The 56,419-nt window shown below is 60.8% G+C and carries 52 protein-coding genes and 1 tRNA gene (1 of these 53 cut by a window edge); 31 read left to right on the top strand and 22 right to left on the bottom strand.

The genetic code is table 11. The features are described from left to right. Nucleotides 1-477 carry the final stretch of an AmmeMemoRadiSam system protein B gene (amrB, locus tag Q7T36_RS10715; protein ID WP_304847867.1) on the top strand. The gene continues 888 nt to the left of window position 1, outside the view, so only the last 477 of its 1,365 coding nucleotides appear in the window; its start codon lies beyond the left edge, outside the window; it ends in the stop codon at nt 475-477. Between the two features lie 242 nt (nt 478-719). Continuing rightward, nucleotides 720-1,622 (top strand): DMT family transporter, encoded by a 903-nt coding sequence (locus tag Q7T36_RS10710; RefSeq protein ID WP_304847864.1) that lies wholly within the window; start codon nt 720-722, stop codon nt 1,620-1,622. On the opposite strand, the gene speD is transcribed toward Q7T36_RS10710, so the two are convergent. The 5 genes from speD to Q7T36_RS10685 are packed head-to-tail and all read right to left on the bottom strand — an operon-like array spanning nt 1,619 to nt 5,001. Beyond that, complete coding sequence (gene speD, locus Q7T36_RS10705) at nt 1,619-1,972, bottom strand: adenosylmethionine decarboxylase (protein ID WP_304847861.1); 354 nt, start codon at nt 1,970-1,972, stop codon at nt 1,619-1,621. The genes Q7T36_RS10710 and speD overlap by 4 nt on opposite strands. Continuing rightward, nucleotides 1,969-2,118 (bottom strand): hypothetical protein, encoded by a 150-nt coding sequence (locus tag Q7T36_RS10700; protein WP_304847858.1) that lies wholly within the window; start codon nt 2,116-2,118, stop codon nt 1,969-1,971. Before Q7T36_RS10700 ends, speD begins: the two co-directional genes overlap by 4 nt. Nucleotides 2,119-2,120: 2 nt before the next feature. After that, nucleotides 2,121-3,563, bottom strand: coding sequence for a DUF4178 domain-containing protein (locus Q7T36_RS10695; RefSeq protein ID WP_304847855.1), 1,443 nt, complete (start codon nt 3,561-3,563; stop codon nt 2,121-2,123). Beyond that, on the bottom strand, nt 3,564-4,598 hold the full coding sequence (locus Q7T36_RS10690) for an SPFH domain-containing protein (RefSeq protein ID WP_304847852.1): 1,035 nt from the start codon (nt 4,596-4,598) through the stop codon (nt 3,564-3,566). A 13-nt stretch (nt 4,599-4,611) separates the two neighbouring features. Next, on the bottom strand, nt 4,612-5,001 hold the full coding sequence (locus tag Q7T36_RS10685) for a DUF350 domain-containing protein (RefSeq protein WP_304847850.1): 390 nt from the start codon (nt 4,999-5,001) through the stop codon (nt 4,612-4,614). A 108-nt stretch (nt 5,002-5,109) separates the two neighbouring features. Here Q7T36_RS10685 and Q7T36_RS10680 point away from each other — a divergent pair, with 108 nt between their 5' ends. From Q7T36_RS10680 to Q7T36_RS10665, 4 genes are all read left to right on the top strand, one after another. After that, nucleotides 5,110-6,621: a polyamine aminopropyltransferase gene (locus Q7T36_RS10680; protein ID WP_304847848.1), complete on the top strand. Its 1,512-nt coding sequence runs from the start codon at nt 5,110-5,112 to the stop codon at nt 6,619-6,621. 107 nt (nt 6,622-6,728) lie between these two features. Further along, a complete protein-coding gene (locus tag Q7T36_RS10675) occupies nt 6,729-7,019 on the top strand; it encodes a nucleotidyltransferase family protein (protein WP_304847846.1) in 291 nt (96 codons plus the stop codon). Then, nucleotides 7,012-7,359 (top strand): DUF86 domain-containing protein, encoded by a 348-nt coding sequence (locus Q7T36_RS10670; RefSeq protein ID WP_304847844.1) that lies wholly within the window; start codon nt 7,012-7,014, stop codon nt 7,357-7,359. The genes Q7T36_RS10675 and Q7T36_RS10670 overlap by 8 nt, the downstream gene beginning before the upstream one ends. Nucleotides 7,360-7,468: 109 nt before the next feature. Further along, a complete protein-coding gene (locus Q7T36_RS10665; RefSeq protein WP_304847841.1) occupies nt 7,469-9,070 on the top strand; it encodes an NAD(P)-binding protein in 1,602 nt (533 codons plus the stop codon). On the opposite strand, the gene Q7T36_RS10660 is transcribed toward Q7T36_RS10665, so the two are convergent. Continuing rightward, on the bottom strand, nt 9,063-9,473 hold the full coding sequence (locus Q7T36_RS10660) for a MerR family transcriptional regulator (RefSeq protein ID WP_304847838.1): 411 nt from the start codon (nt 9,471-9,473) through the stop codon (nt 9,063-9,065). The two genes, Q7T36_RS10665 and Q7T36_RS10660, sit on opposite strands and share 8 nt — an antisense overlap. An 86-nt stretch (nt 9,474-9,559) precedes the next feature. On the opposite strand from Q7T36_RS10660, the gene Q7T36_RS10655 reads away from it, so the two are divergent. After that, nucleotides 9,560-10,621 (top strand): SDR family oxidoreductase, encoded by a 1,062-nt coding sequence (locus Q7T36_RS10655; protein WP_304847835.1) that lies wholly within the window; start codon nt 9,560-9,562, stop codon nt 10,619-10,621. An 11-nt stretch (nt 10,622-10,632) separates the two neighbouring features. On the opposite strand, the gene Q7T36_RS10650 is transcribed toward Q7T36_RS10655, so the two are convergent. Continuing rightward, on the bottom strand, nt 10,633-11,289 hold the full coding sequence (locus Q7T36_RS10650) for a TetR/AcrR family transcriptional regulator (protein ID WP_304847832.1): 657 nt from the start codon (nt 11,287-11,289) through the stop codon (nt 10,633-10,635). Between the two features lie 165 nt (nt 11,290-11,454). Between Q7T36_RS10650 and Q7T36_RS10645 the strand changes: the two genes are divergently transcribed. From Q7T36_RS10645 to Q7T36_RS10635, 3 genes are read left to right on the top strand one after another with little or no spacing between them, the layout of a single operon-like run. Further along, nucleotides 11,455-13,020: an FAD-binding protein gene (locus Q7T36_RS10645; RefSeq protein WP_304847830.1), complete on the top strand. Its 1,566-nt coding sequence runs from the start codon at nt 11,455-11,457 to the stop codon at nt 13,018-13,020. A gap of 25 nt (nt 13,021-13,045) precedes the next feature. Further along, nucleotides 13,046-13,876: an SDR family oxidoreductase gene (locus Q7T36_RS10640; RefSeq protein WP_304847826.1), complete on the top strand. Its 831-nt coding sequence runs from the start codon at nt 13,046-13,048 to the stop codon at nt 13,874-13,876. Then, a complete protein-coding gene (locus Q7T36_RS10635) occupies nt 13,873-14,301 on the top strand; it encodes a hypothetical protein (RefSeq protein ID WP_304847823.1) in 429 nt (142 codons plus the stop codon). The genes Q7T36_RS10640 and Q7T36_RS10635 overlap by 4 nt, the downstream gene beginning before the upstream one ends. Nucleotides 14,302-14,304: 3 nt before the next feature. On the opposite strand, the gene Q7T36_RS10630 is transcribed toward Q7T36_RS10635, so the two are convergent. Then, entirely contained in the window at nt 14,305-14,736 is a 432-nt protein-coding gene (locus Q7T36_RS10630; protein ID WP_304847821.1) for a thiol-disulfide oxidoreductase DCC family protein, read from the bottom strand. Between the two features lie 52 nt (nt 14,737-14,788). Beyond that, nucleotides 14,789-16,642, bottom strand: coding sequence for a diguanylate cyclase (locus Q7T36_RS10625; RefSeq protein ID WP_304847819.1), 1,854 nt, complete (start codon nt 16,640-16,642; stop codon nt 14,789-14,791). A gap of 224 nt (nt 16,643-16,866) precedes the next feature. On the opposite strand from Q7T36_RS10625, the gene Q7T36_RS10620 reads away from it, so the two are divergent. Beyond that, entirely contained in the window at nt 16,867-17,271 is a 405-nt protein-coding gene (locus Q7T36_RS10620; RefSeq protein WP_304847817.1) for a YchJ family protein, read from the top strand. On the opposite strand, the gene Q7T36_RS10615 is transcribed toward Q7T36_RS10620, so the two are convergent. Beyond that, a complete protein-coding gene (locus tag Q7T36_RS10615) occupies nt 17,268-17,996 on the bottom strand; it encodes an START domain-containing protein (protein ID WP_304847815.1) in 729 nt (242 codons plus the stop codon). The genes Q7T36_RS10620 and Q7T36_RS10615 overlap by 4 nt on opposite strands. Before the next feature lie 389 nt (nt 17,997-18,385). Here Q7T36_RS10615 and Q7T36_RS10610 point away from each other — a divergent pair, with 389 nt between their 5' ends. Continuing rightward, nucleotides 18,386-19,609 carry a 6-phosphofructokinase gene (locus Q7T36_RS10610; protein WP_304847812.1) on the top strand — a complete coding sequence of 408 codons (1,224 nt, stop codon included), beginning with the start codon at nt 18,386-18,388 and terminating at the stop codon, nt 19,607-19,609. Between the two features lie 273 nt (nt 19,610-19,882). On the opposite strand, the gene Q7T36_RS10605 is transcribed toward Q7T36_RS10610, so the two are convergent. From Q7T36_RS10605 to Q7T36_RS10595, 3 genes are all read right to left on the bottom strand, one after another. Further along, nucleotides 19,883-20,758, bottom strand: a complete 876-nt coding sequence (locus tag Q7T36_RS10605) for a Dyp-type peroxidase (protein ID WP_304847810.1) — start codon at nt 20,756-20,758, stop codon at nt 19,883-19,885. A gap of 74 nt (nt 20,759-20,832) precedes the next feature. Then, nucleotides 20,833-21,327: an acyl-CoA thioesterase gene (locus Q7T36_RS10600; RefSeq protein ID WP_304847806.1), complete on the bottom strand. Its 495-nt coding sequence runs from the start codon at nt 21,325-21,327 to the stop codon at nt 20,833-20,835. Nucleotides 21,328-21,436: 109 nt separating this feature from the next. Beyond that, nucleotides 21,437-23,767, bottom strand: a complete 2,331-nt coding sequence (locus Q7T36_RS10595; RefSeq protein WP_304847803.1) for a Tex family protein — start codon at nt 23,765-23,767, stop codon at nt 21,437-21,439. Between the two features lie 154 nt (nt 23,768-23,921). Between Q7T36_RS10595 and ompR the strand changes: the two genes are divergently transcribed. Both ompR and Q7T36_RS10585 read left to right on the top strand, forming a co-directional pair. Beyond that, nucleotides 23,922-24,677 carry a two-component system response regulator OmpR gene (ompR, locus tag Q7T36_RS10590; protein ID WP_304847799.1) on the top strand — a complete coding sequence of 252 codons (756 nt, stop codon included), beginning with the start codon at nt 23,922-23,924 and terminating at the stop codon, nt 24,675-24,677. A 10-nt stretch (nt 24,678-24,687) separates the two neighbouring features. Beyond that, nucleotides 24,688-26,019, top strand: a complete 1,332-nt coding sequence (locus Q7T36_RS10585) for an ATP-binding protein (protein WP_304847796.1) — start codon at nt 24,688-24,690, stop codon at nt 26,017-26,019. A 5-nt stretch (nt 26,020-26,024) separates the two neighbouring features. Here Q7T36_RS10585 and hslO read toward each other — a convergent pair whose 3' ends face one another. Then, nucleotides 26,025-26,879, bottom strand: coding sequence for an Hsp33 family molecular chaperone HslO (hslO, locus tag Q7T36_RS10580; RefSeq protein ID WP_304847793.1), 855 nt, complete (start codon nt 26,877-26,879; stop codon nt 26,025-26,027). 277 nt (nt 26,880-27,156) lie between these two features. Between hslO and Q7T36_RS10575 the strand changes: the two genes are divergently transcribed. The 3 genes from Q7T36_RS10575 (at nt 27,157) to Q7T36_RS10565 (ending at nt 30,936) form a co-directional block, all read left to right on the top strand. Beyond that, the gene (locus Q7T36_RS10575; RefSeq protein ID WP_304847790.1) at nt 27,157-28,428 is read left to right on the top strand and encodes an OmpA family protein; all 1,272 of its coding nucleotides are present in this window, start codon (nt 27,157-27,159) and stop codon (nt 28,426-28,428) included. A gap of 137 nt (nt 28,429-28,565) precedes the next feature. Beyond that, nucleotides 28,566-30,383: a translational GTPase TypA gene (typA, locus tag Q7T36_RS10570; protein ID WP_304847788.1), complete on the top strand. Its 1,818-nt coding sequence runs from the start codon at nt 28,566-28,568 to the stop codon at nt 30,381-30,383. A gap of 181 nt (nt 30,384-30,564) precedes the next feature. Further along, nucleotides 30,565-30,936: a hypothetical protein gene (locus tag Q7T36_RS10565; protein ID WP_304847785.1), complete on the top strand. Its 372-nt coding sequence runs from the start codon at nt 30,565-30,567 to the stop codon at nt 30,934-30,936. A 48-nt stretch (nt 30,937-30,984) separates the two neighbouring features. Here Q7T36_RS10565 and nhaD read toward each other — a convergent pair whose 3' ends face one another. The 3 genes from nhaD to Q7T36_RS10550 form a co-directional block, all read right to left on the bottom strand. Further along, nucleotides 30,985-32,409: a sodium:proton antiporter NhaD gene (gene nhaD / locus Q7T36_RS10560; RefSeq protein ID WP_304847782.1), complete on the bottom strand. Its 1,425-nt coding sequence runs from the start codon at nt 32,407-32,409 to the stop codon at nt 30,985-30,987. Nucleotides 32,410-32,500: 91 nt separating this feature from the next. Further along, entirely contained in the window at nt 32,501-32,944 is a 444-nt protein-coding gene (locus Q7T36_RS10555; RefSeq protein ID WP_304847779.1) for a hypothetical protein, read from the bottom strand. A gap of 173 nt (nt 32,945-33,117) precedes the next feature. Continuing rightward, on the bottom strand, nt 33,118-34,071 hold the full coding sequence (locus Q7T36_RS10550; protein WP_304847776.1) for a metal-dependent hydrolase: 954 nt from the start codon (nt 34,069-34,071) through the stop codon (nt 33,118-33,120). A gap of 269 nt (nt 34,072-34,340) precedes the next feature. Here Q7T36_RS10550 and Q7T36_RS10545 point away from each other — a divergent pair, with 269 nt between their 5' ends. Both Q7T36_RS10545 and Q7T36_RS10540 read left to right on the top strand, forming a co-directional pair. Next, the gene (locus Q7T36_RS10545) at nt 34,341-35,969 is read left to right on the top strand and encodes an AMP-binding protein (RefSeq protein ID WP_304847773.1); all 1,629 of its coding nucleotides are present in this window, start codon (nt 34,341-34,343) and stop codon (nt 35,967-35,969) included. Nucleotides 35,970-36,082: 113 nt separating this feature from the next. Further along, the gene (locus tag Q7T36_RS10540; RefSeq protein ID WP_304847770.1) at nt 36,083-36,967 is read left to right on the top strand and encodes an SDR family NAD(P)-dependent oxidoreductase; all 885 of its coding nucleotides are present in this window, start codon (nt 36,083-36,085) and stop codon (nt 36,965-36,967) included. On the opposite strand, the gene Q7T36_RS10535 is transcribed toward Q7T36_RS10540, so the two are convergent. From Q7T36_RS10535 to Q7T36_RS10515, 5 genes are all read right to left on the bottom strand, one after another. Then, on the bottom strand, nt 36,954-38,537 hold the full coding sequence (locus Q7T36_RS10535) for an FAD-dependent oxidoreductase (protein WP_304847767.1): 1,584 nt from the start codon (nt 38,535-38,537) through the stop codon (nt 36,954-36,956). The two genes, Q7T36_RS10540 and Q7T36_RS10535, sit on opposite strands and share 14 nt — an antisense overlap. Beyond that, complete coding sequence (locus tag Q7T36_RS10530) at nt 38,534-38,980, bottom strand: hypothetical protein (RefSeq protein WP_304847764.1); 447 nt, start codon at nt 38,978-38,980, stop codon at nt 38,534-38,536. Before Q7T36_RS10530 ends, Q7T36_RS10535 begins: the two co-directional genes overlap by 4 nt. 13 nt (nt 38,981-38,993) lie before the next feature. Next, nucleotides 38,994-39,674, bottom strand: coding sequence for a TetR/AcrR family transcriptional regulator (locus tag Q7T36_RS10525; RefSeq protein WP_304847761.1), 681 nt, complete (start codon nt 39,672-39,674; stop codon nt 38,994-38,996). Between the two features lie 261 nt (nt 39,675-39,935). Beyond that, nucleotides 39,936-40,020, bottom strand: a tRNA-Leu gene (locus Q7T36_RS10520). Nucleotides 40,021-40,065: 45 nt separating this feature from the next. Then, complete coding sequence (locus Q7T36_RS10515) at nt 40,066-41,016, bottom strand: sulfite exporter TauE/SafE family protein (protein ID WP_304847758.1); 951 nt, start codon at nt 41,014-41,016, stop codon at nt 40,066-40,068. A gap of 196 nt (nt 41,017-41,212) precedes the next feature. On the opposite strand from Q7T36_RS10515, the gene rnr reads away from it, so the two are divergent. From rnr to cas6f, 12 genes are all read left to right on the top strand, one after another. Continuing rightward, a complete protein-coding gene (gene rnr, locus Q7T36_RS10510; RefSeq protein WP_304847755.1) occupies nt 41,213-43,663 on the top strand; it encodes a ribonuclease R in 2,451 nt (816 codons plus the stop codon). Between the two features lie 3 nt (nt 43,664-43,666). Then, entirely contained in the window at nt 43,667-44,413 is a 747-nt protein-coding gene (gene rlmB / locus Q7T36_RS10505; RefSeq protein WP_304847752.1) for a 23S rRNA (guanosine(2251)-2'-O)-methyltransferase RlmB, read from the top strand. A gap of 183 nt (nt 44,414-44,596) precedes the next feature. Next, the gene (locus tag Q7T36_RS10500; protein ID WP_304847749.1) at nt 44,597-45,484 is read left to right on the top strand and encodes a DMT family transporter; all 888 of its coding nucleotides are present in this window, start codon (nt 44,597-44,599) and stop codon (nt 45,482-45,484) included. Between the two features lie 51 nt (nt 45,485-45,535). Beyond that, nucleotides 45,536-46,396 carry a TIGR00266 family protein gene (locus tag Q7T36_RS10495; RefSeq protein ID WP_304847746.1) on the top strand — a complete coding sequence of 287 codons (861 nt, stop codon included), beginning with the start codon at nt 45,536-45,538 and terminating at the stop codon, nt 46,394-46,396. Then, nucleotides 46,393-47,484, top strand: coding sequence for a M48 family metalloprotease (locus Q7T36_RS10490; protein WP_304847744.1), 1,092 nt, complete (start codon nt 46,393-46,395; stop codon nt 47,482-47,484). Before Q7T36_RS10495 ends, Q7T36_RS10490 begins: the two co-directional genes overlap by 4 nt. A gap of 45 nt (nt 47,485-47,529) precedes the next feature. Continuing rightward, nucleotides 47,530-47,631 (top strand): hypothetical protein, encoded by a 102-nt coding sequence (locus Q7T36_RS17995; RefSeq protein WP_370690101.1) that lies wholly within the window; start codon nt 47,530-47,532, stop codon nt 47,629-47,631. Nucleotides 47,632-47,901: 270 nt separating this feature from the next. Further along, nucleotides 47,902-48,876 carry a type I-F CRISPR-associated endonuclease Cas1f gene (gene cas1f, locus Q7T36_RS10485; protein WP_304847742.1) on the top strand — a complete coding sequence of 325 codons (975 nt, stop codon included), beginning with the start codon at nt 47,902-47,904 and terminating at the stop codon, nt 48,874-48,876. After that, the gene (cas3f, locus tag Q7T36_RS10480) at nt 48,873-52,166 is read left to right on the top strand and encodes a type I-F CRISPR-associated helicase Cas3f (protein ID WP_304847739.1); all 3,294 of its coding nucleotides are present in this window, start codon (nt 48,873-48,875) and stop codon (nt 52,164-52,166) included. Before cas1f ends, cas3f begins: the two co-directional genes overlap by 4 nt. Nucleotides 52,167-52,295: 129 nt before the next feature. Beyond that, nucleotides 52,296-53,615 (top strand): type I-F CRISPR-associated protein Csy1, encoded by a 1,320-nt coding sequence (gene csy1 / locus Q7T36_RS10475; RefSeq protein WP_304847737.1) that lies wholly within the window; start codon nt 52,296-52,298, stop codon nt 53,613-53,615. A 2-nt stretch (nt 53,616-53,617) separates the two neighbouring features. Further along, nucleotides 53,618-54,652: a type I-F CRISPR-associated protein Csy2 gene (gene csy2 / locus Q7T36_RS10470; protein ID WP_304847735.1), complete on the top strand. Its 1,035-nt coding sequence runs from the start codon at nt 53,618-53,620 to the stop codon at nt 54,650-54,652. Next, nucleotides 54,645-55,694, top strand: a complete 1,050-nt coding sequence (gene csy3 / locus Q7T36_RS10465; protein WP_304847732.1) for a type I-F CRISPR-associated protein Csy3 — start codon at nt 54,645-54,647, stop codon at nt 55,692-55,694. The genes csy2 and csy3 overlap by 8 nt, the downstream gene beginning before the upstream one ends. 3 nt (nt 55,695-55,697) lie before the next feature. Next, a complete protein-coding gene (gene cas6f, locus Q7T36_RS10460) occupies nt 55,698-56,261 on the top strand; it encodes a type I-F CRISPR-associated endoribonuclease Cas6/Csy4 (RefSeq protein ID WP_304847729.1) in 564 nt (187 codons plus the stop codon). Nucleotides 56,262-56,419: the final 158 nt, after the last annotated feature.

Below are 56,419 nucleotides of genomic sequence, written 5' to 3'. Positions count from 1 at the left end.
CGGCCGCTGGCGGTCAACCCGGCGGTGTATCCGGCCATACTGGCCGCCAACGGGGCGGTGTTTGTCACCCTGAACAAGGATGGCGAGTTGCGCGGCTGCATCGGTTCGCTGGAGGCCCGGCGGCCGCTGGTGGAAGACGTGGCGCAACATGCCTGGGATGCAGCCTTCAACGACCCGCGCTTTCCACCGGTGACCGCAGCGGAGCTGGACTCCCTCGACATGCATATTTCCCTGCTGGTGCCCCCGGAGCCTTTTCCGGTGCGGGATGAGGCGGATCTGGTCTCCCATCTCCGCTCCGGGATTGACGGCATCATCCTGGAGGAAGGCAGCCGCCGCGCCACCTTCCTGCCCTCGGTGTGGAGCCAGCTGCCCGACCCCCGCGATTTCCTGACGCATCTGAAGCGCAAGGGCGGCTGGCCGGCCGGTTACTGGAGTCCGCGCATCAAGGTGTGGCGTTATGCGGTTGAAGAATTCTGAAATTCACGCTTGACCGTTTTCCCCGTTCCCGGCAGTATCGGGTCATTATGACATTCCAATCCGTTGTCTCCGTCCGTCGAGTCCATGCCCTGCGCAAAGCGGCAGCATGGTGCTCGTCCCTGTCCCGGCGGCCAGACAAGGAATAATCCAGCACCCTGTTCCCCCTGAAAAAGGCCGCCATCCCAGCGGCCTTTTTTGTTTTTCCGTTCCCCCCAAAACCAAACCCAAAGAAGGAGAGAGTCATGGAATCCGAACCCCCGCAGATGCAGGTCGCCAGTCGTTACGCCCTGCTGGTTTTCATCTGGTCCACCACGCCGCTGGCGGTGGTCCTGAGCATTCGCGAGCTGCACCCGGTGTGGGCGCTGGCCTTGCGATTTGCCCTGGCGGCGCCGCTGGCGGCCCTGTGTCTGTGGATGTTGGGGGAACGCCTGCCGTTCCATCGTGAAGCCGTGAAAAGTTATGCGGCGGGCATGCTCAGCCTGCTGGGCGCGATGCTGTTTACCTACCTGGGGGCGGCTTACCTGCCGTCGGGGCTGATCTCGCTGCTGTTCGGGCTGGCGCCGTTGTTTGTGGGCCTGCTGGCGCACGGTGTCTTTCGCACCCAGTTGCTGCGCGCGGAGCAGTGGGTGGGTATGGGCATGGCCTTCGGCGGGCTGGTGTTGATCATGCAGGGCGGACCGCATGTGGCGGCGCAGGGGCGGGGCGTGTTCCTGGTGTTGATGGGTGTGTTCTGTTACGTGGCTTCAGTGTTCCTGCTGAAGCATGACAAGGCGAAGCTCCATCCGCTGGCCCAGACGACCGGATCGTTGTTGTTCTCGTCGGCGGGTATGCTGCTGGTGCTGCCGTTTTATGCGCACGCCATGCCGCGTGTGATGCCCGGCTGGGTGACGTTGACGGCGCTGGGCTACAGCGTGGTGATGGCGTCGGTGGTGGCGATGTTGTGCTACTTCTTCCTGGTGAAGGCGCTGCCGCCGGCGACGGTGTCGTTGACCACTTTCCTGACGCCCGCCCTGGCGCTGGTGTGGGGGGCGTGGCTCAACGGCGAACGCTTCACCACGGTGACGGTGCTGGGCATGGCGGTGATCATTGCCGGGTTGGGTACGTATTTCCTGCGTGACCTGCGGGCGATGCGCGCAGCGGCCTAGCGGGAGGAGGGGCCCCGTTTCACCACATGCTGGCGGATGCTGCCGGGGTCCAGCGCGTCCACCAGCACTTCCACGGCGCTTTCAGGCTGACAGTCGCCGCACATGAAGATATCAATGGCGGCGTAGCGGAATTCCGGCCAAGTATGGATGCTGAGGTGGGATTCCTGTAGCAACAGCACCCCGGTGACGCCCTGATGCCCGCCAAAATGATGGAAGTTCCCCGAGAGGATATGCGCCCCGGCCGCGGTCGCGGCCCGGCGCATGGCGTCTTCCAGGCGCGCCGGGTCGGCCAGCAGCTCCGGGTCCACGTCATTGCACTCCAGCAGTACATGCAGTCCCAACCAGTTCATTTGTGACTCCATCCGCCCGAGCCGAAACTGCTGCTGTTGCCGCTGCTCCAACTGCGGCTGGCGGTCCCCTTGCTCTGGCTGAGGTTGATCAACGTGGTCAGCAACACCACTACCAGACCGAGCAGGACATAGTTGGTTTTTGACATGCTCAGTCCCCCGTCCGGTTGAAGATCCACAGCACACCCCAGGCAATCAGCGTCACCACCAGATTGCCATTGCCGAAGACAATCAGCGGCAGGTTGATCACCCACAGCAGGGTGCTGAAGATCTTGAACAATGAACCGAGTTCACCGGGAGCCTTCAACACGGGGTTGTAGCGGGGGGCAACCGGAACCTCACGGCCAAACCAGCCCAGCACGGTGGCGGCTGGCTCACGCCGCGCCAGGCTCCAGGTGATTTCGTCCTGATAGCTTTCGCGGGTCAGCTTGAAATTGGCGGCCTTGAAGTCGGAAATCTCGCTGCGGTCACCGACGCGGATGCGCCAGTTGAACGCCCCGGCGGCATAGGTGACTTCCGAACCGTAAGTCCATTCACGTTTCAGGGTCTGGCCCTGATAGCGAATCCGGCTGTCATCCAGGATATCCGGAATTTCATTGAGCACCGCGACGGTTTCCCAGCCCTCATCACTTTCCACCAGCCAGCTGAAGCCTTTTTTCAGGTTGAACAGCAGGTATTCGGTCCAGACGGAATCTTCTTCACCCGATTCCCGGGCCTTGAGGAAGCCGATGACGGTCCAGGCGGCGCCATCGAAGTTGCCGATTTCGCCCAGCCGCAGCGTACTTTGGGCGCTGACGGCCTCGTGGATGGCCAGTACGGTGGCCTTGTCGCCGTTCAGGTCGACATCGGCATGGCAAGACGGGCACACCAGATGCGCGGTCATGCCGGTGACTGCCTGGATGGGGCTGCCGCAGTTCGGGCAGTCCAGCGCCTGGATCTTCCCTTTTTCCTGGCCGGTATTGCGGGCAATCTGCTCTTCATCGCGCAGCAACTGGCAGTTCAGTTCGTCGAGGGTGACGGCGCGCCCGGCATAGCAGACCGGCGGCGTACCCTCGGAATAATCCAGGGTCAGGAAATGCGCGCCGACCCGGAAGTCGGCGGTTTTGGCCTCCCAGCCTTTGCCAACCGCGAATGGCAACTCCCCCTGACCGCCGGTGCATTGCGCCGTGCGCACATCCGAGGCGCGGAAGGGCTGGTCCTGCCAGTAAAACAGCTTGCCGGGTTTCAGTCCTTCAAAGGGCGGGGCGTTGGTCACCGGCGGCTGGCGCAGGGTGAACACATACTGACCGGAGGCTTCGGACAGCCAGCCTTCCGTACCGTCGTCGAACCAGGCAAACCACTCGCTCCAGCGGCCGCTGTCGTAAGCCATTTGCAGTCGGCCCAGCAGGGTGAAGGCCCGGCCTTCATACTGCCCGGTGACGCCGGTCTGCAACGGCGACAGGTCGTCCAGCACCTGTGAAATCTTGCCCTGGTCGCGCACCGATTCCGCATCCCTGAGCGCGGTGGTCTGGCAATAGCCGCAAACCGCCATCACCGAGGCCGGTGAGCGGAAGTTGAGCGGCGCGCCGCAACCGGGGCAGGGGGCGGTAAACATTCAGCCCATCAGCTTCTTCAGCACTTCCGCCTTGGCGGTGTCGTAGTCCGCCTGCGAAATCAGGCCCTTGTCCAGCAGGCCCTTGAGCTTTTCCAGCCGAGCGGCGGGGTCATCGGCAGCCGCCGGGGGGGCGGATTGTGCGCCCAGCGCCGATTGCGCCACGGCGGCGGGGTTGAAGGCGTTGCCCATGGCCTGGGTCATCATCTGGCCCATGCCGACCCCGGCGGCCAGTCCGGCGCCCAAGCCCGCCAGCCCACCTTCGTTCTGCGCGGCCAATGGAATGGAATTCGCCATCTGGTACTGGGTGAACTTGCCCATGTCGCCCATCATGCCCATGGAAATGCGGGTGTCGATCGCCTTCTGCAGTTCGTCCGGCAGCGACACGTTTTCCACCACAAAGGCGTCCAGTTTCAGTCCGTAACGGCTGAACAACGGCTTCAGGCCTTCGGCAATCTTCTCGCCCATCAGCCCCTGGTTGGCCGCCATGTCCAGGAAGGGCAGGCCGGAGCCGCCGATGGAGGCGCTGATGTTGGCGACAATCAGGTTGCGCAGCTGCGGTTCCAGTTGTTCGGCGGTGTAGGTGTCGTTGGCGCCGGTGATGGTGGTGTAAAAGTTGCGGACATCATCCAGCTCATAGGAAAACATGCCGAAGGCGCGCAGCCGCACCATGCCGAAATCGCTGTCACGGAGGGTGATGGGTTGCGGCGTGCCCCACTTGCGGCCCAGTTGCAGGCGCGTGCTGAAGAAAATCACGTCTGACTTGAACGGGGAGGCAAACAGCTTGTCCCAGTTCTTGAGGTTGGTGAGTACCGGCAGGGTACGGGTTTCCAGCGTGTAGAGTCCGGGGCCGAAGACATCGGCCACCTGGCCCTCGTTGACGAAGACGGCGATCTGGCCGTCGCGCACCGTCAGTTGGCCGCCGTACTGGATTTCATTGTCCTGGAACGGGTAGCGCCACATAAGCACGCCGTCCGGCTGGTCAGTCCATTCAATGACATCAACAAACTGCTTGGTGATAAAGGACATCAGGCCCATGAAAATTCTCCGTTCAGGACAGGCAGGCGGCGTTGATGATGCCGAAGGTGAGCGATACGCCGCCCAGCAGCATCCCCACCGCCTTGTTGTTGGCGCACAGCGACTGTTCCAGTTCGGGAATCAGCCGTGAAATCAGGATGAAGGCGGCCAGTTGCACCGCCATGGCCAGCGCCGCCCAGATGGCGAAGCTGATGAAGTCGGCGCTGTGGGTGATGCTGGAGGCAACAGTGAGCACGAAACCCAGCAGCGCGCCGCTGAAACTGAGCGCGGCGGCGGTGCAGCCTTCGCGGATCAGTTTCAGTTCGTCATAGGGGGTGACGCGGGTATAGACCAGGGCGAACAGGCTGACAAACAGCAGCCCGGCCACAAGGTGGATGAAGTAGTTGAGGATGTCGTTGGCCATGGGCGTTTCCTGGCGTCTGGCGGGAACGGAATTTCCCTAATACTAGCATGGGTTCCCGGGTCACGATATGACACTATAATCGGCATTCACCCATCCTGCCGGCCCGCCATGCTCGACCGCACGCTCATCCTCTCCGTCTTCATCGTCGCTTCCTGCGGCCTGGCTTACGAGCTGATTGCCGGGGCGTTGTCCAGCTATCTGCTGGGCGACTCCATCCTGCAGTTCTCCACCATCATCGGCGCTTACCTGTTCGCCATGGGCATCGGCTCGCACCTGTCGAAGTATGTACCGGAAGAACGCACGCTGGACCGCTTCATTGAAGTTGAGTTGCTGGTGGGGCTGATCGGCGGTGCGTCGGCGGCGGTGCTGTTCATGGTCTTTGCGTGGTTGTCCACGCCGTTTCGCACCGTGCTCTATGCGCTGGTGCTGATCATCGGCATTCTGGTGGGCATGGAAATTCCGCTGGTGATGCGGGTGCTGAACCGGCGTCAGGCGGAATTCAGCGAGCTGGTGAGCCGGGTGCTGACCTTTGACTATCTGGGGGCGCTGGCGGTGTCGCTGTTATTCCCGCTGGTGCTGGCGCCGACCCTGGGTCTGGCGCGCACCGGTTTCCTGTTCGGCCTGCTCAACGCCGGGGTGGCGTGGTGGACGGCGCGGCGTTTCCGTCATGAATTGCAGCGGCCCCGTTTCCAGCAGCAACGGGCGCTGGCGGTGATGCTGTTGCTGGCAGGCGGGCTGTTCGGCGGCGACCGGCTGGTGCAGTGGTCCGAGCAGCAGATCTACAGTGATCCGGTGATCTTCGCCCAAACCACGCCTTACCAGCGGCTGGTGATCACGAAATGGAAGGACGACCTGCGACTGCACATCAATGGCAACCTGCAGTTCTCCAGCCGGGATGAACATCGTTATCATGAAGCGCTGGTGCACCCGGCCTTGGCGACCTTGCCGGCGGCCAAGCGGGTGCTGGTGTTGGGCGGCGGCGACGGGCTGGCGGTGCGGGAAATCCTGCGTTATCCGAATATTGAACAGGTGACGCTGGTGGACTTGGACCCGGCCATGACCGGGCTGTTTGCCCGCAATCCCGAACTGACGGCGCTCAACCGGCATGCGCTGACCGACAAGCGCGTCACCGTCATCAACGACGACGCCGGGCGCTGGCTGGAAACCCATGACGGGGTTTATGACGCCATCATCGCCGACTTTCCCGACCCGTCGAATTTCGGCCTCGGCAAGCTGTATTCGGTGCCGATGTACCGGCTGATGAGCCGTCACCTGGCCGAGCACGGCCTGCTGGTGGTGCAATCCACCTCGCCGTATTACGCGCCGCGTTCCTTCTGGTGCATCAACGCTACCTTGCAGGCCGCCGGTTTTGTGACGCGGCCCTACCATGCCCATGTGCCGTCGTTCGGGGAGTGGGGCTATATCCTGGCCGCCAGGCATCCCGACTACCGGCCGCCGGAACGCTATGCGCTGAAGATGACTTTCCTGGATGCGGCCAGTACACGGCTGATGTTCAGCTTCCCGCCCGACATGCAGCCCTGGCGGGTGGAAGCCAATCACCTCAACAACCAGGCGCTGGTGCATTACTTCCAGCAGGACTGGGGGGATGTGATCCGGTGAACCCATGCATGAAATATACTTCATGCCAAGAATGATCAGGCAACAGGCGTACAATCACAACGCTCATGAGGGCGAAAAGGCCTTGAACTGTATGAGGAGCAAGACACATGAACCGAGAGTTGGCCTTGGCTGCATTAGCCCGCAGCAAACCCGTTCTGGCGGCCCGTTATGGTGTCACCCGTCTCGCCTTGTTTGGTTCAACGGTACGCGGTACGCCTCGCCCTGACAGCGATGTTGATGTGCTGGTGGCGTTTGATGGCGCGGCCAGCGCCGCACGTTATTTTGGCGTGCAGTTTTATCTGGAAGATGAGTTGGGTTGTGCGGTTGATCTGGTGTCGGAAAAAGCCCTGAGGGCGGAGTTGCGCCCCTTTATTGAAAACGAGGTGGTGTATGTCTGAACCGGCGCGTGAGTGGCGTTTTTATCTGGACGACATGATCGGTTTTTCGGAAAAGGTATTGGCCTACACCGAGGGGTTTGATCAGGCGGGCTTTGAAGCCAGTGCGCTGAATTACGATGCAACGTTACGCAACCTGGAACTGATTGGCGAGGCGGCAACACATATACCGGAGGCGGTTCGATCTGCACACACCGGCATTCCATGGCGCATGATCATCGCCACCCGGAACCGACTGATTCATGGTTATCTGGGTATCGATAATGATACGGTCTGGAGCATTATTCAGGACGAAGTGCCCGTTTTGTTGCAGCAACTGGAAGCGATGCGGGGGCAAGCCTGATGAGCAGCCGGATTCTCCATCACCTCAGTTTTGGTCAAGCGAACCGTCTTGCAGGCAAGCGACTTCGGATTGACCCAAAAACGGTGCGGCAAGGAGGAAATAACTTCCGGTGAACCGCCGTCAGTTCCTGCAGCTTGGCGGCGCTTCCTTGCTGGCCGGATGCAGCCGTCCCGGCCTGCCGCCCGTTCCGCCCTGGCTGCCCGTCACCATCCGTCGTCCGGGCATGGCCGAAGGTCACTGGTTGCGCAACCTCAAGTCCTTGCCGCCGTCCGCCGGGGAGCGCCGCACCCGCACGGTGATCATCGGCAGCGGTATTGCCGGGCTGACAGCGGCGTGGCGGCTGGTGCAGGCGGGTTATCACGACTTCGTGCTGCTGACCGGCCCGGAACCGTTCGGCAACGCCGACGGCGGCCGCTGGCAAGACGTGGCGTATCCCCGTGGCGCGCATTACCTGCCGCTGCCCACCCGCGAAAGCACCCATGTACGTGAATTGCTGCAATCGCTGGGGGTGATCGAGGCCGATGCGTTCAGCGAACGGCCGCGCTACGACGAACGCTTCCTGCTGCATGCCGGCGCCGAGCGCCTGCTGGTGGACGGCCATTGGCAGGACGGCCTGTTCCCCGCGCATTCGTCATCGGCAGAGGCGCAGCAACATGGACGTTTCATGGCCTTCGTCAACAACCTGCGCGGGCGCACCGGGCGTGACGGCAAGCCATTGTTTGCGATCCCGGTGGTGCTGTCCTCGCAGGATGCCGACTGGCGGGCGCTGGACCGGCAAACCTTCGGACAGTGGCTGACCGCCAACGGCTACACCGCCCCCGGTCTGCGCTGGTACCTGGATTATTGCTGCCGGGATGACTACGGGTTGGATGCCGCGCAGGTGTCGGCCTGGGCGGGGCTGCATTACTTCGCCGCCCGCAACGGGCTGGGGCGTCACACCGAAGAGGATGCGGTGCTGACTTGGCCGGAAGGCTTGCAGGCGCTGGCGCAACCGATGGCGGCGGCTTGCCGGGCGCAGCAATTGCCGGGGCTGGCGTTGCAGCTTCGTGAGCACGGCGGCGGGGTGAGTGTGGACTATGCCGACCGGGCGTTTGGCAAGGTCATGACCTTGAAGGCGCAGCGGGTGATCTGCGCCACGCCGCTGCATGTCGCGGCGCGCCTGATGCCGCCGCTGATGACGGATCTGGGATTCGATGTGCACACGGACCTGCCGCCGCATGCGCCGTGGCTGGTGGCCAATCTCTATCTGGACCGCTTTCCCGAGGAGTTGCCGGGCGAGGAACAGGCCTGGGACAACGTGGTGTTCGGCAGCCGGGGGCTGGGATTTGTGGTGGCGACACATCAGCTGATCCGGGCGGCGAAACCGGCGCGGACGGTGTTGACTGCGTATACGGCGCTGGCGGAACGTTCGCCGGGCGACAGCCGGTTGTGGCTGCAGCAGACCTCGCAGGCGGAACTGGTGGCGCAGGGGCTGGTAGATGTGGTGACGGCATACGGCCCGCAGCTGTGGCGCGGGGCGAAGGGGCTGGAACTAACCCTGCGCGGTCATGCCATGGCGTCGCCCGCGCCGGGCTATTTGTCGCAGCAGGGATTGCGGGCCTTGCGCGAGACAGACGGGAAGGTGCTGTTTGCCCACGCGGACCTGTCGGGCTATTCGGTGTTTGAGGAAGCGGCCTGGTGGGGGTGGCGTGCGGCGGGGCTGATCATCTGAATTCGGCACGGATTAACTGAATGGCTTGCGGAGATTGGCCCGCCTCACAATCCCGCCGCAAGGGGCAGTCGTTGCCCAGGGCCAACCCGGCCAGCCGTTCGCGCAACGCCTGCAGGGTCGCAATCCGCTGGTCGATGACGGCAATCTTTTCCGCCACAAAGGCTTGCACCTCTTCCACCGGCAAGCCACCCTGCATCAGTAACGGGGTGATTTCGCGGATCTCCGCCAGCGAAAAGCCCAGCTCCTGCGCCAGTTTCACAAACTGCACCATTTCCACGGCGGCGGGTGGATAGTCCCGGTAACCGTTGTTTTCACGTCGGCCCTGCAGCAGGCCCAGCCGTTCATAAAACCGCAAGGTGTCACAGCTGACGTCGGCCGCTTTGGCCAGTTGTCCGATCCGCATGATTTTTCTTTCCGATTCCGCTTGACCCTTGAGTCTACTCCAAGGTTTAGCCTTGCGGATACCACTTCAAGAACGGGAGAAACATCATGGCGACTGTACTGGTGACCGGGGCCAGCGGCTATATCGGGCGATTTCTGGTGAAGGAGCTGCTGGAAAAAGGGGAGACGGTGTTTGTGCTGCTGCGGCGTCCGGCGGTGCAGTTGCCGGAATTGCAGGCCTGGCTGGAAGCCCACGGCGTGGCGGGTGGCGCTGTGCAGGCGGTGGCGGGGGATCTGTCGCGACCGGGAGCCGGGGTGGATGAAGCCGGCTGGCAGGCGATGGCGGCTGTCACCGTCATTTTCCACAGCGGGGCGTTGTTTGGCTGGAGCCTGCCGGAAGCCGAAGTCCGGGCCGTCAATGTTGTTGGCGCGGTTTCGCTGCTGGAGACAGCCGCGGCGAAGTTATCCCTGCAGCGATTCATTCAGGTATCCGGCTACATGCTGACCATCAGCGGTCATCTGGCCGCCTTGGGAATTCAGGGTGATGGATCTGCCGCAGACTGGCCAGCCATTTACCGTCGCACCGGCTCCTACGAAGCTTCCAAGCTGGAAGGCCACTTTGCCGTGAAGCGGGCGGCGGCGCGTCTGGGTGTGCCGCTGACGGTCATCCATCCGGCGACGCTGGCCGGTCATGCCGGGACGGGGGAGTTGCCGGCATCGCAGGAAGTGGCGCGCAGCCTAGAATATCTGCTGGCGGGACGCCTGCCGGTGGTGCCGGGGGGAGGCAAGTATCGCCTGCCGCTGGTCAGCATGGACTATCTGGCAGCGTTCATGGCGCGGGTGATGGATTATCCTGAAGCGGCGGGGCGGGAATACCTGCTGGCGGATGCCGGAACCCCGGACCTGAAAACGGTGATGACGCTCTATGCGCGGGCGGCGGGTGTCCGGGCGCCGTTGCTGGCCTTGCCGGTGCCCTGTTTGCGGCAACTGGCGCGGTGGTCGTGGCTCTCGGCCCGGACCGGGCTTACGGTCGAGAAACTGGATTTCCTGCGGCAGGAGCCTCTGGAAACAATAGAGACCGAGCGGATGGCGCAGCAGATGGGATTGCGGCAACCGGCGTTGGAACGGGTGGTGGAAGCCGTGATCCGGAACCGTCGGCTTGCCGGGTGACCGCCGTTGGCTCAGCCTTTTGCAAAGGCCTCAATCGTGGCCTTGTACAGCACCTTCATCGATTCCTTCAACTGCCGCACAATGCGGTTGCGCTGCTCTTCCGGCAGGGCCAGCGTCAGCTTGGTAATGGCGCTGGCTGATTCGGTCAACATCAATGACAGGCCCTGCATCCGGTCACGGTCCGCCGTCGGTCGGATGGTCATGATCGCCTCCGTCACCATTTCGGCCAGATTCAACGTGTCCTGATCGTTCAGGATGCGCAGCTCCGGGGTGGCGGCGATGCAGCCCCACACTTCCACATAGGCCGGGCTGGACAGCTGCAGCTCGGTGATCAGGTCCACCATGCGGTCGATCAGTTGTTCACCGCCTTCCAGCCGTCCGTTTTCCACAAAACGCATCAGGTCGCCGCCCAGCTCTTGCTGCACCGTCTGGCTGTAACGCAGCCAGATTTCCTTGACGATGGCTTGTTTCGTCGGAAAGTACTGGTACACCGAGGCAATCGGTATCTCCGCTTCCCGTGCAATTTCCCGCATCGAAACCGCCTCGTAACCGTTGTCGCCGAACAGGCGCAAGGACACATTGACTACGGTTTCAAAGCGCAGCTGGCTGCGTTCCTGGCGGGGAACGCGTTTCAGGTGGGCGTGCATCATTTCAGGATCGCTTGACAAGATGTCCGGTTCCGGTTAAAAAAGACTCAAAGGTGAGCGATGCTCATGTTTATGGTCGCATCCCATCTTTACAGTTTACCCGCGCCGGGCGGCGCAGGGAAACGTATCGACCAACACAACAACCATCATTACAAGAATCAATCACGCATGGCGTGGGGGGACACGATGAAACAAACCGGAAAATTGGCCAGGCTGGGCATCCAGCTGGCAGGGGTGGCCGCGCTGGCCGGCATGCTGGGCGGTTGTGACGAGTGGGAAAACGTCATGAAGACCGAGAAAGTGACGCCGAAATACCGGGCGCAACCCGACAGCGCCAAGCAATTGATGAGTTACATCAGCACCGCCAGCAGTAATGGCAAGCGCGTGCGCATGACCGGCTCCGGCCATTCCGCCTCGGACATCACCATCACCAATGAAGTGCTGTTCACCCCGGAAAAGCTCAACAAGCCGTTGAACCTGGACCGCGCCCGCCTGAAGAACCCCGCCGATGACAAACTGGTGCGGGTGCAGAGCGGCATGCGCATCCGCGAACTGAATACCCTGCTGGACAGCAAGGGGCTGGCCTTCAGCAATCTCGGCGGCTATGACGGCCAGACCATTGTGGGCGTGATGATGACCGCCACCCACGGCTCCGGCCTGGCTTATGGTCCCATCGCCGATCAGGCGCAGAGCATCCAGATGGTGGTGGAAGGCGGGCGAATGGTGCAGATTGAACCCACGAACGGCATCACCAACCCCGCCACCTGGCGCGGACGGCTGGAAGAAGACTCCACCATTCCCGTGGAACTGATCCAGAACGATGACGCCTTCAACGCGGCCCGGGTTTCCTTCGGCTCCATGGGGGTGGTGTATTCCGTGGTGTTGCGCGCCGACCAGAAATTCTGGCTGCGGGAGGTGCGCCGCAAGATCAAGTGGTCCGAACTGAAGAAGCCCGGCGGTTATTTGGAACGCCTGATGCAGGGGCTGCCGGTCTATGCCGACAAGCCGTCGCCGGAGCACTGGGAACTGCAGTACACGCCCTATGCCGACGCCAACGGCGACCATACTTTCCTGATCACCGAACGTCATCGCTCCTACACGCCCTTGCCGGAACAGCCCGCCAGTGAACGCGGTCAGCCGGGTACCGATTTTGTCTCCGGGTTGATCACGGTGGTGGAGCAGCCGATCGCCGCGATCATCGACACCTTCCCCTCACTCGGCAAAACCATCCTGGAGCAAAGCCTGACTTCCCAGGAAGACGACAACTACACCAACGTCAGCTATAAAGTGTTCCATATTGGTGTGGTCAACGACACCCCGGCCATCGGCATCGAAGCCGCTTTCGACCTCAGCCAGACGGTGGCGGCGCTGGAGCGTTCCTTCGCCTTGTCGGACCAGTTGTTTGCGCAGGGCATGGTTCACACCTCGCCGATTGCCATCCGTTTCGTCAAGAAGACCGATGCCCTGGTGGCGATGCAACAGGGCCGGAATACCGGTTTCATGGAAGTGATCGGCATGCGCGACAGCAAGAGCACCGTGCCGTTGCTGAAGAGCTACCAGCGCACCATGTACCAGGATCTGGGCGCACGCCCGCACTGGGGGCTGGACCTGAACCTGCTGACCGGCGAGTCGCAACTGCGCGGCCTGTATCCGAAGTGGGATGTGTGGAAGGCGCAATACCGCCGCTTCAATGGCGGCACCTTTGACGGCAAGGTGACGGACCGCTTGGGCATTTCGGTGCGTCCGCGTTGATCCGGAAATTTTAAGAGGAAACATCATGAAACCCATGAATTTCACCCGTCGCCGTGTGCTGGTCACCGGCGCTTCCTCCGGGCTGGGGCTGGAGATGGCGCGGCAACTGGCCAACCGCGATCAGGCCGATCTGGTGCTGGTGGCGCGGCGGCTGGACCGTCTCAACGAGCTGAAGGCCGAGCTGGAAGGCAGTACCGGCATCCACTGCCAGGTGATTGCCGCCGACCTGTCGAAACCTCAGGACGTGGACCGCGTGTTTGCCGAAGCCTCGGCGGCGGGGGAAATTTACGGAGTCATTCTCAATGCCGGGGTAACGCACTTCGGCAAGCATCTGGACATGGAATGGTCCGGATTCGAGAGCATGCTGGCCACCAATGTCACCAGCGTGGTGCGGCTGGTCAACCTGTTCACACCGTACCTGATAAGTCAGGGGCGGGAAGGCGGCATCATGCTGGTCAGCAGCATGGCGGGGCTGTTGCCGTTGCCGTTCCAGGCGGCGTATGCGGGCACCAAGGCCTTCATCACCAACTTCGCCCAGAGCCTGAGCGAAGAGCTTCGCGGTGAGCCGGTATCCGTGACGGTGTTTTCACCCGGCGGCATTGATACCGACATGACGCGCAGCAGCAAACTCAACTATTTCGAGAACACCTCGCTGTTGCAGGATGCGACTTCCTGCGCACGGGACGGGCTGGCGGCGATGCAGTCACGGCAAGTGATTCATGTGCCGGGCAGGCTTAACCGGGCTCAACTGTTTGCCACGCGGCTGACACCGCGCCGGCTCATTACCCGTATCGCCGGGGTGACGTATCGCAAGGCATTGAAGGCCGGGGAAGCCGGTCAGGGGAAAACGGCATGAACAAGCGTCAACAGGCGTGGCTGGGTGTGGCGCTGGCGGCGCCGGTGATGGCCGGGCTGTTGTGGCTGGGGGCGGGCGGGGAAGTCCGGTCGGCGGCGGGGGTGAGGCTGCAACCGGCGGCGGAGGTAGTGGCGGTGTCGCCATCGCCCCCCGTTGTCAGCCCGTCATCGGTGCAGGCAGCAGCGGCCAAGCCCGCGGAGGCCGAGCCGGAGATCAAGACTGTCAGCCTGAATCAGGATGAGCGCCGCTTTATTCTTGGGGAATTCGTCAAGGCGGCGGAGCATGATATCGCCCAGGCGGAGACCGGCCTGGCCGAGGCGAAACTTCAGGGCGCGGGTGCGGAGGATATTGCCGGGCGTGAGGAAAAGCTGCGTGCCATGAGGCAGATGCTGCAGCAGACGCTGCAGCGTAATCCGGGGGTTTGAATCTTAGTGAGACGGCTGCACGAACCGCGCCTCATGATCCGGCGTTGGCAACAGACAGCTGTCGAAGCGCCCGAAAATGCGGTAGCGGTTGGACGCAATGCGGTCATAGGCCCAGTCCCGGATCACCCTCGGCAGCAACCAGCCCAGCGCGGCCAGAAGGAAGGGAAACGGCATCTGCGCGATGATTTTCAGGAAAGCATCGGACTTGGTGTAGATCTTTCCGTTCTCGATATACACCATGGTGTCAAACTGGTCGGTCGGCAGGCCGGCCCAGCGCAACAAGTCCTGACCTGCCGGTGATTGCACGGTGCACAGGCTGAACAGCCGTTGCCGGTCGAAGCGAATCAGGAACTTCGACCAGCCATGACACAGCTTGCAGACGCCGTCGAACATGACGATGCGATGCTGCTCCGCGACATGCGGGGGAGTCGACATGCAACACCTCTCATAAGTAAAGCCTGATCACAGCTTACTCCCGGAAGTTTCATCAGGATACCCTTGCCGCTTTGGCTTCATCCGCATTCCCGGCCCACACCACCTTGTTCCGTCCGCTTTCCTTGGCCAGATAAAGGTAGTCATCCGCCTGTTTCAGCAGGTTTTCGCGCCCGTCCCGGCCATCCGGCGTTTCACCGGCCATGCCAATGCAGACCGTCATGCAAACGGTATGATCGCCATCGCTGATTTCATGATTGGCAAAGGAGCGGTGAATCTGCTGCGCCACTGTCAGCGCCCCTTCCGGCGCCGTGTTCGGCAGCAGCACCACGAATTCCTCGCCGCCATAGCGCGCCGCGATGTCGGGCAGCCGCTTCAAGGCGCCCGCAATCAGCTCGGCGGCGCGTTGCAGGCACAAGTCGCCAAACTGGTGGCCATACTGGTCATTCAGCCGCTTGAAGTAATCGATGTCGATCATCAGCACCGACAGCGGCGTTTTCTCGCGATAGGCGCGCTGGTACTCGGCATGGCTGACTTCCTCAAAATAACGGCGGTTCTTGATGCGGGTCAGGCCGTCGGTGATGCTGACTTCCTGCAACTGGCGGTTGGCGGCTTCCAGGGCTTCAGTACGCTCACGCACTTTGCGGTCCAGATCGGCGTTCATCTGCATCTGCACATCCAGCAGCGTGTTCTGGGCCAGCAGGCATTTGTCCTTTTCCTCGTTCATCTTGTCGGCAAAGGCAATGGACAGCAGCGCCAGCTCCACCGCGGAGCCAATGGCCAGGGCGTTGCGGGTAATGCCGTTGGCTTCAACGATGCCGGTCAGTTCCAGCAGGTAAATCATGATGAACACCAGATAGCTGAACCAGGCCAACGCAAAAATCCGCGCCGACTTCAGGCCCTTCAGCCAGTATTTCACGCCAAGATAAAAACCCATCGCCACCGACAGGAACATCATGGCCTTGTAGCCGCCCAGCGTCACAGCATAGGGCATGGTCAGCGACGACACCAGCAGCAAGCCGCAAACCCCCAGCAACAGCCACGCCGTCAGGATTTCAAAGCGTGCGCCGTTTTTCTGCAGGTCCACAAAATGGATGACAAAGGCAATGGCCGAGGCGAACACCACCGACGGCGTCAGCATGGTCAGGGTGTTGTTGAGGGTGGAAGATTCTGGCCACAGGTAGCGGAAGCCCAGACCGAAAAGCAGGAATTGCAGCCAGCCGAAGCTGATGACATAGAGGATGTAATAGACGTAGGTGCGGTTGCGCACCATGGCCAGGATGATGCCGTTGTAGAGCACCATGATGGCGATGACGCCGAAATAGAGGCCGATCCAGAACAGGTTGTGCTGTTCGTCTGCCGAGGCCTGCGGGGCGGTCACCAGGCTGACCGGCGCTTCCAGCGGCCCCTGCGACTCCAGGCGCAGGTACACATCCAGCTCCCCGGCGGCGGGGGGCAGGGGAAACAGGAACAAACGGTCCGGCACCGGGCGGATGTTGAACGGCCGGCGGTCGCCGCCCTGATAGTGGGTAATCACCCGGTCTTCCTGAAGCACCCAGAAATCGACATAGTCCGTGTTGGGGTAGCCATAATGCAGGAAGGCGCGTTCGGTCAGGTTGTCCAGCCCGGTCAGGCGCACATGCAGCCACAAGGCCTGGTCGGACTGGCCGAAGTTGCTGAGCTTGCGGGGATTGGCCTGCCAAGGGTTAACGGAATCAGCGCGTATTTGCTCAAGCGTGGCGTCACGGGGGGTGAAACGGGTTTCCAGCGCACCGGCGAGATTGAGTCCGGAGGTTTGCGGGCCGACCGTTACGACCGGAGCCGCCAGTGCCGGCATCATGCCAGACATCCAGAGGGCCAGTATCAGCAGGGAGCGGAAAACGCAACGGGTGACGACAGCAGTGAGCATGGGCGCCGATCCTGGTGGCTGCAAGGCAGTCACGGGTGATGTTTTTATGTGTTCTGCGTCTTGGATCATAGCATGGAGCCGGTACTGTCGTGCCAGAGCGGATAACGGGAGATTTTGGCTTGAAGTCACAGGATTTCCTGACGGCGCGGTGCGTCAGTGATACGCAATGCGGTGGGTCCGTTTCCGGTTAGAATGTGCGCCTGACGAATCAGGATTGCTCCGACATGAAAAAAGACACCTTATGCCCCTGCGGTTCCGGACTCGGTTATCGTGACTGCTGCGGTCCGCGCCATTCCGGCCTCAAACCGGCGGAAACCCCCGAGCAGCTGATGCGCTCCCGCTATGCCGCCTATGCGCTGGGCAACGCCAATTACCTGGTCGCCACCCGCGATCCCCAGCATCGCGAGCCGGGTGAGTTGAAGGGCATTCAGGCCACCTTGCGCGGCCTGCGCTGGAAGAGCCTGGAAATCCTGGCCGCCAGCGGCGGCCCGGACGATGTCGAAGGCATGGTGGAATTCCGCGCCACTTACACCGCCAACCTGGTGCCGCATGTGCTGCACGAGCGTTCGCAATTCCGTCAGGAAAACGGGCGCTGGTATTACAGTGACGGCGTCATTGATCCCGTTTAACGGCTGCTGAGGATGGGGAAGGGCAGGTTGGACTTCTCCTCCGCATAATCCGGGTTGGTCATCATGCGTTGCAGGCCCAGCATGATGCTGTACGGCGCCGAACGCTGGATATAGTTGATGGCCCAGTTCGGCACGTTGCCGCCCGGATCGACATAACCTTCGGCTTCCAGCTGCACCTTGTTGCCGGGCAGCGGCGTTACCTTCACCATCATGTCCTCGGCGGGCATGCGCACCAGTTTCGGCTTTTCCGGGATATAGCCGGGTACAGCGCGGATCTGCATCACCAGGGTACGATTCTGCGCGGTTTGCGGTTCAAAAACGGCATGCAGGATCACATCGCGGTTCGGTTGGCCAATCGGAGCCCGGTGTTTCAGGTACAGGTAATATTCGGTGGCGGAAACCTGCTTCAGCATCTTCGATTCCAGCACTTCCCAGTACCATTTGCTGAAGTTTTCGGCATCCAGCATCACACGGGTGTAGGTATCAACATCACCGTTCAGGGTGGCCTCCACCCGGAAGGAACGGTATTGCTTGCCGTCTTCCTGCTTGATCCAGGTCTTGATACTGCGCAGGCGGTCATTCTTCAGCAACACCCACTGGTTCCCCAGTTTGTCCCGTAACTCATTGAGGTCATCGTCTGCGGCGGCGGCAAGGGCCACGGTACTCAGGCCGAATGAAAAGCAGATCGCCAGCAGGGCGCTCAGCAGTCGGAAGCTCAATGTCATGTTTTTCTCCTTGGACAGGAATCCAGTGCAGGCCACCAGGTCGTGTTCTTGTTTTGTGATGCCGGTCTCATCCCGGCAGTGACCTTATAGCAAATGGATAGTGTACAAAAAAGAATCAATCCTTGACATGCTGCGCCAATTCACGGGTTTGGCCGGGAAAGCAATAAAACTGGCCGCATATATGATCCTGCTGTGTATTTCAACAGGCGTCCCTGTTGGCTGTCGGTGATTTGATACCGTCTGTAAGTTGTCACGATCCGGAATAAGGCCGGGAGTTCCATGGTCGGGAAAATGTGACCGGGGAGAGGGCTTAGGCTAAAGCCTTTTTGAATACCGTGGGCCGTTCTGGTTTATAGTTCCCGGACAACCTGATCCAAGGAGATTCCGTGGTGGATGCCCCCCGTAACGCCCTCTATGCCCAAGCCGGCGGCGTCACCGCCGTGCTCAATGTCACGGCCGCTGGCTTGATTGCCGCCTGGCAGCAACAGGCTCCGGCTGAAGCGCGGCTGTATGGCGCGCGTGAAGGCATTCTGGGGGTTCTCACCCGGCGTCTGGTCGACCTTTCCGCCTTGACCGCCGCCGAATTGAACGATCTGGCCCACAGCCCGTCCGCCGCGCTGGGCACCTGCCGCCATGTGCTGCAACCGCACGAACATTCGGTCCTGGTCGACGTGCTGCGGCAACATGATATCGGCACTTTTTTCTATAATGGCGGCGGCGGCGCTGCCCGCGCCTGCCAGGATGTGCAGGCCATTGCCCGTGCCGGCGGGTATCCGCTGAATGTCGTGCATGTCCCCAAGACCATCGACAACGACATTCCCGGTTCCGACACCTGCCCCGGCTTCGGTTCAGCCGCCAAATACCTGGCCACCTCCCTGCGTGAAGCCAGCCTGGACCTGGCGGCCATGGCGGGCACTTCCAGCAAGGTGTTCATCCTCGAAACCATGGGCCGCTACAGCGGCTGGCTCACCGCCGCCTGCGGGCTGGCTGCCCGTCATCCCGGCGAAGGCCCGCATTTGCTGTTGTTGCCGGAACGGGCGTTTGATGAAGCGGAATTCCTGAGGCGGGTGCAGGAAGCGGTAGAACGGTATGGCCATTGTTCCGTCGCCGCCTCCGAAGGCCTCACCGGCCATGACGGTCAGGTGCTGCATGCCTCAGGTGCGCGTGACGCCGCCGGTGACCGCCAGCTGGGCGGCGTCGCCCCGCTGCTGGCGGCGCGGGTTACGGAGGCGCTGGGTTATAAATGCCACTGGTCCGTCGCCGACTACCTGCAACGTTCCGCCCGCCATCTGGCGTCCGCGACGGACGTTGCGCAAGCTCGAGCGACCGGAGCCGCCGCCGTGACCCTGGCGTTACAGGGGGAACGCGATTTCAGCCCGGTCATCCGGCGCACAAACGACAATCCGTATCAGTGGGAAATCATGCCGGTGCCGTTGTCGGTGGTCACCGGCCCGGAACGTCGAGTCCCACTGGAATTCCTCACCCCGGACGGCTATGGTTTGAGTGCGGAAGGCAGAGCCTGTCTCGCGCCGCTGATTGTTGGGGAGGACTATCCGCCGTTCAAGGATGGACTGCCCGACTACCGCCTGCCAGAGTTCCGGTCCCTTCCATAAGTAAGTGCCCCAACGACTACTGACACCCCCCCCCGCCTCTAAAGGCGGTCCGCAGCCACTGTCCGAGCCACAAGACCTAAAACAGAGTCGGGGATGTGAGGAAGGGGCAACAGAGAGCAGCCCGTCCGCGAGTTTTGGCGAAGGACGCGATTTTGCCTCCTTTTGACAAGCCAAAAGGAGGGCCCGCGGCAGGCGGATGACTCAAGCCAAAAGACAAATCCGCTAAAACAATAAAGGGTGTTGTCGGGCTGAAGCCCGACCTACAAACGCGGATCAATTGGCAGGTAACACCAAGACCCCATCCCTCATTGGCGGACACCAGAAATACCCCCCCGTCACCGGCCGCGTAAACCCGAACAACGCATCCGTCACCCCATCCTCCACGCCCGCCATCCGCCGCAACTGCGCCGCAAACGCCTGCGCCGAATGCCCGAACGCCGTAAACACCAACCCCGCCTGCTGCCCCTCCGCCCACGGCATCGACCGCCTCAGCACAAAGGCTTCCGGCGTGAAACTCTCCTGCGCCGTCCGTTTCACATGCGCGGAATCCGGCGCATCGTCCAGTTCCTCATTATCGCTGCGCCGCCTGCCGATCATCTGGTCCTGCGCCTCTCCGCCCATGCGCCGGAAAGCTCCCATGTCATGCACCCACTGCTGAACGGCCACCACGCTGCCGCCATCCAGCCCGTCCCCCATGCCGCTGACCAAGGCCGCCGCCAGTGCCGCTTCCCCTTCCGGATTTTCCGTCCCGTCTTCATAGCCAGTCAGGTCACGCCCGTCCTGATGCTTGAAGGCATCAATCACCTGCGCCAACTCAAAACCAGGCGACAGCGCCTCTTCCAACATTTGCGCCAGCAACAGCAATTCCCCGCGATCGTCCCCGCGCAGCCAGCACCACAGCTCTGCCGGAGTAGAGGGGATGCTGACCCCGGCGGTGGTATAGGCGGGGAAGGCTGGCAGGCTGGGCTGTGTGGCTCCTAATTGCAATAACAAGGCCTTCCCCAGACCCACCACGATGCGGTCACCGTCGGCCAGTGTTTGCAGGGCACCCAGCGCCAGTTGCAGGTCAGGCGTGTGGCGGGTGCGGAAGGTGAGGTAGCGAGCGACAGCGGGAACGGGGGCGAGGATGCCGGGCTGGGGCTGGGACATGGCAATACCGGATTGAAAGAAATCGTGCCCCAGTATTGCCTGTGAGGCGGAGTCTGGCAATCCGCCGGTAATGCTCAGGCTTTGAAGCGCTTCAACGATTCCCGTGTGTTCAGGCGCGCCTGGCGGCGGATCTCGGCCGCTTCAAAACGCTGCTTCTCGCGTTCGTTTTCGGGCAGCAGGGCGGGCACCGGCAGCGGCTTGCCGTCGTCATCCACGGCCACAAACGTGAAGTAGGCGGAAACGATGTGCTTGCGGGTGTTTTCGTAGCTGTTTTCGGCATCCACGCGCACCCCGATTTCCATGGAGGAGGTCCAGGCGCGGTTGACGGACACGGAAAAGACCAGCGTGTCGTTTTCCTTGGCGGGGGCCACGAAGTGCCAGGAGTCGACGCTGGCGGTGACGCAGACATTGCCACTGTGGCGTTCGGCGGCAACCACGGCGACGCGGTCAGCGATGCTCATGATCATGCCGCCGAAGGCGGTCTTGCGGGCGTTGAGGTCGTTGGGGAAAATCTTGTAGACGTGGTTGTCGATGCGGGAGGCGGAGACGGGTTTGGCTTGAACGGTCATGGCGAAAATCAGGACGATGGCAAAAGGATTGCCGGAGAGTAGCAGTTCGGGTGGGAGTGAGGGTAGGGCTGTGGCCGGGGAGGTAACCCGGCCACCGTTGAGGCAGGGCTTACTTCTTCATCCCCGCCTTCAGCAACAGATCCCCCAGCGTGCCGCCCTTGACCGGCGCCGACCCCTGGATTTTCGCCGGAGCCTTCTGGCCCTGCGAAGACGAGGAACCGCCCCGACCCTGACCTTGCGGCCGCGCTTCCGGCTTGCCGCCGGCCCCGGCCGGAGCCGGCTTGTCATTCAGGCGGCGGGAGAGGGCGATGCGCTTGCGCGCCACATCCACTTCCAGCACCTTCACCTTCACGATATCCCCGGCCTTGACCACCGTGTGCGGGTCCTTGACGAAGGTATCGGCCAGCATCGAAATATGCACCAGACCGTCCTGATGCACGCCGATATCCACAAACGCGCCAAAGTTGGTGACGTTGGTGACCACGCCTTCCAGCACCATGCCTTCCTTCAAATCCTTGATCTCGGTCACGCCGTCCAGGAACTGCGGGGCCACAAAGGCCGGGCGCGGGTCGCGGCCCGGTTTTTCCAGTTCCTGCAGAATGTCCTGCACCGTCGGCAAACCGAAACGCTCATCGGTGAACTCGGTCGGTTTCACGCTGCGCAGCTTCTCGCCGTTGCCCATCAGCTCCTTCAGGCTCAGCGCCTTGGCGCGCAAAATCTTTTCCACCACCGGATAGGCTTCCGGGTGCACGCCGGAGGCGTCCAGCGGGTTGTCGCCTTTGGGTACGCGCAGGAAGCCGGCGGCCTGTTCAAAGGTCTTCGCACCCAAGCGCGGTACTTTCTTCAGGTCGTCGCGGCTGCGGAATGCGCCGTTTTCGTTGCGGAAATTCACCAGGTTCTGGGCAATGGTCTTGTTCAGCCCGGCAATGTGCGTCAGCAGCGCCACCGAGGCGGTATTGGCATCCACGCCCACCGCATTCACGCAGTCTTCCACCACGCCTTCCAGCGCCCGCACCAGATGCGCCTGGTTGACGTCGTGCTGGTACTGGCCGACGCCGATCGCCTTGGGGTCAATCTTCACCAGTTCGGCCAGCGGGTCCTGCAGGCGGCGGGCAATCGAGGCCGCTCCGCGATAGGAAACGTCGATGTCCGGAAATTCCTCGGCGGCAAGGGCGGAGGCGGAATACACCGAGGCCCCGGCTTCACTGACCACAATCTTGGTCATGTTCAGTTCCGGGTGCTTCTTGATCAGCTCCCCGGCCAGCTTGTCCGTCTCGCGGGAGGCGGTGCCGTTGCCGATGGCAATCAGCTCCACGTTGTGGGCTGCGCACAGCTTGGCCAGCGCTGCCAGCGAGCCGTCCCAGTCGCGGCGGGGCTCATGCGGGAAGATCGCGGTATGCGCCACCAGCTTCCCGGTGTGATCGACCACCGCCACTTTCACGCCTGTGCGCAGGCCGGGGTCCAGGCCCAGCGTGGCGCGCTGCCCGGCGGGGGCGGCCATCAGCAGGCTCTTCAGGTTCTGGCCGAAAACGCGGATGGCTTCTTCATCGGCCTTTTGCTTCAGTTCAGTCAGCAGGCCGCTCTCCAGGTGCGGATGCAGCTTGATGCGCCAGGTCCAGCGCACCACTTCCTGCAGCCATTTGTCGGCGGGTCGGCCCTGGTCGCTGATGCTGTTATGGCCGGCGACCATGCCTTCACCGGGGTGCGAAGTCCCCGGCTCAATGTCCGGCAGGTTCGCGCCGATGCTGAGGATGCCCTCATTACGGCCGCGAAACATCGCCAGCGCCCGGTGCGAGGGCAAGTCGAGAATGTTCTCATGGCATTCGAAGTAGTCGCGGAACTTCGCTCCGGCCTCTTCCTTGCCTTCCACCACCTTGCTGAACAGATGTGACTCTTTCTGGAACCACGGACGCACCTTGCCCAACAGGTCGGCATCTTCCGCGAAGCGCTCCATCAGGATGTACTTCGCGCCTTCCAGCACCGCCTTGGTATCGGCATAGCCCTCGCAGACAAAGCCGGCGGCCAGTTCTTCCGGCGACTTCATCGGGTCGGCCAGCAGATTGTCGGCCAGCGGGAGGATGCCGGCGGCGATGGCCAGTTGGCCCTTGGTAGTGCGTTTCGGCTTGTAGGGCAGGTAGAGGTCTTCCAGTACCGACTTGGTGTCAGCGTCCTGGATCTTGCGTTTCAGGTCGTCGGTCAGCTTGCCCTGCTCGCTGATGCTGCCCAGGATGGCGGCGCGACGGTCTTCCAGTTCGCGCAGGTACAGCAGGCGCTCCTGCAGGTTGCGCAACTGGGTGTCGTCCAGTCCCTGTGTCACTTCTTTACGGTAACGGGCAATGAAGGGCACGGTGGCCCCGCCGTCCAGCAAATCAACCGCCGCCTGGACCTGTTCGGGGCGAACGGTCAGTTCGCGGGCAATCTGTTGCGTCAGCATGTGCATGTCTCTTCCCTGTCAGGGCCTGAATTGGCGGGCATTATAGCCATCCTGACGTGTTTTTCTATGCCGTTGCCGCCTGCCCGCGTCCGGTCGGTTCAGGTTTTATGGTAAAAGTGGTAGCTTAGGTGCAAAGATGTCCCATGGCTGAGAGAGTCACATGGAAAAAAATACTGAAACCGTCGACCACGTTGAGCACAAGGACGCGCACAAAATCCTGGTGGTGGATGACGATATCCGCTTGCGCACCCTTCTGCAGCGGTTTCTGGAGGAGCAGGGGTTTGTGGTCAAGGCCGTGCCCGATGCCGGACAGATGGACCGCCTGCTGGCGCGTGAACTGTTTTCGCTGATTGTGCTCGACTTCATGCTGCCCGGCGAGGACGGCCTGGCCATCTGCCGCCGCCTGCGTGCGACCAACAATCAGGTGCCCATCATCATGCTCACCGCCCGTGGCGCCGATTCCGACCGCATCAGCGGCCTGGAGGCCGGGGCGGATGACTACCTGCCCAAGCCTTTCAACCCGCAGGAGCTGCTGGCCCGGATCAAGGCTGTATTACGCCGCCAGGTGCGTGAACTGCCGGGTGCGCCGTCGCAGCAGGTGGAAATCGTGCGTTTCGGGCCGTGGGAGCTGGACCTTTCCACCCGGGAATTCCGTCGGGACGGTGTATCCGCTTCGCTCACCACCGGTGAGTTTGCCGTGCTGAAAGCGCTGGTGCAGCACCCCCGCGAACCGCTGACCCGCGACAAGCTGATGAATCTGGCGCGCGGACGCGAATGGGGCGCCATGGAACGCTCCATTGATGTCCAGGTGTCGCGCCTGCGCCGCCTGATTGAGGAAAACCCCGCCAAGGCCCGTTACATCCAGACGGTGTGGGGCGTCGGTTATGTGTTCGTGCCGGACGGCAAGGCGACCTAAGCCCACGCCCATGTCTCGTCTCCTGCAATGGCTCAAGCCCAAGAGTTCGGTCTGGCGCACCACGCTGGTGATCAGTGTGGTGCTGGTGGTCAGCCAGTACCTGTCACTGGCGTTTTTCTGGTGGAATCTGTATCTGCCGGAAATGCGCCAGCATGCGCACTACGTCTCGGTCAACCTCTCCCTGCTGCGCGATGCTGAGCGTCAACTGCTGCGCAATGCCCAAGCCCAGGAAATGCACGACTGGATCCAGCGAGCGACCGGTATTGAGGTGGTGCGCAACCCCGAGGAATTCCCCCGGGTCAAGGACAAACCCCTGGCCGAATTCTTCACGCGGGAGTTGGCAAACCGCTTGACCATTGAGCTGGGCGAACCGGTGGATGTCTATTTCGAATTCAAGCCCAAACCCCGGTTGTGGATTTATATCCCGTCCATGAAGGATGTCTGGGTGCGGGAGCCTCTGCTGTTCTTCGGGCAATATAATGCCTTCATTATCATTGCCTGGGTGATTGGCGTGCCGCTGCTGGCCATGACGGCCATTGTCATTCTGGTCAAGCAGTTGAACCGGCCGCTCAAGCGGCTGCAATACGCGGCGATGCAGGTGGCGCAGGGGAATTATGACGCCCGGCTGGAAACCGGTCGCGGACCATCGGAGATCCGCGCTGTCAACGGAGCGTTCAACCAGATGAGTCAGGAAATCCAGCAGTCCGCCCGTGACCGCACGGTGATGCTGGCCGGGATTTCCCACGATTTGCGCACGCCGCTCACCCGCTTGCGGCTGACAGCGGAAATGATGGCGGACAAGGATCTGGCAGAGGGCATGATCCTGGATGTGCAGGACATGGACGCCATCCTGGAGCAGTTCATCAGCTTCATGCGCGACGGTTCAGAAGAGCATTCCGAGCCGACCGACATCAACCAGATTTTGTCCGAAGTGGTGGCGCAGTTTGCGTCCCAGACAGAGGTGGTTTTTCACCCCGAGCCCTTGCCGGATGCCCCAGTGAAGCGGCTGGCCATCAAGCGCATGGTGGGTAATCTGGTGAACAACGCCCTGCGTTACGGCCAGGGGCCCATTGAGCTGGCCGCAACTCCGGGACGGCATGAAATCCGGATTTCAATCCGTGACCATGGCCCCGGCGTGGACGAGAGCCGCATTCCCGATTTATTACAGCCCTTTGTGCGCGGTGACAGCGCCCGCACCACCCAGGGTACGGGGCTGGGGCTGGCCATCGTTACCCGTATTGTCACGTTGCATCGCGGTTCGCTGGAGTTGCGCAACCATCCGGAAGGGGGGCTGGAAGTGGTGGTGCGGCTGCCTTTGCCAGAGCCGCCAGTAGTCGCCTGAGTTTGTCAGTGCAGTGATACCCGGAACAGGCTCCGCACTTGTTCCGGCGTAAAGACATATTCAGTCTGGCAGAACTGGCAGTGCAACCGGATTTCCCCCTGTTCGGCGACAATATCTTCCGCTTCGGCCTGACCGATGCTCACCAGGCCTTCTTCCGTGCGTTCCCGGGAACAGGAGCAGGCGAATCGCACCGGCAGGGCGTCCGGCAGTGTCACTGCTTCTTCATGGAACAGGCGGTAGAGGATTTCCTGCGGTGCGGTTTCCAGCAGTTCCCTCGGGCGCAGGGTGTCGGCCAGGCCGGTTGAACGGGTCCACAAGTCGGAGTCACTTTCGCCGTCGTCCGGCAAGGCCTGCAATATCAGGCCGCCGGCCAGTGCGGCATCGCATTGCAGCCACAGCCTGGTCGGAATCTGTTCAGAACGCTCGAAGTAGGTTTCCAGGCAGCCCGCCAGTGTTTCCCGGTCAAGGGGTACAATGCCTTGATAGCGCTCACCATGCTCCGGTTCTAGCGTAATGGCGAGGGTGCCGTTGCCCAGAAGCTCCCGCAAAGAGCTGTCAGCGGGGAAGGGCAGGTCCGATTCCTCCAGCTGGGCAATGGCGCGGACATCGTGGGTATGCGTGCATTCGGCCATCAGCACCCGCAAGCGGCCGTTGCCCCGCGCTAGCAAGGAGAGCCGACCCTCCAGTTTCAGCGTGGCGGTCAGCAGCACGGCGGCCGCCAGTAATTCCCCCAGCAGGCGCTTCACGGTATCCGGATAGTCGTGACGGCGGCAAGTGTCAGCCAGGGTTGTTTCCAGCTGCACGATTTCGCCGCGCACCGGGCCGTCGGTAAAATAGAAGCGTTGACGAGTGTCAGTCATGTGGTCGTGTCCGAAGTCAATTTGATTGGTATTTTAGCCTTTTGCAGGCGCGGCAGTGGTACACATGTCGGTTATTTACGCCTTTTGGGAACTATGTCGGACAGTTTGCTTGACCATTGACGGTCGCACTCGGTATGGTTGCATTCTGGAAAGGGAAGTCAGATTCCGCAACATTTCCCGCTTTATGTAGTATTTATGCCATTCATGCTTGGCGCATTTGTGAACTGCATCTACAATAGCAGCCAGCAAATGACATCCGAATCCCAGGAGGAACTCGATGAAACTCAACCGGATTGCTATCGCTGTTTTTTTGGCAGCCCCCCTCGCCATGTCGGCTCAAGCCGCCGTCACGGTCACGCCGCTGCTCGGCATGTACACTGCCGATGAGCCAACCGGGGGCACCATTGATGATGGTGTTTATGCAGGTCTGGCCGCCGGCATCCAGTTCAATCCTGCTTTCGCGCTTGAGGCGGAATACGGCAAGAGCGGCGACACCAAGTTGTTTGGCGGCCATGCGCTGGTTTCGCCGTTCAGCTTCCGCATGGGCGGTTTTGCACCTTATATTCTAGGTGGTTTCTCCCAGAGCAAGGTCAGCACATCTGAGGATACAACGGTTGATCTGGGCGGCGGTCTGAAATACCCGCTGACCGATAATCTTACTGTGCGCGGTGAGTTGCGTGTTGTTCATAACTCCGATCACAGCCTGACCAATTATCTGGCGCTGGCCGGTCTGCAGTACAGCTTCGGCAGCCCAGAGCAGGGTAGCTACGAGCCTGAGCCCGCACCGGTGCAACAGCCGCTCACTCCCGCTGATACGGATGGTGACGGTGTGGTTGACGCCAACGACCGCTGCCCGAACACCCCGGCAGGCTGGGAAGTGGGTATGGATGGTTGCCCGCTGGATGCCGACAAGGACAAGGTTCCCAACAGCATCGACGAGTGCCCGAACACCCCGATGGGTCAGCCGGTCGGCGCCAATGGTTGCCCAATGGATGATGACAAGGACGGCGTGATCAACGTCAACGACAAGTGCCCGGCCACCCCGGCCAGCGAAGTCGTGGATGACAAGGGTTGCACCAAGACCGTGACGATCGCCAAGACCGAGAAGATCGAAGAGAAGATCAACATCGTCTTTGATACCAACCGCGCGGTGATCAAGCCCGAGTTCGAGAAGGAAGTCGCCAAGATCGCTGATCTGGCCAAGGCCAACCCGAACGCTTTCGTGACGATTGAAGGCCACACCGACTCGAGCGGTAATCCCGGCAAGAACAAGCTGTTGTCGCAACAGCGTGCTGACGCCGTGCGTTCCATGCTGGTGCAGCGCTTTGGTGTCGATGCAGCCCGTCTGAGCTCCGTCGGCTTCGGTTCGGCCAAGCCCGTGGCGGACAACAAGACGGTTGAAGGCAAGGCCCTTAACCGTCGTGTGGTTGCCGTGCTGAGCGCCGAGAAGCAGGTTCTTGAAGTCAAGAAAGTGACCAAGCCCGTCAAAAAGGCGGTCAAGAAAGGCAAGAAGGGCAAGAAAGGTGTGAAGAAAGCCGTCAAGAAGTAATTCTGCGCGGTAATCGTAAGCCTGCAACGGCCACCCTCGGGTGGCCGTTGTGCTTTTTGTCAGCAATTCATCCCGCCGTCATGCGTCTTGCGTTATAATGCGCCCCCTTTCCTCTCTGCTAGTGCTTCGTGACTGTTATGTCTATCCAGAATCTCCGCAACATCGCCATTATCGCCCACGTTGACCATGGTAAAACGACCTTGGTGGACAAGCTGCTGCAGCAATCCGGAACTTTCGGTGAGCGTGCCGGCGATATTGAACGGGTCATGGACTCGAATGCACTGGAAAAGGAACGCGGGATTACCATTCTCGCCAAGAACACCGCCATCAAGTGGCGCGACTACCGCATCAATATCGTCGACACCCCGGGTCACGCAGACTTTGGCGGCGAAGTGGAGCGTGTGCTGAGCATGGTTGACTCCGTGCTGCTGCTGGTCGATGCCGTCGACGGCCCCATGCCCCAAACACGCTTTGTGACCATGAAGGCATTTGCCCAGGGTTTGAAGCCGATTGTCGTGATCAACAAGGTGGACCGTCCCGGCGCACGTCCGGACTGGGTGATCGATCAGGTGTTCGACCTGTTCGACAAGCTCGGCGCCACCGAAGAGCAACTGGATTTCCCGATTGTTTACGCATCCGCACTGAACGGCGTGGCCGGCCTGTCGCTGGACACCATGGCCGAAGACATGACGCCGTTGTTCCAGGCCGTCATTGACCGCGTCCGTCCGCCGGAAGTGGATGCGGAAGGTCCGTTCCGCATGCAGATTTCCTCGCTGGACTACTCCAGTTATGTCGGCGTCATCGGAATCGGCCGCATCCAGCGCGGCAAGGTCAAGACCAACACCTCGGTGGTGATTGTCGACAAGGACGGAAAGAAGCGTAACGGCCGCATCCTGCAGATCATGGGTCACCATGGCCTGCAACGCGTGGAAGTGCCTGAAGCCCAAGCTGGCGACATCGTTTGCGTCACCGGCATGGAAGGCCTGAACATCTCCGACACCCTGTGCGATCCGACGAACGTGGAAGCGCTGCCTCCTTTGAGCGTGGATGAGCCGACCGTGTCCATGACCTTCCAGGTCAACACCTCGCCGTTCGCCGGCAAGGAAGGCAAATACGTGACCTCCCGCGTCATTCGTGACCGTCTGGACCGCGAGCTGATCCACAACGTCGCCCTGCGCGTGGAAAACACCGACAGCGCCGACCGCTTCAAGGTTTCCGGCCGTGGCGAACTGCACTTGAGCGTGCTGATTGAAAACATGCGTCGTGAAGGCTTCGAACTGGGCGTGTCGCGTCCGGAAGTGATCATGAAGGAAATCGACGGCGTGATGAGCGAACCGTACGAAACCGTCATGTTCGACGTGGAAGAGCAGCATCAGGGTGCCGTGATGGAACAACTGGGCCTGCGCAAGGGCGAAATGACCGACATGGTCGTGGACGGCAAGGGTCGTATCCGCATCGAGGCCACCGTGCCGTCGCGTGGTCTGATCGGCTTCCGTTCCGAGTTCCTGACCATGACCTCCGGCACCGGCATCATGACCTCCAGCTTCTCGCACTATGCACCGGCCAAGCCGGGTGCGGTCGCCAAGCGCCAGAACGGCGTACTGGTGTCGATGGTGCAGGGCACGGTGCTGGGTTATGCCCTGTTCACCCTCCAGGAACGTGGTCGCCTGTTCGCCTATCCCGGCTTGGAAGTGTATGAAGGCATGGTGGTGGGTCTCAGTGCGCGTGGCGACGACATGGTCGTCAATCCCACCAAGGCCAAGCAGCTGACCAACATCCGCGCCGCCGGTACCGATGAAAACATCATCCTGACCCCGCCGATCCGCTTTACGCTGGAGCAGGCGCTGGAGTTCATTGAAGATGACGAGCTGGTCGAAGTGACGCCGAAATCGATCCGTGTGCGTAAAAAGCACCTGACCGAGAGCGACCGCAAGCGCGCCGGTCGCGGCGGTTGATCACCGGCTGTCGGCGCATGGTCGCCGTTTGACGGACAAATCGCCCGGCTTGCCGGGCGATTTGCATTTTTAGCGGGATGCCTCTATTGTTGTTCCATCTCTGACGTGTGGCTGCCGGTGTGCCGCTGCATGTCCGGCCCGCTTGCCGGGTCATATAACAACTGTTGAAGGACTATAGCTTATGCCCACCCATAATTTTGCCATTGCCATGATTGCCGAAGAGCATGACAAGGCCTTGGTCAAGTCCTTGCTGGTCACTTTTGGCGACCGTGGTGACAATCAGTGGACTTACACCGAAAGTGAAGCCGATGCCGACGTGGTGGTGGTGGATCTGGAATTGTTCGCCCAGCGCTTGCCGCTGAAAGGTGCAAAGTTTGGCAGCATTGTTGTCAGCTATGCCGCCAAGATGCCGGCCAGCCCGCCTTCGCCGTTCCTGATGACCAAGCCCGTGCGCGGACGCGAGTTTGTGAAGTTGCTGGAGCGTCTGGAGGATGTATTCAAGGCGGATGAGGAAGACGAATTCGCCCAGACCCAGCGCCGCATCGTCTTGTGATGCGGCGGTGTCGTGGCGTGAAATCAGGGCAGCGAAAGCTGCCCTGATTCATTTCAGGATGACCGGAATGCCGGTAAACAGGGCCTGATTCAGCCAGAAGTGGCAGGCAATGCTGAGGATGTAGCCCAGCGCCACCGCCCAACTCCACTTCAGATGGCTGAAGAACGTGTAATGGCCGCGCGCCTGACCCATCAGCGCCACCCCCGCCGCCGAGCCGATGGACAGCAGGCTGCCGCCCACGCCGGCTGTCAACGTCACCAGCAGCCACTGCCCGGTATCCATGTCGGGGTGCATCTGGATAACCGCCACCATCACCGGAATGTTATCGACGAACGCCGACATGATGCCGATCAGGATGTTGGCGGTGCTGGCCCCCCATTCGCCATAGAACTGCTGTGAGGCCAACTCCAGGTAGCCGGCATAACCCAGACCGCCCACGCACAGGATAATGCCGAAGAAGAACAGCAGCGTGTCCCATTCGGCGCGCGCCACGAATTCGAAGCTGTCGAAGCTCTCCACTTCCCCGATATCCACGTAATCCGGCGTGTCGGCCGGGGTGGGCTTGTGAGTCACTTTCAGGTAGTAGCCATAAAGCTTCAGGTAGCCCAGGCCGGTCATCATGCCCAGAAAAGGCGGCAGGTGCAGGAAGTTGTGGAAGCATACGGCGGTGACAATGGTCAGTCCGAACAGGCCGAGGATGGCCATGGCGCCGCGCCGCAGCGGAGATCTCCCGTGGTGGGCGGCGGGAGCGGTGGTGTCGACGGCAAACTGCATGAAGAAGGCAGGAACCACAAAGTTAACGACACTGGGCAGGAACAGGGCAAAGAACCCCTGAAAGGACACCAGTCCCTTCTGCCAGACCATGAGCGTGGTTATGTCGCCGAAGGGGCTGAAAGCGCCGCCGGCATTGGCGGCGACGACAATGTTGATGCAGCCGACGGCGATGAATTTCGGGTTGTCCTTGCCAACGGCCAGCAGCACGGCACACAAAACCAGTGCTGTGGTCAGGTTGTCCAGCACCGGCGACAGGAAGAAGGCAATGCCGCCGGTGATCCAGAACAGGCTGCGATAGGAAAGCCCGCGTCCTACCAGCCAGATGCGTATCGCTTCAAAAATTCCACGCTCTGTCATGGCGTTGACATAGGTCATGGCCGCCAGCAGGAACAGCAGCAGTTCTGAATATTCCAGCACATAATGCCGTACCGATTCCGCGACCGCCGGACTCGGGTTGGATACAGCAATGATGAACCAGGTCAGCCCGCCCGCGAGGATGACGGGAATGCTCTTGCGCAGGTGCAGGCGCTCCTCCAGGATGACCAAGGCGTAGGCAGCCAGAAAAATGCCCAGAATCAGGTAGCCTGTGATGGAGCCGGTCAGGGAGGCGGCGGGCGATGCGGATGAGGCTTCTGCGGAACTTGCGGTCAGTAAGGTCAGGGCAGGTAGGATCCTGCACCAGGGAGCGGCTGGTTTCATGCGGGTGTCCTGATCACGGGGAAAGGATTTTCCGAGTGTAGCATGCCCGCAGAAACAGCTTGCCCGTCCTTGGGCGGGGGTAAGCAGGGAGTTAAGGTTGGGCCGGCTCCGCAGTGGCTGCCGGTTCGGTTTGTGGTTTTTTCTTGAAGAAACCGCCCACCCCTTTCACCAGACCTCCGGCGACATTGCCCGCGACACCGGCGCCGGGAATGCCGCTTTTGGCCATGGCGTTGCTGGCAGCTTGGGATGCCGCGTCCGAGGCAATGTTGGTGGCGACGCCGCCCACCGTTGCCGGCTCTGCGGGTTGGTCATTCAATCCGGCGGCTGCCTGATTGGCCTGCCCTTCGGCGGATTGGGTCATGCCTTGCACGGCCTGTTGCTGGTTTTGCTGTTTGTTGCCGCCATTGACGGCACTGTTAACCGCACCTTCGGCGCCTTTCTTCAAGAGTTGTCCGCCAATGTCTCCCAATCCCCACGCCATGGCCTGAGTGGATGCGGCAGCGGACAAGATGGCGGCCATGAGTACTTTTTTCATTTTGCGTCTCCTTTGATGGAAAACCTGAAGACAGCCGCAAGCACCGGGCATCTGTCCGGATGTTCAGGCCTGTCAGGGCGATGGTCTGTTTGAAAATAGCACAAGGGCCGGAGGTGACAACCCCCCCGCAGGAGGGGTGCCCGAAGCCGTGTCAGGCTTCGGGCACCCAGGAATCAGGCGGCCTTCAGTTCAGCGCTGCGATAGGCTTGGGCTCCGGGAGAGTTGGCCAGGTAGCGGAGCGCTTCTTCCGTGGAACCTTCATGCAGGGGGTTGTACCACGGGCTGAAGAAAGGCAGTTGCTGCCAGGCCAGCCACAAGGGCGAGGGCAGGGCGCCGCTGCGGGAGACGCGGTGCCACTCCAGCCACACCCACGGCTTCCAGACCTGGGGGTTGCGGTCGGCGAAGCGGGGGTCCTGACGCAGCATGTGCGCGGTGCCGTCCACCCACAGCCCGAAAACCAGTGGCGTGGCAATGCAGGCGAGGTAATAGCGCGACAGGTAGCTGCCGCCCAGATGCTCATACAAATCAAAAGCCACGCAACGATGCTCGACTTCTTCCGCCCCGTGCCAGCGGATCAGGTCCAGCAGCACCGGATCGCCGCTCAGGGTGTCCCAGGTGCGGTTGCGCAAGGCATAGTTGCCCAGCACGCAGGTCATGTGCTCAACGGCGGCAATGGCGCCCAGCCGGAACACCAGCCACTGCCGTTGCAGGAATGCCGGTGTCTTCAGGCCCAGCGGGTCATCCGCCAGCAACTCGTCGAACAGCCATTCCATGATGCGGGTGTTGCGGGTGGTATCCATGCCGCGCTCGTTCAGGTATTCCTGAATGGCAGTGCTGTGCGCCCGGGAATGCATGGCTTCCTGACGAATGAACATCTGTACGTCATCCCGCAGCTTGGCATCCGTGACCAGCGGCAGCGCCTTGTTGTACAGACGACAGAACCAAAGCTCTCCGGCCGGGAGAATCATGTTGATTTCATTGATGAAGTGACTGGCGTAGGGCTGGCCGGGCAACCAGTCCAGCGGAGTGTGGGTCCAGTCAAAACGCACTTTGCGCGGCGTCAGGCGATAGTTGGTGGAAGATGCGGCCCGGCGGGCCAGGCGGGTGATACGGGTCAGCAGGCTCATTCATGGCCTCCGGATGAGCTGGAGTTGGCGCAGGGTGAAGTTATGCCGAAGAACTTCATTTTTAAATGTCACACTAAACGATGTAATGATTATTTCGTGTTTCTGTCAAGCACGGAATGAGAGAACGGCCCCCGGATTGTCGGCTACCCGACACAGGGAGGCAGTCACGGGATGAATGGCAAGTCACGAAGTGGCCGGTATTGACCCTGACCGGGGATGGGACTACTTTGAACGGCGCTAAATCTGGCGACCTTGAAATGGAAGCGGACATGAAGCAATCCCTGGCGGCTTCGTTGCGGAACGGTGTTGTGGTAACCGGCCATCTGATGCAGGCCGGTATGGCGCTGTCTCGGGCCGGCATCATTGCTCCGGTACGCCCGGACCGCCTGGCGCAATTGCTCTGGCGTGCGGCCAGTGAAGGCGCCAACTTTGCCGCTCTGCTGTCAGCGGCCGCCGTCCGCTATCCCAACCGTTCCGCCATTATTGATGATCTCGGGACGCTGTCGTTTGCCGAACTGGACCGGCGCGTGCAGGCCATGGCCGCCGCACTGGCGGCTGACGGCATTGGCCCCGGGCACACCGTGGCGCTGATGAGTCGTAACCATCGCGGCTTTGTCGAAGGCTTGCTGGCGGTGTCACGGCTCGGGGCGGATGTTGTGCTGCTGAATACGGAATTTCCCGCGCCGCAATTGCAGCAGGTGTTGTCGCGGCATACGCTGGCTTTGGTGATTCATGATGCCGAGTTCAAGGAAGTGCTGCTTATGGCCGGATTTGACGGACGCCGGGTGACGGCTGACGCGCCGCTGACGCCGGACAGCCTGTGCCGTCTGGCGGCGCGCAGCGAACTCCCGCCGGGCCCGCATCGGCAGGGTCAGCTCATCATTCTGACTTCCGGCACCACCGGAGTACCGAAAGGGGCGCCGCGCCGGTCCCGGCCGCTGGCCATGGTCGGGCCGGTGGCGTTCCTGTTCAAGACCCTACCGTTGCGCTCGGGGGAGGTGGTGCTGATTGGCCCGCCCCTGTTTCACGGCTTCGGCCTGGCGTTTCTGGCCGTGGCGTTGTCCCTGGGCTCGCCCGTGGTGCTTTGCCGCCGGTTTGAGGCGGAAGTGGTGGCGCAATTGCTGGTGCTGCATCACGTGAAGACGTTGGTGGCGGTGCCGGTGATGCTGCAGCGGCTGCTGGATCTGCCGGTGAAGGGGCGTTACAGCTATTCTTTCCGGCACCTGTCCACGGTCATTACAGCCGGTGCACCGTTAAGCGCCGCCCTGGCCGCGCGCTGGATGGACACCCATGGCGACAACCTCTTTAACCTGTATGGCTCTACCGAGACCGGCATCGGCACGCTGGCCGCTCCGGCTGACATGCGGGCGGCGCCCGGCACGGTCGGCCGCATCCCTTTGGGCACGGAGTTGCGCATCCTGAATGATGACGGCGTCGCTCTGGCGGCCGGGCAGCACGGCCATATCTGCGTCCGCAGCGGCATGTTGTTCGAGGGTTATGTCGGCGGCGGCAGCAAGCCGGTGTTGAACGGCTTCATGAATACCGGCGACATGGGCTATGTGGATGACGAAGGCCGTTTATTCGTCGATGGCCGGGAGGACGACATGATTCTTTCCGGCGGCGAAAACGTCTTTCCCCAAGAAGTCGAGGAGTTGCTGGCCCGGCATCCCGGTGTGGCGGATGTTGCGGTGATTGGCGTGGAGGATGCGGAATTCGGCCAGCGCTTGAAGGCTTTTGTGGTGCGCCAAGGGTCTGCGGTGACCAGCGAAGAAGCGTTGAAGGCCTTTATCAAGGACCGGGTGGCCCGTTACAAGGTGCCGCGAGAGATTGTTTTTGTGCCTGAGCTGCCGCGCAATCCCACCGGCAAGGTGTTGCGGCGGCAACTGGGACAGATGTAGGCCATTGACCGCTGCGAGCGGATGCGGCAGTTTTGCAGTCAATGACAGTCGCGCCGCTTTGGCGCAAAACCTGAAGGCTGGTTCTGAAAAACTATAAACCGGAGGAGAGTTCAATGTCCCGCCCTGAGAATGCCTATGTTCCGCCCGCCTGGACCCGGCCGCTGGCCTGGTTTACCAATCCCCACGGCGTCAATGACGACCGCCGCCTGCGTGAGGCGGTGCAAGGGAAAATCGTGATGGTGACTGGGGCTTCCTTCGGCATCGGCGAGGCCACGGCCAAGCGCCTGGCCAGCATGGGCGCCAAAGTATTGCTGGTGGCGCGCACGCAGGAGAAACTGGACGTGGTGGCGGCCGATATCCGCCAGGCCGGGGGTGAGGCGGCGGTTTATGCCGTGGATCTGAGCAAGCCGCATGATGCCGCCGCGCTGGCCGAGCGCGTGCTAAAGGAACAAGGGCATGTCGATATCCTGCTCAACAATGCCGGGCGTTCCATCCGCCGCTCCATCCATGAGTCGTATGACCGCTTCCACGATTTTGAGCGGACGATGGCTATCAATTATCTGGGGCCGGTGCAACTGGTGCTGGGCTTCATTCCGTCGATGCGCGCCCGCCGGCAGGGACAGATCATCAATATTTCCACCTGGGGCGTGAAGATTCCGCCGGGGGCGAACTGGGCGGCGTATCAGGCGTCTAAGGCCGCCTTTGATGTCTGGCTGCGCAGCGTGGCCACCGAGATCAAGCCGGACGGCATTGATGTGACCTCCATTTATCCGGCTGTGGTCTACACGCGGATGAGTGCGCCAACCAAGGCATTGCATTCCATGCCGGGCATGTCTGTGGAAGAAGCCGCCCATGTGATTGAACGGGCGATCATTGAGCGCCCGGACGATATTTCGCCGCCGTGGTTGTGGGGCATGCAGGTGGCGTCGGTGACGCTGAGCAAGCCGGTACGCTGGCTGATGCAGAAGACCTACAAGCCCGCCTTCACGAAGAAATAGGGAAGCGCGCCGCAAAGCGCTCCGCCAGCGCCGTGATCGTCAGGCTGGGGTTGACCCCGACATTGGCCGGGATTGCGGCGCCATCCACCACATACAGCCCCGGATAACCGAACACCTCGTGGTTATGGTCGATAACGCCGTCCTCCGGACGCGCCGCCATGACAGCACCGCCGAGGATGTGCGCCGTCACCGACAGGTTGCCCACGCTTTCCATCACCGTATTCAACGGTGTGCCGTTACTGGCTTCGGCAAAGGCGCGGGCGGCGGCGTTGGCTTGCGGCAGGTAGGACGGCGAGCGTCCGCCCTTGCTGATCCGTGATTTCAGGCCGAAGCGGAAACCCCGCAACAGCGTGCGGCCATAGGTGAATGCCAGTTCGTTGTCGGCATGCTGCATCACCGTCAGTACGGAAATACGTTTGTACCAGCCCTTGGCCCGGAAGGAGCGCGTACTGGCCAGCGGTTGTGTCAGAAAGCGTCCCAGTGTGCGCAGCGCCCGTCCCAGCGGTTGCGCGCCATCTTCCAGCGGTCCCATGTACCACTTCATGAAGCTGTAGCTTTCCGGGAAACGGTTCTGGGTGATGTGGGTGTGATCGTCGGCGTAGAAGTGGCTGGAAATGGTGGCGCCGTGGGTGACATCCACGTTCGCGTCGTTGGCGAGAATGCCGACAATGGCTTCGCTGTTGGTGCGGACATGCTCGCCCAGCGAGGCGGGCAGCTTTGGCAGCGTGCGGTAGCGGTCACGGCTTGCGAACAGGATTTCCTGCGTGCCCAGTGCCCCGGCTGACAGGATGACCTTGCGCGCTTTCAGCGACGGATAGCTGACCTTGCTGTCCCAGGGATGGCGCTGGTGCACCAGGTAGCCGCCGTCCGGCAGTGGTTCCAGGTGGGTGACCTGACGTTCGGGAAAAATCTGCACACCCCGTTTTTCCGCCAGATACAGGTAGTTGCGGTCCAGGGAATTCTTGGCCCCGTAGGCACAGCCGGTAATGCAGCGGCCGCAGCGATTGCAGCCGGTGCGGGCCGGGCCTTCGCCTTCGAAGAAAGGGTCCGGTGCGGGGTGGTCGGGATTGCCGAAAAAGATGCCCTGGGGGACGGTGTCGAAGCTGTCCGCAACACCCATGCGTTCCGCCGCACCGCGCAGCCAGTCGTCCTGGATGCCGTGATAGGGGTTGGGCGTGACGCCCAGCATGTACTTGGCGGCGGCATAGTGCGGGGCCAGTTCCGCCTGCCAGTCAGGACTCAGGGCGGACCAGGCCGCATCACGGTAGAACGCTTCCCCCGGTTGCAGCAGCACGGCGGCATAAACCAGGCTGCCGCCGCCAACACCGATGCCGCGCACAATGCCGACATGCCGGAAGACATCCTGCGCAAAGAAACCTTTCAGGCCCAGCGCCGGAGCCCAGGCCAGCGCTCTGGGGTCGGTCCCGGCCTTGGCGATGGCGGCATCATCCAGCCGCCGTCCCTGTTCCAGCACCGTCACCTTCCAGCCTTTTTCCGCCAGCCGCAAGGCGCTGACGCTGCCGCCAAAACCGGAGCCGATGATGACCACATCCCGGTCGAATTCGCTCATGCGTCACGCTCCAGCAGGAAAGGGAAGGCGAAATGCCGCAGCAGCGGCAGGTTGATGATGGTCATGCCCAGCAGGGTGCGGTCGTCCAGCGCCCGCAGTTCGTCGGTGACCCAGCGCCAGGGGATGGGGCCGCGGGCGCCATAGGTAAGGGCGGCCACCGCACCGCCGTCGATGGATGACGGGCATTCCCGGCATTGCATGGACAGCGCGTCACCCCGCGTCAGGACATTGGTGGCGCTGTCCGGGGTCAGGAAACGCTTGCCCTGCCAGCCGCGCAGGCCCGACAGGGCGACACTGGGCCGTCCGCCCAGCCGCAGCCACCACGGGCCGATGAAGCGGGCGCGCCAAAAGCCGGTACGTAGTGCGGGCGCGGGAGCGGAGGCGGTCGCGAAGGATTGCCGAAGGGTGCACAGCGAGGCCGTTTTCAATTCATTGGGTTGCATGGGGTGCTCCGGTTCAATCCAAGGTGAGGCCGAAACGGGCGGCCCATTGTTCGGCGCTTTGCCAGTCATCGCGATTGCCCAGCAGGCCCAGGGCCAACCGCAGCATCAGCCGCAGGGTTTCCTGCCATCGGTCCGGGTGGTGATCCTGGCCCAGCATGAACCGGTAACCGAGGAATTCGACCCCTTGCAGCAGGGTGTCGATGGCCAGCGGTGAAGCGGGACTTCGATCGGTGGTCTGTAATTGTGCATGCACCAGTTCTCCCAGAATGGCCAGTGTGCGCTGCCGGTGCCTGGAGGCGGGGGAGTGCGGGTTGTGCAACTCGGCGAACAGCGTGGGCAGCAGCGGGGCGATATCCGGGGCCTCCCCCCACTGCCGCCAGGCCAGCAAGGCCATGCCCATGCGCTGGAAAGGATTTTCCGTTTGGTTGACGACGGCTTGCATGGCGTTGATCAGGCGGTTGTTGAGTTCCTGCAGCAAGGCTTCGGTAATGGCGGCGGCATCGGGGAAGTGCTTGTACAGCGTGGGGCGTGACAGTCCGGCCTCGGTCGCGACCATGTCCAGCGTCAGGCCGTGGAAGCCGGTGTGCGCATAAACCTTCCCGGCTGCCTGCAGTATGCGTTGGCGGGTCTGGGATTGGTGCATGGCATCGGCAGGCGGCCTGCCGCGCAGGCGGGTGGGTTCGGAAAGAGTCATGCTGTCGGGAGTCTGCTGTTTTTCCGAATTTAGTTTACGCGAGTGTAAAAGTAAATATCAGGGGTCCCGAATCTTTAACGCGATGCCGAGGATGGGAGGTGAATAAAATTTAGCGTTCGCCGGGATGGGGTGTGTTTGGAAGCGCTGTGAGCGGCAACTGATTTCTGTGCGGGCGGTGGGGCGGCTATGGGGCGATATAACAAACAGCCAGGTTTTCAGCAGGCATAAAAAAACCCGACTTTCGTCGGGTTCTTTTGAAATTGGTGCCCAGGAGAGGACTTGAACCTCCACGTCTTGCAACACTAGTACCTGAAACTAGCGCGTCTACCAATTTCGCCACCTGGGCTTGATGGGTGGGCATTTTATAGGAAACGCGCCCCCTGTCAACGCCTCAGATGAAAGACTTGAGCAAATTAACGGCACTTAAACCCGAGATGAGGATGCCAACGACGATCAGCAGCGATTTTGTCGGCAAATGACGGCACAACCAGGCGGCAAACGGGGCGGCGAACAGACCGCCCACCACCAGCCCGGCAATGACCGGCCAATGGCCAAAACCGCCCAGCACGGCAAAGGCGGAAGCCCCGGCGATGGACAGGAAAAATTCCGCGGCATTGACCGAGCCGATGGTGGTGCGCGGGTCCTGACCGGTGCCGACCAGCGAGGTGGTGACCACCGGGCCCCAACCGCCGCCGCCCACCGAATCCACAAAGCCGCCGGTCAGCGCCAACGGCGCAATGTGCTTGGGCGGTTCATGACGCACCTTGATATGGCGGAATGCCTTGGACAGGATGTAGAGGCCCATGCCCAGCAGATAGGCGGAAATCCAGGGCTTCAGCGTGTTGCCGTCAAACTGCGTCACGACATAGGCGCCGACCACGCCGCCGATCATGCCGGGAATGACCAGCCGCAGGAACAGCGGTTTGTTGATGTTGCCCATGCGCCAGTGCGACAGCCCCGAAAAACCGGTGGTGAACACTTCAGCCAAATGCACCGATGCCGAGGCGGCGGCGGGCGGGATGCCGATGCCCAGCAGGAAAGTGGTGGCGGTGATGCCGTAAGCCATGCCCAGCGCCCCGTCAATGATCTGCGCACCGAGACCGACGGCCAGCGCCAACCAGAACAGGTTGCTGGTCAGGCCCTCCACAATGAGCGCCTGATCATGGGTGGCGAAGGCAATGCCGGCAGCGACCGCCAGCAGCACCAGCAGGATGCCGAACGTATGCAACAAGGGCTTGAGGAAGCTGCGGGTGTGGGTGATGTCGGTTTCCAGCGGCGGCAGCCCGTTGTTTTCGTGGGCGATGCTGATCGAGTCATCGAGATCGAGGCGGCGTATTTTCATGAGGAGGCGAAGCGCACTGTTTAAAAATCAACAGCACGATAACAGTCGTTTTTCTCTACTCTAAATATTATAAAATTATTTGGTTATTCCTTTATTGAATATATGAGCGATGATTGCGCAAAATTCACCCTCAGGAATTCCGGGCGCATGCTAGACTGCGAACGCTGCCGCGGCCAAGGGGCTGCGGCGCGCAGACATGAGTAGAGAACACGCATTAATGAGCAACACTTCAGCCTGGAATGACCCAGCTGCGGCCAGAGAGGCCACCAATTACGAAAACCCCATCCCCAGCCGCGAACTGATCCTGTCCACCCTGACCCAGCATGATCGTGCCCTGACCGCCCAACAGCTGGCGGAAATATTCAGCCTGCACGACGATGACCGTCAGCATGCCCTGCAAAAACGCCTGGGCGCCATGGTGCGGGACGCGCAACTGGAGATGGACCGTCGCGGCCTTTACCAGCCGCTGAACGAAGACCAATGTGTCGAAGGCCGTGTGCAGGGACACCCTGACGGCTTCGGCTTCCTGGTCACCGCCAAGGACCAGCCCGATATCCTGCTGACGTCACGCCAGATGCGTCTGGTGTTTGACGGCGACACCGCGCAAGTGCGCGTGGTGGGCTATGACCACAAGGGCCGCCCCGAAGGCCGCATCGTCAAGGTGCTGGAACGCAAGACCAAGCGTCTGGTGGGCCGCTACTATGAAGAAGGCGGCATGCCCTACCTGCGTCCCGACAACCCCCGCATGACCCAGGAAATCGGCCTGCTGGGCGGGTTGAAGGGCGTCAGCATCGGCCAGTTCGTGGAAGTCGAAATTGTCGAGCCGCCCAGCCATCGCAGCATTGCCACCGCCAAGGTGGTGGCCGTGCTGGGCGACCATCTGGCTCCCGGCCTGGAAATCGACATTGCCGTGCGCAATTTCGACATTCCGCATATCTGGCCGCGCCAGGTGGAGGCTGTCGTCGCCTGTATGACCGAGGAAGTGGACGAATACGACAAGGAAGACCGCACCGACCTGCGCGACCTGGCGCTGGTGACCATTGACGGTGAAGACGCCCGTGACTTTGACGATGCCGTCTATGCCGAAAAGCGTTCCGGCGGCGGCTTCCGGCTGATCGTGGCCATTGCCGACGTGTCGCACTACGTGCGTCCGGACACGGCGCTGGATGACGAGGCGCGCAACCGCAGCACCTCGGTGTATTTCCCCGGCTCGGTGATTCCGATGCTGCCGGAAATCCTCTCCAACGGCCTCTGTTCGCTGAAGCCGAAGGTGGACCGCCTGTGCATGGTCTGCGACATGACCATCTCGCGTCAGGGCCGCGTCACCGGCAGCCGTTTCTATGAAGCGGTGATGCACTCCAAGGCGCGCTTTACCTATGACCAGGTCAGTGCGCTGCTGGAGCATCCCGAAAGCAATGCCGGTCAGAAGGTAGCGGCGGATTATCCGGAGCTGGTGAAGCCGTTGCAGACGCTGCAAAGCCTATACCTAGTGCTGCGCGCCTGCCGCGAACAGCGCGGCGCGCTGGACTTTGACGGCCAGGAAACCTACATCATTTTCGATGCCGACAAGAAGATCGAGAAGATTGTGCCGCGCACCCGCAACCAGGCGCACATGCTGATTGAAGAATGCATGCTGGCGGCCAACGTCTGTGCGGCGGAATTCGTGCAGGAACGCCACCTGCCGGCGCTGTACCGCAACCATGAAGGTCCCAAGGACGAGAAGCTGCTGAAGCTGAAGGGCTATCTGGGCATCCTGGGCGTGGAATTCCCGTCCAAGCCCAAGTTGCTGCCCATTGATTTCCAGCAAGTGCTGAAGAGCGTGGCTGACCGGCCTGACGCCTCCATTGTCGAAACCATGCTGCTGCGCTCGATGATGCAAGCGGTGTACAGCCCGGAAAACCTCGGCCACTTCGGCCTGGCATATCCGGCCTATGCCCACTTTACGTCGCCGATCCGCCGATATCCCGACCTGTTGCTGCATCGCGTCATCCGTCATTACCTGCACCATCCCGAAGCCAAACCGCATGTGGATACCGCAGAGATGCTGGCGCTGGGCGAGCACTGCTCCATTGCTGAACGCCGCGCCGAGGAAGCCACCCGCGACGTGACCGCCTGGCTGAAGTGCGAGTACATGCAGGACCACATTGGCGACACCTTCAAGGGCGTCATCACCGCTGTTACCAGCTTCGGTTTCTTTGTGGCGCTGGACGACATCTTTGTGGAAGGCCTGGTGCACATCCGCAACCTGCAGGGCGACTTCTACAACTTCGACCCGGTGATGCACACGCTGACCGGATCACGCGCGGGCATGGTCTATGCCATGGGCGACAAGGTGGAAGTGAAGGTGGCCGGGGTCAACCTGGACGAGCGCAAGATGGACTTTGAGCTGCTGGGCCGCCTGAATTCGGCGCGCCGTTCGAAGAACACTCCTGCCGCCGCCGTTGCCGGGGAAGGCAAAGCCGAAGCCAAGCCGGCTCCCAAGCCGCGTCCGCCGCGCCAGAAGGCCAAACCGAAGGCGACGTCCGCCCAGCCCCAGCCCGCCAAGGCGGTTGCTGCGGACGAGGAAGCCAAGCCGAAGCCGAAAAAGCCCCGCAACCGCAACCGGGGCAAGGCGAAACCCAAGCCCAAGCCTGAGACGAAGGGGTAAATCATGGCCAAACACGAACTGGTTTACGGCATCCATACCATGGAGGCCCTGCTGCACCAGCACCCCGAGTCGGTGCTGGAAGTGTTCATCCAGCTGACGCGGGACGATAACCGCCTGCACGTCATTGAAAACCTGACCCGCAAACACGGTATCTCGCTGCAAGTCACCAGCCGTGACAAGCTGGACCAGATGACCGGCAGCCCGCAGCATCAGGGCGTGGCGGCGCGCACCCGGCCCCTGCCGGTGCAGGATGAAAGCGAGTTGCTGATGATGGTGGAAGGCTTGCAGGTGCCGCCATTGCTGCTGGTGCTGGACAACATCACCGACCCGCACAATCTGGGCGCCTGCATGCGCACGGCGGAAGCGGTGGGCGTGCATGGTGTGGTGGCCCCGAAAGACCGCGCCGCCGGTTTAAGCCCGGTGGCGCGCAAGACCGCGTCCGGCGCGGCCGAGATACTGCCGTTCTTCCAGGTGACCAACCTGGCGCGCACGCTGGGCCAACTGGCGGATGCGGGCGTGTGGCGCGTAGGCACCACGCTGACCCCGGAAGCCAAGTCACTTTACGAAATCAAGCTGACCGGCCCCATGGCCATTGTCATGGGCGCGGAAGGCACCGGCATGCGCCGCCTGACCCGCGAAAACTGCGACGAACTGGCCTTCATCCCCATGGTCGGCACCGTGCAAAGCCTGAATGTCAGCGTCGCCACCGGCATTGTGCTGTATGAGGCGTACCGGCAGCGCACGCGCTGAAAACACCCTCTCCCCTTGTGGGAGAGGGCTGGGGAGAGGGGTGCGGCGGCGGTGCTTGAACTGAAGGTGTGTTCAGGTGACTTTCCGCACCCCCCACCCTAACCCTCTCCCACAAGGGGAGAGGGGATTCCCCGTTCCCGGTTTCAGTTATACTCCCCCCTCATCCCCTCCCGAGTGTTCCCCGTGTTCTCTTCGCAATCGCGCGTGATGAGTTACGGCATCCTGCTGTTCACGCTGTGTGTCTGGACCAGTTTCATCCTCATTTCCCGCTTGGGCGGCAAAAGCGAACTGACGCCGTGGGACATTACCGCACTGCGATTCGGCACGGCTGCGCTGGTGTTGCTGCCGGTGGTGGTGGTGCGGGGCGTGAAGCACTATTTCACCCTGCGCTTTTTGACGCTGGCCATGCTGGGCGGGCTGGGGTATGCCGGGTTGGCCTATGCCGGGTTTGAGCGCGCCCCGGCGTCGCACGGGGCGGTGCTGTTGTCGGGCATTCTGCCGTTCTGGACGGCGGTGGCGACCTATCTGGTGCTGGGCGAACGCATGACCCGCGACCGCTGGATTACCCTGACGTTCATCGCGGCGGGCATTGGCTCCATGGCGTGGGGGGAAATGCATCACGAGGCGGGCAAGCTGGGTTGGGGGGAGGTATGCTTCATTGCCGCCTCCTGCTGCTGGGGTTTTTACGGGGCCTTGCTGAAGCGCTGGCAAACGCCGCCGCTGGAAGCGACGATGGGTGTGGCCTTGCTGTCGGCGCTGGTGTTCATGCCGGTGTATGCGGCGTTCCTGCCCTCCGGCCTGGATGCGGCCAGCTGGCCAACCATCATCACCCAGTCACTGTTCCAGGGCATTCTGGTGGTGATTGTGGCGATGCTGAGTTTTATTGAGGCGCAGCGGCGGCTGGGGCCGTTTACGACCGGGGCGTTCCTGGCGCTGGCGCCGGTGCTGGGGGCAACGCTGGCGGTGCCGCTGCTGGGCGAACCGCTGACCTTGAGCGTGATGTTGGGATTGGCGGGGGTCAGCATTGGCGCGACCCAGCCCTGGAAATGGCGGATGTCCCGGCAGCCCTGAGGCGGCCGGATTGATTGCAGACAAATTGATGTTCAGTAAAGGAGTGCGGTGATGAATGTTTCGTTGAATAAGGATGAGGGGCAGCCGGTGTCCGGTGAGCGCATGAGCTATGTGGTGAAGGGTGAGGACCTGCAGTTTGTCGAGGTGACCTTGCAACCCGGCGCGCAGGTGATTGGCGAGCAGGGCGCCATGATGTACGTGGATGCCGATGTGGTGATTGACACGGTGCTGGGCGACGGCGCCGCCTCGTCTTTCGGATTGATCGGCCGCTTCTTCAAGGCCGTCAAGCGCAGCTTTACCGGCGAAGCGCTGTTCAGCAGCCGTTATACCGCCAAGGGCTCCCGGCCGCAGCGGGTGGCGTTTGCCGCACCGGGGCCGGGCCGCATATTGCCGGTGCATCTGGGCCGCATGGGGGGTGAACTGATTTGCCAGAAAGGTGCGTACCTGGCAGCGGAGCAGGGCGTGGAAGTGAATCTGGCGTGGCAGAAACGCTTGCGTGTCGGTTTCTTCGGCGGTGAGGGCTTCATCATGCAGCGCCTGAACGGACAGGGTGTGGCCTTTGTGCATGCCTCTGGCACCCTGACCGAGCTGGATCTGGAACCGGGCCAGGCGCTGCGCGTGGATACGGGCTGCCTGGTGGCGCTGACGCCTTCCGTGCGCTATGACATCAAATATGCGGGCAAGGTCAAGACTGCCCTGTTTGGCGGCGAGGGCCTGTTCCACGCCACGCTGACCGGGCCGGGCAAGGTGTGGTTGCAGTCGATGCCGATGACACGCCTGAGCGGTGCGCTGTTCGGCAGCGCCGTGGGCGGCCGTTCGGGAGGCATCACCGGCAAGCTGTATCTGGGCTTCATCATCTTTATCGTGATCCTGTCGCTGGTTGCCGGCGGCGGAGGAGAGGCCCAGCCATGATTCCGGCGCGTCTGTATGGCCCGGGTTTGCCGGTGGCGGGCCAGCCGGTGCAGGTTTTGCTGGACGGCGGCCACCTTCGGGTGCTGCAGGCGCCGGAGCGCCGGCCGACCCTGACGCAGGTGTCGGTCAGTGTGGGCGGTTTTGACCACGACGAGCTGTTCCTGACCTGGGAAGACCCTGACGGACGCTGGACGGTGCATCCGGAAGGCGCTGCCGGGCGGGAGGCCTTCATGAAGGAGGCTCCCGAGACGCTGAAGGCGTCGCTGCGGCAATGGCGTCGGCATACCGGCGCGCAAACCTGGGTGCTGCGCGGGGTGGCGGCGGGCGCCGCCCTGCTGGTGTTGTCGGCGGGGCTGTTGTGGTGGAAATATGACGCCGCCCTCGGTTGGGTGGCTTCCCATGTGTCACCGGAAACCGAGTTGCAGTTGGGCGAGGCGGCGCTGAAGAGTCTGCAGGGCGAAGGCGATCTGGTGGACAAGGGCCCGGCGGTGGAAGCCATGAAGCAGATTGGCGGCAAGCTGACCCAGGGCTCCGTCTACAAATACCGCTGGCTGGTGAGTGCGGACAAGCAGGTGAACGCCTTTGCGCTGCCAGGCGGTATTGTGGTGGTGAACCGGGGGCTGCTGGAGGCGACCCGTTCCGCCGATGAATTGGCGGCGGTGCTGGCGCATGAGGTGCAGCATGTGGAGCAGCGCCATTCGCTGAAGGGCATGCTGAACAGTGTGGGCATTGCGGCGGTGCTGATGGTGGTGCTGGGCGACGCCAGTGCGATGATTACGGTGATGGCGCATCAGGCGGGGGCCATGGCTTTTGGCCGTGATCTGGAGTCGCGGGCGGATCTGGACGGTGTGAGGGTGATGCAGCAGGCCGGGATTCCCGGTCAGGGCATGGTGCAGATGCTGACGCGGTTGAAGGAGGCGAGCCCGGGTGAAGGGCCGGGGTGGTTGTCGTCGCATCCGGAAACGCAGGCGCGTATTGAGGCGGTGCAGGCGTGGGTGCAGGTGAATCCTTGCGGGGGGTGCCGGGCGCTGGCGGTGGACTGGGGGAAGGTGCAGGTGAGTGTGAAGGGGTTGGTGACGGGCGGGTGAGGGACCGTATTGCCGGATTGGAAATGTAGAAGATGCGGGGTAGCCATGCGGCAGACGCCTTTACGCTATTTGAAGGCGCTGGTGGAGTTGGGGTTGCTGAGGGAGGTCGACATTGGCAAGGAAAGCCGTTTATTCACCCGAGGCTGATGCTGCTTCGGGATGGGCGTATCGGGTTGGTGCAGGCGGCTGGGATGGTTGGCGTGTCGGCATCGGAAATGAGGGATATTTGCGCCGATCATCACGTCCTTGGCTGAGTATCCGGCGGAGGAACTGGCGGAAGTAATAGGGCAATTTCAGGATACGGATTAGCCCTTTGTTTGATGGCGACGGTTTGCGTCGCTTGTATTGTCATTTGCGTGGAAGCGAAGCGCGTCATGTGCTTAGATCAAGCATCTTCCGCTGGCATGAGTCTTCATCATGGATGAGTTTTCCCCCTCCGACCTCAAGACCATTCTCCATTCAAAACGCGCCAATCTTTATTACTTGGAACATTGCCGGGTTTTATTGAATGGCGGCCGCGTCGAATTCGTGACGGACGAAGGCAAGCGATCGGCTTACTGGAATATCCCGATTGCTAACACGACGACGGTTTTATTAGGCACGGGAACTTCCGTGACACAAGCAGCCATGCGCGAGTTGGCCAAGGCCGGGGTGTTGGTCGGATTCTGCGGGGGCAATGGAACGCCGCTTTTCAGCGCCAATGAAACAGATTTTGACGTAGCCTGGTTCACACCCCAAAGCGAATACCGGCCGACGGAATACTTGCAACCATGGGTCAAGTTCTGGTTCGATGATGCCCTGCGCTTGCAAGCCGCCAAACAGTTGCAGCAACTGCGGCTGGGTCAGATTCGTGAACAATGGTTGAAAAGCCGGCCCTTGCGGGATGCCGGTTTTCTGGTGGATAAAGCCCGGCTTGAGGATGTTCTGGGGCAGTCCTCCGCTCGGATTGAACTTCAGCCGGATAATGCCTCATTGTTGACGGAAGAAGCCCGGCTTAGCAAAGCCTTGTTTGCCTTGGCTGCGCAGGCGGTCAAATACGGCGACTTCATCCGAGCGAAAAATGGCTCTGGCGGCGATCCGGCCAACCGGTTTCTGGATCATGGCAATTATCTGGCCTATGGATTGGCGGCCAGCGCCTGCTGGGTGCTGGGCCTGCCGCACGGGCTGGCGGTTTTGCATGGTAAAACCCGGCGCGGGGCGTTGGTCTTTGATGTGGCCGATCTGGTCAAGGACGCGGTGGTTTTGCCGCAGGCCTTCATTTCCGCCATGCGCGGTGATGATGCGCAAGCCTTCCGAAATGCCTGCACGGACAACCTGAACCGTACCGAGTCGCTCGATTTCATGATCGACAGCCTGAAGACGATTGCGCAGACCGTGGGGAAACCGGCATGAATATTTTGCTGGTGTCCCAATGTTCAAAACGGGCATTAACTGAAACACGGCGGATTCTGGATCAGTTTGCCGAGCGGCGTGGCGAACGGACGTGGCAGACGCCAATCACTCAACAGGGGGTGGATACCCTGCGGAAGCTACTGAAAAAGACGGCGCGCAAGAATACAGCGGTGGCATGCCACTGGATTCGCGGGTTGGATCACAGCGAATTGATGTGGATCGTCGGTGATGCCAGTCAGTTCAACGAGCAGGGTGCGGTTCCCACCAATACAACGACGCGCGATGTGTTGCGTGCGCAGGATGAAAACGACTGGCATACCGCTGAGGATATCAAGTTGTTGGCTCGGATGGCCGCACTTTGGCACGACTTCGGCAAAGCCAACAAAGCCTTTCAGGACAAGCTGAAGAAGGCGACCGCGATTGCTGATGCCTACCGGCATGAATGGGTGTCTTTGCGCCTGTTTGAGGCCTTTGTGCTGTCGTTTGGCGACAAAGTTGGCGATGCAGCATGGTTACAAGGATTAGCCTCCCTTGGCGCTGGCAAGGCGGATTTGCGCTGGCTCGATGCTGTGGCAAAAGATGGAGAAAGCAAGCCGGGTGAAAGGCCGCCGCAGAATCCATTCAGGCAACTACCCCCGCTGGCGCAAGCAGTCGGGTGGTTGATTGTGACCCACCACCGGTTGCCGGTTAACGACCAGACCAAGCCAACGACACTGCTGTTGAACAGGTTACCCGGCGAGATTTCTTCTGCGTGGTGTGGCTCCCGTCCGGATGAAAAGAGCGCGAAAGACTGTTGGAAAGTCGAAGCCAAAAACCTGCCCTTTGCCAGCGAGGCCTGGCGTCAAAAAGCCGCTCATTGCGCAGCTGCCATGCATGCCCGGAAATCGCTGCTGACCGGAAGCTGGCTGCATAACCCCTATGCCCTGCATCTCGCACGGTTGACTCTGATGCTGGCGGATCATCATTACTCCAGCCTGCCCGTCAATCCCAAATGGGGCGACAAGACTTTTCCCGCCTATGCCAATACCGACAAGGAAGGCAAGCTCAAGCAGCCGTTGGACAATCACCTGCTGGGGGTGGATGACCATGCGCGGCGTATCTCGGGCGTATTGCCACGGTTGGATACAAACCTGCCGCGCCTGTGCCGGCACAAGGGGTTTCGCCGCCGTTCGGCGGATGCGCGTTTCCGCTGGCAGGACAAGGCTTTTGATGTCGCCGAATCTGTGCAGGCTCGCTCACAGGATCACGGCTTTTTCGGCATCAACATGGCATCCACCGGCTGCGGCAAGACGTTGGCCAACGGGCGTATCATGTATGCGCTGGCCGACCCGCAACGCGGCGCACGCTTTTCCATCGCACTAGGGTTGCGCACCCTGACCCTGCAAACCGGGCAGGCGTACCGGGATTTGCTGGAAATCGGCGACGATGACCTGGCGGTGCTGGTGGGCGGTGCAGCGGTGCGGGAGCTTTTCGAGCGGCAACAGAATGCGTCTGATTCGGCAGCAGGGCTGACGCCGCAAATGCGCGGTTCAGAGTCCGCCGAGGCGCTGATTCCCGACAACAGTTATGTGTCTTACGAGAGCAGTTTGCCGGAAGGCGGGTTGAGTGACTGGCTGAAGCAGAATCCTGCGGCGAACAAGCTGCTGTGCGCGCCGATTTTGACCTGCACGATTGATCACCTGATTCCCGCCACCGAAAGCACGCGTGGCGGCCACCAGATTGCCCCGATGCTTCGTTTGATGACTTCGGATCTGGTGCTGGACGAGCCGGATGATTTTGACCTGAGTGATTTGCCCGCGCTGAGCCGGCTGGTGTTCTGGGCGGGAATGCTGGGCAGTCGGGTGTTGTTGTCCTCTGCCACCTTGCCGCCAGCGTTGGTGGAAGGGTTGTTCAATGCGTACAAGGAAGGGCGGCGCAGTTATCAGCAAAACCGGGGAATTCCCGGACTGGCGTTGAACATCTGCTGTGCGTGGTTTGATGAATTCAGCAGTCAGGCCAGTGATCATATGGAGGCCGCAGATTTCAAACAGGCGCATGAGGGTTTTGTGCTGAAGCGTTTGAGCAAGCTGAAAACTGCCGACCAGCGCCGCATCGCGCAGATTCACGATCTGCCCCCGCTGGGCAAGTCGCGCCAGGATATTTCCCGGCAATGGGCGGAACACCTGCTGGCACCCATGCAGGTATTGCATCAACACAACGGCATGGCTGATCCGAAAACAGGTAAACGGGTTAGTTTCGGCCTTGTCCGCATGGCCAATATCGATCCGTTGATTGATGTGGCGCAGGCACTGCTGGCCCAAGGTGCGCCAGCGGATACTCGGATACATCTGTGTGTCTATCACTCGCGTTATCCCTTGCTGCTGCGCTCCAATATTGAGGCGATGCTGGACCGGGTGCTCAAGCGGCAAAGTCCGGTTGCCGTGCTTGATCATCCGGCGGTTCGTGAGCCTTTGGATCAGTATCCTGAGCTAAACCATTTGTTTGTGGTGCTGGCGAGTCCGGTGGCGGAAGTGGGGCGTGACCATGACTATGACTGGGCAATTGTTGAGCCGTCATCCATGCGATCGGTCATCCAGTTAGCGGGGCGGATTCGGCGGCATCGCCCTGAAGTCTATAACGTGACCAATCTGTATCTGCTCAATACCAATATCAAAAGCCTGGAAAAGGGGGTGGGTAAAGCAACCTACTGCCATCCCGGTTTTGAGCATGAGGGGTATTTGCTGGGCAGCCATGATCTGCATCACTTGCTACGTGAGGAAGAGTGGCGGTGCATCAATGCCGCGCCACGTATTCAGGAGCGTGCTGAATTGCAGCCTGAAGACAGCCTGGTTGATCTTGAGCATGTCCGTTTGCGGGCGTTGATGCTGAATGATTTGCGGGGCAAGGAGGCTGTGATCTTTCCGGCGTCTGCTTGGTGGGAGACACCAGCGCATTTGAGTGGGTGGTTACAGGGGAATCCGCGTTTTCGAGCCAGTCAACCGGAACGGTTGTATGGGTTGATGCCGGATGAAGAGGCTGAGCAGTGTGGAATTTGTCGTTATGAGGAAAAGCTGAATCGCTGGACTCCTTTAGGCACGAGTTTTCTGGAAGCTATGGAGCCGGTGTTTGGGCCGGGCGTGGGGTTATGGCGGCAGCAGGGTTATCTGGATGCGCTGGTGGCGTTGGCGGCGGAGAAGGATATGCCGTTACTGCGCTGTGCGGAGCGGTTTGGGGTGGTGTCGCTTGCGGAGGGGGAGGAGACGAAAGGGTGGAAGTACCATGAGGGATTGGGGTTCAGGAGGCGGTATTGAGAACCGCGACACAAATCGTCGCTCCGATGTGATAAGGGGTATTTCCATCGTTAAAAGCAGTGTATTAATTCGGGGGAGAACTTAGTCCTTGAATGTTGATCGCTAGAAGGCAAATCAAAGGAGATTGAAATGGAGTCAGATGCCTCACACCAGAATGACGCTGCCCAATGGCGGCAAGTCATCCACGCCTTTATCCACGAAAGGAAACAGGTAAAACTCGATAGCCTGAAACCAGAAGATGTCGAGGAAAGACTGAAGAATGAGGATAAATTTCAGCCTGAGTCTTGGCTGGCAAGTGCAGCACTTCGAGTAAGCCAAATACAGATGGCAACTCATACTCCCAAATTTACACATCCTGATCTGAAGCCTGTTAGCCCAAAAAAGCAGGCAACGAGCTTGTTTGTATCTGAATTGCCCTGTTCTCTGGGATTTGATCTGGTTTCTAGTGCTTGTCTGAAGGGTGTATTTACCGATGATGTTGTTGGGAATGCTGCCGCTTTAGATGTGTATAAATTCTTAAAACTGGAGCATAAGGGAAAAAGCTTACTTCATCGGATAATTGAAGGTGACGATGCTGTTAGGGCTGCACTGTCTGATGATCAGACTAAGGCTGAAAGTTGGATGAAGGCATTTGCTGGCATTACGGTGGGTGAAAGCCAACCAATGAGCAACACACTTGCCAAACAGATTTTTTTTCCGTTAACAGATGGCGGCTATCATCTGTTGGCGCCACTGTTTCCAACATCTCTAATAAACCACGTTTACTGGCAAATGAGAGAGGACCGGTTTGGTGAGACAGCCAAAGCATCCCGGGAGGCACGTAAACTGGGTCTATTTGTTCCCCAAGGATTCAAGGAGTATCCAGATCTGGTGATTCAGAATTTTGGAGGGTCAAATACTCAAAATGTTAGTCAATTAAACGCAGAGCGTAATGGTGAAAACTGGCTGTTGGCTTCGTTGCCCCCCATCTGGCACACCAATGACCTCAAGCCGCCAACAACAGTAGCGACCGTCTTCGACAAGTGGTTATTTCAGCGCAGGTCTATCCGGGAGTTGACGCGCAGCTTGCGGGAATTCCTCAAAAAGACAGGCGATTACACCAACATCAACATCCGCCAACAGCGCGCCGATCTGGTGGCCCGGATTGTCGATGAAGTATTCCTGTTTTCGTTTGAGCTGTTGGAACTTCCTGCGGGCTGGAGTGCAGAAGCGGGATGCCGGCTGGATCGCAGTGAGGCTTTGTGGCTGGACCCGAACCGCCGCTTTTCTGATGACGACTTCAGGAAGGAATATGAGTGGAAGGATTGGCCGGAGGAAATCGCCCGCCGTTTTGGTAATTGGCTGAATGCGGTGATCAGTACGGATCGAACCCCCATGGGCGAAGCCGAAACGCTGCAATGGCAACGTGATCTTGAGCAGGAAGTCAGCCTGTTCCGGTTGGAGATGTGATCATGAAGAAATCACCTCAAGCCTTGTTATTACTGCGCCTGCGGGTGCAAAACGCCAACGCGGTATCCAGTCCATTAACCTGGGGATTTCCGCCACCGAGTGCGTTTACCGGTTTTGTGCATGCCCTTGGTTTGCGAGTCGCCAAAGATCCCGAACTGGAGGACTTGCATGATCTGGTGCTGGATGGTGCGGGTATCGTTTGCCACCGCTTTGAGCCGCAGACCTATACCCCGGCTGGCAAACGGACGCAGGTTTTTGCCTTGACCCGCAACCCGGTGGATAAAGACGGCAAGACCGCCGCGATTGTGGAAGAGGGGCGGGCGCATCTCGAAGTGACGCTGGTCATCGGCGTCTATGGCGAAGAAGCGGCTTCCTGTGCCAGCGACGAGAACAACGCGGAATGGCTGGCAAGCCGGTTGTATGGCCACGCCTGCGCCATGCGGCTGGCGGGCGGCAGCATCCTGCCGGTAACGCTTACCTACGGCCGCCCTCCCGCCACCTTGATCAGCTGGCCTGAAACCACGGCGGATATGAAGTCTGTAAGTCGACAGTACCGTCATCACCTGCTGCCCGGCTTCGCCCTGATCCAGCGGGATGATCTGCTGAAAACGCGCTTGGCCGAGCTACCAACCGGTGCAACTTCACTGGACGCGCTGCTCGATTTCTCGCGTTTGAATTTCGAGTGCGAAGCGCTTCCCGCCAATCCGGAAAAGCATGACGAACCATTGCAAGGCAAATGGTCCATCCGCTCCAAGAACGGCTGGCTGGTGCCTTTGCCCGTCGGCTATGCCGCGCTCTCTGAACTGTACCCCGCAGGCATCGTTAAAAACACCCGTGATGCTGAAACGCCGTTCCGTTTTGTGGAAAGCGTCCTCAGCCTGGGCGAGTGGCGCAGCCCGCATCGCATCGACGACTTGCGACAACTGCTCTGGTTCCATCAAGCCGAACCGGACGCCGGTCGCTATCTCGTCCAACAACCCTTTGCTGTAAAACCCACCATTTCCGCTGTTGATCAAAAGGATGCTCATCATGGCTAAGACCGATTCGAAAGACCTGAAAACCGCTTCCGTCCTCGCGTTTGAACGCAAGCTGGATCCCTCCGATGCCTTGTTCAGCGCGGGCCAATGGGATGACCGTAATGCGGGCAAGACATGGCCTGCCGTAGTTGTGCGGGAGAAATCGGTGCGCGGCACCATTTCCAACCGGCTGAAAACGAAGGATCAGGACCCGGCCAAGCTGGATGCTTCGATCCAGTCGCCTAATCTGCAAACGGTTGATGTCGCCATGCTGCCAAGCGATGCCGATACCTTGAAAGTCCGTTTCACCCTGCGGATTCTGGGTGGGGCGGGAACGCCTTCGGCTTGTAATAACAGTGACTATCAGCACAAGCTGCTGGAAACCGTGCAGAGCTATGCACAAGGCCTTGGCTTTGCCGAACTGGCGCGCCGCTATGCCATCAATCTGGCGAACGGCCGGTTCTTGTGGCGCAACCGGGTTGGTGCTGAAGCTGTTGAGGTGCAAGTACGCCAATTGCAAAACGGCCAGGCGGCAAAGCACTGGACATTCAATGCACTGGACTTTTCCTTGCGTGACTTTGCCGCCCCTGCGGCTTCTGCGGCAGCGCTGAATGAACTGGCACAGGTGATTGAGGCGGGTCTATCAGGTCAGGCCTATGCCTTGCTGGAAGTTGTGGCTTATGTCCGCGCCGGTGATGGCCAAGAGGTTTTTCCGTCGCAGGAACTGATTCTGGATCGCGGTGACAAGAAAGGGCAGAAGAGCAAGACGCTCTATACTGTGGGCGATGTGGCGGCAATGCACTCGCAAAAAATCGGCAACGCCTTGCGCACCATTGATACCTGGTATCCGGATGAGGCGGGCTTGGGGCCGATTGCGGTGGAACCGTACGGCTCGGTTACTTCACAGGGGAAGGCCTATCGCCAGCCTAAGGAAAAGCTGGATTTCTACAACCTTCTGGATAGCTGGGTGCTGAAAGACAAGGTGCCTGCGGCGGAACAGCAGCACTACGTCATGGCGAACCTGATCCGGGGCGGTGTATTTGGCGAAAGTGAAAAGGATTAAGCCATGGACTATTTTCTGGAGATTGGCTTGCGCCCCGATCCGGAGTTTGTGCCCAGCCAGTTGATGAATGCCTTGTTCAGCAAGTTGCACCGTGCTTTGGTGCAGACCGGGAATAACCGTATTGGTGTCAGTTTTCCTGATGCCGGGTCGGATCGGCCCTATCTGGGTGACAAACTGCGCCTGCATGGTTCTGCTGAACAACTGGATGTTTTGATGGGTTCGGACTGGCTGACCGGGATGAGGGATCATGTTTGCGTGGGGAAAATTGAGCCTGTCCCTGCAAATGTGAAATATCGGGTGGTGCGGCGTGTACAAGCGCAGAGTAATCCGGAGCGATTGCGGCGGCGGTATATGAAACGACACGAGGTCGGTGAGGCGGAGTTGCGTGCCCGTTTCCCGGATGATGCGGGAGAACAGTTGACTCTGCCTTTCGTTTCATTGCGCAGTGTCAGCACCGGTCAGCATTTCCGCTTATTCATTGAGCATGGTCCTTTAGTGGATGTGGCAAGGGCAGGGGAGTTCGGTTGTTATGGCTTAAGCAGCACGGCAACCGTCCCCTGGTTTTGACCATTTTTTGAGAGTCTGTAGCGACCTCAATTAAAACAGCGACTTACGTACTAGGCTCTAATAAAGGGCTTTGGACGTGGGGCGCTGTTTTTTCTTTAAAAATTAGAGTGGTAGAATCAAAAGGCTGTAGTTCACTGCCGCGTAGGCAGCTTAGAAAA

The sequence above is a fragment of the Fluviicoccus sp. genome (genome assembly GCF_030646115.1).
In the GTDB taxonomy this organism is placed as follows: domain Bacteria; phylum Pseudomonadota; class Gammaproteobacteria; order Pseudomonadales; family Moraxellaceae; genus Fluviicoccus.
This window is presented reverse-complemented; position numbering and strand designations above follow the sequence as displayed.

Coding starts and splice junctions, on each gene's coding strand:
- Q7T36_RS10710 (WP_304847864.1), top strand. CDS start 720: ATGGAATCCGAACCCCCGCAGATGCAGGTCGCCAGTCGTTACGCCCTG.
- speD (WP_304847861.1), bottom strand. CDS start 1,972: ATGAACTGGTTGGGACTGCATGTACTGCTGGAGTGCAATGACGTGGAC.
- Q7T36_RS10700 (WP_304847858.1), bottom strand. CDS start 2,118: ATGTCAAAAACCAACTATGTCCTGCTCGGTCTGGTAGTGGTGTTGCTG.
- Q7T36_RS10695 (WP_304847855.1), bottom strand. CDS start 3,563: ATGTTTACCGCCCCCTGCCCCGGTTGCGGCGCGCCGCTCAACTTCCGC.
- Q7T36_RS10690 (WP_304847852.1), bottom strand. CDS start 4,598: ATGGGCCTGATGTCCTTTATCACCAAGCAGTTTGTTGATGTCATTGAA.
- Q7T36_RS10685 (WP_304847850.1), bottom strand. CDS start 5,001: ATGGCCAACGACATCCTCAACTACTTCATCCACCTTGTGGCCGGGCTG.
- Q7T36_RS10680 (WP_304847848.1), top strand. CDS start 5,110: ATGCTCGACCGCACGCTCATCCTCTCCGTCTTCATCGTCGCTTCCTGC.
- Q7T36_RS10675 (WP_304847846.1), top strand. CDS start 6,729: ATGAACCGAGAGTTGGCCTTGGCTGCATTAGCCCGCAGCAAACCCGTT.
- Q7T36_RS10670 (WP_304847844.1), top strand. CDS start 7,012: ATGTCTGAACCGGCGCGTGAGTGGCGTTTTTATCTGGACGACATGATC.
- Q7T36_RS10660 (WP_304847838.1), bottom strand. CDS start 9,473: ATGCGGATCGGACAACTGGCCAAAGCGGCCGACGTCAGCTGTGACACC.
- Q7T36_RS10655 (WP_304847835.1), top strand. CDS start 9,560: ATGGCGACTGTACTGGTGACCGGGGCCAGCGGCTATATCGGGCGATTT.
- Q7T36_RS10645 (WP_304847830.1), top strand. CDS start 11,455: ATGAAACAAACCGGAAAATTGGCCAGGCTGGGCATCCAGCTGGCAGGG.
- Q7T36_RS10640 (WP_304847826.1), top strand. CDS start 13,046: ATGAAACCCATGAATTTCACCCGTCGCCGTGTGCTGGTCACCGGCGCT.
- Q7T36_RS10635 (WP_304847823.1), top strand. CDS start 13,873: ATGAACAAGCGTCAACAGGCGTGGCTGGGTGTGGCGCTGGCGGCGCCG.
- Q7T36_RS10630 (WP_304847821.1), bottom strand. CDS start 14,736: ATGTCGACTCCCCCGCATGTCGCGGAGCAGCATCGCATCGTCATGTTC.
- Q7T36_RS10625 (WP_304847819.1), bottom strand. CDS start 16,642: ATGCTCACTGCTGTCGTCACCCGTTGCGTTTTCCGCTCCCTGCTGATA.
- Q7T36_RS10620 (WP_304847817.1), top strand. CDS start 16,867: ATGAAAAAAGACACCTTATGCCCCTGCGGTTCCGGACTCGGTTATCGT.
- Q7T36_RS10615 (WP_304847815.1), bottom strand. CDS start 17,996: ATGACATTGAGCTTCCGACTGCTGAGCGCCCTGCTGGCGATCTGCTTT.
- Q7T36_RS10605 (WP_304847810.1), bottom strand. CDS start 20,758: ATGTCCCAGCCCCAGCCCGGCATCCTCGCCCCCGTTCCCGCTGTCGCT.
- Q7T36_RS10600 (WP_304847806.1), bottom strand. CDS start 21,327: ATGACCGTTCAAGCCAAACCCGTCTCCGCCTCCCGCATCGACAACCAC.
- Q7T36_RS10595 (WP_304847803.1), bottom strand. CDS start 23,767: ATGCACATGCTGACGCAACAGATTGCCCGCGAACTGACCGTTCGCCCC.
- ompR (WP_304847799.1), top strand. CDS start 23,922: ATGGAAAAAAATACTGAAACCGTCGACCACGTTGAGCACAAGGACGCG.
- Q7T36_RS10585 (WP_304847796.1), top strand. CDS start 24,688: ATGTCTCGTCTCCTGCAATGGCTCAAGCCCAAGAGTTCGGTCTGGCGC.
- hslO (WP_304847793.1), bottom strand. CDS start 26,879: ATGACTGACACTCGTCAACGCTTCTATTTTACCGACGGCCCGGTGCGC.
- Q7T36_RS10575 (WP_304847790.1), top strand. CDS start 27,157: ATGAAACTCAACCGGATTGCTATCGCTGTTTTTTTGGCAGCCCCCCTC.
- typA (WP_304847788.1), top strand. CDS start 28,566: ATGTCTATCCAGAATCTCCGCAACATCGCCATTATCGCCCACGTTGAC.
- Q7T36_RS10565 (WP_304847785.1), top strand. CDS start 30,565: ATGCCCACCCATAATTTTGCCATTGCCATGATTGCCGAAGAGCATGAC.
- nhaD (WP_304847782.1), bottom strand. CDS start 32,409: ATGAAACCAGCCGCTCCCTGGTGCAGGATCCTACCTGCCCTGACCTTA.
- Q7T36_RS10555 (WP_304847779.1), bottom strand. CDS start 32,944: ATGAAAAAAGTACTCATGGCCGCCATCTTGTCCGCTGCCGCATCCACT.
- Q7T36_RS10550 (WP_304847776.1), bottom strand. CDS start 34,071: ATGAGCCTGCTGACCCGTATCACCCGCCTGGCCCGCCGGGCCGCATCT.
- Q7T36_RS10545 (WP_304847773.1), top strand. CDS start 34,341: ATGAAGCAATCCCTGGCGGCTTCGTTGCGGAACGGTGTTGTGGTAACC.
- Q7T36_RS10540 (WP_304847770.1), top strand. CDS start 36,083: ATGTCCCGCCCTGAGAATGCCTATGTTCCGCCCGCCTGGACCCGGCCG.
- Q7T36_RS10535 (WP_304847767.1), bottom strand. CDS start 38,537: ATGAGCGAATTCGACCGGGATGTGGTCATCATCGGCTCCGGTTTTGGC.
- Q7T36_RS10530 (WP_304847764.1), bottom strand. CDS start 38,980: ATGCAACCCAATGAATTGAAAACGGCCTCGCTGTGCACCCTTCGGCAA.
- Q7T36_RS10525 (WP_304847761.1), bottom strand. CDS start 39,674: ATGACTCTTTCCGAACCCACCCGCCTGCGCGGCAGGCCGCCTGCCGAT.
- Q7T36_RS10515 (WP_304847758.1), bottom strand. CDS start 41,016: ATGAAAATACGCCGCCTCGATCTCGATGACTCGATCAGCATCGCCCAC.
- rnr (WP_304847755.1), top strand. CDS start 41,213: ATGAGTAGAGAACACGCATTAATGAGCAACACTTCAGCCTGGAATGAC.
- rlmB (WP_304847752.1), top strand. CDS start 43,667: ATGGCCAAACACGAACTGGTTTACGGCATCCATACCATGGAGGCCCTG.
- Q7T36_RS10495 (WP_304847746.1), top strand. CDS start 45,536: ATGAATGTTTCGTTGAATAAGGATGAGGGGCAGCCGGTGTCCGGTGAG.
- Q7T36_RS10490 (WP_304847744.1), top strand. CDS start 46,393: ATGATTCCGGCGCGTCTGTATGGCCCGGGTTTGCCGGTGGCGGGCCAG.
- Q7T36_RS17995 (WP_370690101.1), top strand. CDS start 47,530: ATGCGGCAGACGCCTTTACGCTATTTGAAGGCGCTGGTGGAGTTGGGG.
- cas1f (WP_304847742.1), top strand. CDS start 47,902: ATGGATGAGTTTTCCCCCTCCGACCTCAAGACCATTCTCCATTCAAAA.
- cas3f (WP_304847739.1), top strand. CDS start 48,873: ATGAATATTTTGCTGGTGTCCCAATGTTCAAAACGGGCATTAACTGAA.
- csy1 (WP_304847737.1), top strand. CDS start 52,296: ATGGAGTCAGATGCCTCACACCAGAATGACGCTGCCCAATGGCGGCAA.
- csy2 (WP_304847735.1), top strand. CDS start 53,618: ATGAAGAAATCACCTCAAGCCTTGTTATTACTGCGCCTGCGGGTGCAA.
- csy3 (WP_304847732.1), top strand. CDS start 54,645: ATGGCTAAGACCGATTCGAAAGACCTGAAAACCGCTTCCGTCCTCGCG.
- cas6f (WP_304847729.1), top strand. CDS start 55,698: ATGGACTATTTTCTGGAGATTGGCTTGCGCCCCGATCCGGAGTTTGTG.